This window comes from Armatimonadota bacterium (assembly GCA_039679645.1).
Taxonomy (GTDB): domain Bacteria; phylum Armatimonadota; class UBA5829; order UBA5829; family UBA5829; genus UBA5829.
Map to the genome: position 1 here is coordinate 1 of JBDKUO010000015.1, position 56,162 is coordinate 56,162.

The window sequence follows — 56,162 nt, forward strand, 5'->3', positions numbered from 1 at the left end:
GCGCTGGAAGAGGCACGGAATCGAGACAATCGCACATTTGCGCTCTGCAGTGCTTAATAAAAGAACTGGCAATATATTAGAGGCTGCCAAAATTGCAGCGTGATTCCGTAAATCTGACATGCACCCCTATGAGCACAGCTTATTGACCGTTCAACCGCTAATGTGATAACATATAACGAGATAATAATAGACACAGGCGATGATGAGGACAAGTAAGTCGTATTGATGTCAGCTACAGAGACCCTGCGGTAGCTGCAAAGCAGGGGCGGCGCATATGACCCAAGCTCACCTCGGAGCCGGCAAGAGAAAACCGATTTAATAATCAATATAAAATACTCAATATTAAATCGATGAGTAGATTTGCCCGGGATGCGCCCGTTACAGCGTTTTGAGGGTTTGCGGAGCAGTGACGCGCCGCAGGCTGAACCAGGGTGGTACCACGAAAACCTCTCGTCCTTGGGATGGGAGGCATTTTTTGTAACAGGTGAAGATTATGAAGAGTGACGTGCTGAGAACAGGAATGGAAAGAGCGGCCGGTCGCGCGCTGCTTAAGGCGATGGGTTATATCGATGAGGAGATATACAGCCCGCTTGTCGGTATTGCGAACTCGTGGAATGAGATCGTGCCGGGGCATATTCACCTCGATAAGATTGCCGATGCCGTGAAGTCGGGCGTGCGGATGGCAGGCGGCACACCCATGGAGTTCGGTGTGATCGGTGTCTGCGACGGCCTTGCGATGGGCCATGAGGGCATGAAATATTCCCTGGTCACTCGCGAGCTCATAGCCGACTCAATCGAGTGCATGGCCAAGGCGCATGCGTTCGATGCATTAGTCCTGATTCCCAACTGCGATAAGATCATACCGGGCATGCTGATGGCGGCTGCTCGTGTCAATATCCCGACTATAATCGTGAGCGGCGGGCCTATGATGGCCGGTCGATATAAGGGCAAGAATATCTCAGTAACTGAGATGTTTGAAGGCGCCGGTTCGGTTCTTGGCGGCAAGATCACTGAAGAAGAGCTTACTGAACAGGAAGAGGTTGCATGTCCGGGCTGCGGAAGCTGCGCTGGAATGTTCACCGCCAATTCAATGAACTGCCTGACTGAAGCCCTCGGTATGGGTATGCCCGGCAACGGCACAATCCCGGCTGTGATGGCCGCCAGGATCAGGCTCGCGAAGCAGGCCGGTATCAAAGTGATGGAGCTTCTCGATAAAGATATTAAGCCTCGAGATATCATGACCGAAGCTGCGTTCGGAAACGCGCTTGCCGTCGATATGGCATTGGGGTGCTCTACAAACACGACTCTGCATGTGCCTGCGATAGCTCACGAGGCGAAGATACCTTTCAATCTGGACATGTTTAACGACATCAGCGCAAAGGCGCCGCATCTGGTGACACTTGCTCCGGCTGTTGCTGACCCTGCAAATGGGATAAGCCATTACCTGCAGGACCTGAATGAAGCAGGCGGCATCCCGGCAGTGATGAAAGAACTCAGCAAAAAGGGCTTGATCGATGAATCAGCAATAACAGTTACGGGCGCTCCATTGGCTGATATACTTGCTGGTGCAAAGATTGAAAATGAGAATATCATACATCCGATCGATAAGCCTTATCATAAAGAAGGCGGCCTGGCGATCCTTCGTGGAAACCTTTGCCCGGATGGCGCTGTAGTAAAGCAGGCTGCCGTTGACCCAGAGGCCTGGGTCTTCGAGGGCCGCGCTCGCGTCTTCGAGTGCGAGGATGATGCCGTGAAAGAGCTGCTAGCGAAGAACGTCAGCAAGGGCGATGTGATAGTCGTGCGTAATGAAGGTCCCAAAGGCGGCCCCGGTATGCGCGAGATGCTTACCGCCACAGCAACTGTGGTCGGCCTGGGAATGGGCAAGGATGTTGCTCTTATCACCGACGGCCGCTTCTCCGGCGCATCGCGCGGAGCGTGCATCGGTCATGTATCACCCGAAGCCGCATCGGGAGGCCCTATTGGCCTGCTTAAAGACGGCGATATCATAAAAATTGACATACCCGGCAAACGGATGGACGTTGTGCTGTCCGACGACGAGCTCGAAGCGCGGCGCAAGGAGTGGACTGCTCCTGAGCTGCGGATAAAGGAGGGATATCTCGCGCGTTACGCGCGCACCGTCGCCTCCGCCGCAAAAGGTGCTATCGTCGAATAGGTGATAGGGGTTAGGTGTCAGGGTTGGGTTAGAGGTTCAGCCTTTAAGTAATCGACTTCCCTCCCCAACACCCATTACCTAACACCCAACACCCGTTAATGTGGAGGAGTATGTAAATTGAAAATGAATGGAGCTAATGCTCTGATCCGGTCGTTAGTGGACCAGGGCGTTGAAGTAGTGTTCGGATTGCCGGGCGGTCAGGCAATTCCTATATATGATGCGCTGTATGAGCGCGAAGACCTGCGCAATCTGCTGATGCGCCACGAGCAGGGTGCGGTGCACGCAGCAGACGGCTATGCGCGCGCCACAGGCAAAGTCGGTGTATGTATTGCGACTTCCGGCCCGGGTGCAACCAATCTGGTTACGGGTCTGGCGACTGCTTACATGGACTCGATACCGGTGCTGGCCATTACAGGCCAGGTCAAGACGACGGCCTTGGGCAAGGACTCGTTCCAGGAGGCCGATATCACCGGCATCACACTGCCTGTGACCAAGCACAATTTCCTGGTCAAGAATGCCGATGATCTGCCGAGGGTTATTGCCGAGGCTATGTATATTGCTTCGACCGGTCGACCCGGCCCGGTGCTGGTGGATATTCCGATTGACGTCTCGCTGGCCGAGACCGATTACAAGCCGGTCAAAGAGGTTAATATACGCAGCTATTCGCCGCATATCGAGATCAACGACGAAGATATCAAGCGGGCGGCGGAGCTTATAAACGCCTCCGAGCGCCCTGTGATCTATGCGGGCGGAGGTGTTGTGCTCTCCGGCGCATCCGAGGAGATTACCAAACTCTCCGATATGACGCATATTCTGGTGACGACGACTCTGCTGGGCAAGGGAGCCATCTCCGAGTATAGCCCTCACTCACTTGGCATGCTCGGTATGCACGGGACAGCGTATGCAAACCATGCTGTCGATCAGTGCGATCTGCTGATCGCCATCGGCGCGAGGTTTGACGACAGGGTTACCGGCAAACTGGCAGCCTTCGCGAAGAGAGCGAAGGTCATACATATCGATATCGACCCGGCTGAGATAGGCAAGACAGTTGCGCCGGACGTCTCGGTTATCGGCGATTGCAAGGAAGTCCTTACGCGGCTGATCCCTATGGTCAACCCCAGGCAGGAGACCGATTGGAACAAGAAAATCATGCAGTGGCGCACCGAGTTTGCTCTCAAGTGCCCCGCCGATGATGGTGAGATCCATCCGCAGTGCGTGATCGACTGTCTTTCAGAGATGACAAAGGGCGAAGCTATAATCGTGACAGATGTCGGCCAGCACCAGATGTTTACCGCGCTCTATTACAAGACGACATCACCGAAGCGATTTTTATCCAGCGGCGGCCTCGGGACCATGGGCTATGGCTTTCCAGCCGGAATCGGCGCGGCGGTCGGCTGCCCGGACCTGCCGGTGTTTGCAATTTGCGGTGACGGCGGCTTCCAGATGACTCTGCAGGAGCTTGCCCCGGCGCTTGAGTATAAAGTGCCGGTCAAGATCGTGCTTATGAACAATCGTTATCTTGGGATGGTCCGCCAGTGGCAGGAACTCTTCTGGAACAGGCGCTATTCGGGAGTGGATATTTCGTATCAGCCCGATTTTAAGCTGCTTGCCGAGGCCTATGGAGCCGTGGGTATCGTTATCGAGAAGCCGGGCGAGGTTAAGGACGCGTTTGCGCGGTCGCTGGAGATCAAAGATAAGCCCGTGATTTTAGATTTCCATATAGCTCGCGAGGAGAACGTATTCCCGATGATCCCCGCAGGCCAGAGCATCGAAGAGATGATGGTGAATAGACCGAGATAGCGTCATAACGTCATAGCGTCACAACGTCACAACGTCGGGACGCTGGGACGCACGACGGAGGAAAAAATGAAACGACCAATGCAACATACAATAACCGTGCTGGTGGAGAACAAGCCCGGCGTGCTCGCAAGAGTATCGGGCCTGTTTGCACGGCGCGGGTTTAACATTGAATCACTGGCCGTCAGCATCACGGACGACCCTACTATATCGCGTATGTCTATTGTTGTCTCGGGTGACGATTCGATCCTGGACCAGATCAACAAGCAGACAGACAAGCTTATAGACGTAATAAAAGTGATTGATTACGTCGATACGCCGATTGTCGAGCGCGAGCTTGCTATGATCAAGGTCAATGCCGAGAACATGCAGCGCGCAGAGATTATGCAGATAGTCGATATTTTCCACGCGAAAATTATTGACATTAGCGAAACAACATTTACTATAGAAGTGACCGGCAACACGGATAAAGTCGATGCCATTGAGCGGCTGTTGGCGCCTTTCGGGATCAAAGAGATGGTACGAACAGGCATGATCGCCATGGCTCGCGGCTCGATCACCGCTGTCGGTTAAGAAAGTAGAGAGTCAAGAGCGAAGAGTAAAGAGCAAGAGGGCTTATAGTGTCAAAGGCTCTTAGCTCTCCACTCTCCACCCTTAGCTATGAATATGGTTGAACGGGTAATGCTCTTCTTTTCGGTTGCGGGTCCGCTCGCGGGGCTGATAGTCGGCCTCTTTTTGGGAGCGCATGAACGATCCTCGTGTCCGAAGATGATTGGTGGTTTGCTCGTCGGCGCGCTCGGCACTGTCGCTTACGGCATGTGGCGCGTCTATGGGCTTATAACAGGCAAGCTGAGTCTGGATTCCGTGTGGAATCTTTGCATACAACTTGTCATTTTCGCGGCTGCCGGCGTTTTGTTGGGAGCTGTGAGTTTCAGAATATCTAATATGCTTAAGAGGCGATGGACGGATAGCCCGTAACCTCAAAATGGGAGGAAATTTAGATGCCAGCGAAAATGTACTACGATTCTGATGCAAACCTAGATGTATTGAAGGGCAAAAAAATAGCCATTATCGGCTATGGCAGCCAGGGGCATGCCCAGGCGCAGAACCTGCGCGACAGCGGCCTTGACGTCATTATCTCCGAACTGCCCGGCACACCGAACTATGACCTCGCGGTGGAGCACGGCTTCAAGCCGGTTTCCGCTTCCGAGGCTGCCAAGGCCGGTGATCTGGTCCAGATTCTGCTTCCTGACGAGCTTCAGGCAGCGATCTATCAGAGCGATATCAAGCAGTATATCACTGCCGGTAAGACCCTTATCTTCTCACACGGCTTCAACATCCACTTCGGCCAGATCGTACCGCCGAAGGATGTGGACGTAATTATGATCGCCCCCAAGGGCCCGGGCCATCTGGTCCGCAGAGTCTACACAGAGGGCGCAGGCGTTCCGGCTCTGATCGCTATGTATCAGGATGCCAGCGGCAAGGCGAAAGACACAGCTCTTGCATATGCCAAGGGAATCGGCGCGACCAAGGTCGGCGTCCTTGAGACAACCTTTGAGGAAGAGACCGAGACCGACCTCTTCGGCGAGCAGGCCGTTCTCTGCGGCGGCTGCGCTTCATTGGTGCAGGCCGGGTTCGAGACTCTGGTTGAAGCCGGTTATCAGCCGGAAATCGCTTACTTCGAGTGCTTCCATGAGCTCAAACTGATCGTTGACCTGATGTATGAGGGCGGTCTTGCGAATATGCGCTATTCGGTAAGCAACACAGCCGAGTACGGCGATTACACCCGCGGCCCGCGCGTCATCGACGAGTGCGCCAAAGAATCCATGCAGGAAATCCTTGCTGAGATTCAGAGTGGCGAGTTCGCGCGAGAGTTCATTCTCGAGAACAAAGCCGGACATCCGGTCCTTAATGCCGCGCGACGCCATGGCGACGAGGCACTGATCGAGGAAGTCGGCGCTCACCTGCGCGAGATGATGCCCTGGATCAAGAACAAGAAATAACTAAGGGTTGAGTGTTTAGAGATATGAGTTGAGAGTCGTGGGATGATGGCGGTTCTCCACTCATATGATATATGAACTGGATGGTCGGGGGTGTTATTGCCCCCGACTGCCATTTCCCCCTATGTCGGGGTGATACGCAGCATCTACTTCCTCCCCTGGGGGATAGGGTTGAGGACAGCGTAGCGTGTGGAGGCAGCTTATGCCGGATAAAAATGCAGGATCAATCGCTCTGAAGTATTTTAGTGAAAGGTTTAACTGTGCCGAATCGACGCTACTTGGTGTAATGCAGGCTTGCGACCTTAAATGCGATTGCGCACCGCGTATAGCGACAGGTTTTGGCGGCGGTATTGGTGGCTGCGGTGAAATATGTGGAGCGCTCACGGGTGCTGTTATGGCCTTCGGCCTGAAGTATGGCCGTGAGAGCGGCGATGATCTAGAATCCAAGCTTGCAACAGCAGCAAAAGTGGATGACTTGATAGACGCATTCAGGAAAGAGTTTGGTGTGATCCGCTGCATTGACCTCACCCAGTGTGATATGCGCACGCCCGAGGGCAAGCAAAAGGCAAAAGATTTGAATTTACACAACGGCCTTTGCAGGAGTTTTGTTGAGTTTGCGGCAAATGAAGCCGCGCGATTGATGGCCCCAAATAATCAATACTAAATATAATATCCTAAATCAGAGGGGTTAATGTTGATGGCTAGACGTATACAAATTTTTGATACTACCCTGCGCGATGGCGAGCAGTCACCCGGCGCCAGTATGAATATCGAGGAGAAGCTGAGTGTTGCAAAGCAGCTTGCGCGTCTCAAGGTGGACGTGATAGAAGCCGGCTTCCCGATCTCAAGCCAGGGTGATTTTGACGCCGTAAAAGCTATTGCCGACACTATCAAGGGTCCGGCGATTGCAGGGCTTTGCCGTGCCGGCAAGATGGACATAGACCGCGCCTGGGAGGCATTAGTAAATGCCAAAAAGCCGGTTATTCACACGTTTATAGCCACATCCGATATCCATCTCGAAAAGAAGCTCAAAAAGACACGTGATGAAGTGCTCGATATAGCTGTTATGGCCGTCAAACACGCGAAAGGTTACTGCGAAGATGTCGAGTTCTCAGCCGAGGATGCCGCTCGGTCAGACTTCGATTATCTCTGCCGGGTGGTCGAGGCAGTGATTGACGCAGGCGCGACTGTCGTGAATGTTCCAGATACGGTCGGTTATGCGATCCCGAGCGAATATGGCCCTATGATCGGTAAGCTCATTGCGCGCGTGCCCAATTCGAGTAAAGCGATTATCAGCGTGCACTGCCATAATGATCTAGGGCTTGCCACTGCCAACTCGCTTGCTGCTGTCGCAAACGGCGCAGGCCAGATCGAGTGTACTATCAATGGCATAGGCGAGCGGGCGGGCAATGCAGCTCTGGAAGAGGTCGTGATGGCTCTTAATACACGGCCCGACCTCTTTAACGCCAAAACCGGCATCAACACAACCGAAATATATCGTGCCAGCAGGATGGTCAGTGATGTAACCGGTCTTTCGGTGCAGGTAAACAAAGCGGTTGTGGGCGCTAACGCGTTTGCTCATGAAGCCGGAATCCATCAGCATGGTGTTCTGCAAGAGAGGCGCACATACGAGATCATGGATGCCCAATCGATCGGACTGGCTTCGAACAAGCTGATCTTGGGCAAGCACTCCGGCAGGCATGCAGTCGAGGGCAGGCTCAAGTCTCTGGGCTACAATCTGAACAAAGCCGAACTTGATAAAGCCTTTGAACGGTTTAAGGCTCTTGCTGACAAGAAAAAAGAAATATTTGACGAGGACCTCGAGACGATTGTCGCGGACGAATCTCACGCCACAATCCCGCAGAAGTATCGTCTGTCCTATATGAACGTAATGACCAGTCTCGACGGCATTCCTACCGCCACTATCCGCCTCAAGACGGAAGACAGCGAAATTATAGAGGCATGCGTGGGAGTCGGCTCAGTTGATGCGGTCTACAAGACAATCGACAAGATGGTCGAAGCCCAATATCACCTGGTCGACTTCAATATCAAGTCAGTTACAGGCGGTACGGACGCGCTCGGAGAGGTCACAGTCAAACTGGGAGCCATGAATGGCGAGGTCTATACGGGCCGCGGCGCATCGCTCGATATTGTCGAAGCCAGCGCAAAGGCGTATCTCAACGCAGTGAACAAGCTAGTTTACTACGAAGAGAAGCGTGGCAATGGCGGAAAACCCAAAGACAAAGCAATCCTTTAATTTTAGATTTAGTATTTTATATTGAGTATTTTGCTGATGGTTGATAGGGCTAGGGCAGTTATAATAGAAGACTCAAAAGTACTCTTAATGCACCGGTGCAAGGCTGGGCGTGAGTATTATTCGTTTCCCGGCGGCGGTGTAGAGCCGGGCGAGACTCCCGAGCAGGCATGTGTACGAGAAGTGCTTGAAGAGACCAGCCTTGATGTCGAGATAGTCTCTTACCTGGCAGGCAATGATTTCAATGGTCAGAAAGAGTCTTTTTACTTGGTCAAAAAGCTTTCAGGCGAAGTAAGGCTGGGCGGCCCTGAGCTGGATCGGTTATGTGATGACAATCTCTACGAGCCTATGTGGGTTCAGATAGATCGATTGGCTGAATTGCCGGTATTTCCAAGGCATGTGGTTGAGATAGTTATAAAGCAGATATGATATACCGCAGTATTCCAAGTCGGGAAAGAGGATGTGTGCAATGCCAAAACGGCTGATAATCACTGTAGTGTGTTTTCACGTAAGTGCAGTTATCTTTGTGCTGGAAGGGTTGCTAGCATTTGGTTTGGCTGCTGGAAATATAGGCATTTGGTCAGTCGCAGTGTATATAGCCGCCTGCATCACAAGCTTTGAAATTGTTGTAATGGGTTTACGCAAGCAACGTCGTTGGGCCTGGATTATAGGCATTGTGCTCTCTGGAATAATTATTGTAAGTGGGATCGGCAATGTAGTCGGCCTTGTTCTTGGAGGACTATCGCTTTGGGGCTTGGTCGATTCTGATACTGTAAAAGCATTTCGTCCGGTGCAAGCCGAACCGACAACTGAGGATTAGAATATGAAACAAACAATCACACAAAAAATCCTGGCCGCGCATGCGGGTAGGGATCACGTTGAGCCGGGCGAGCTGATAAACGCAAGGCTCGATCTGGTTCTGGGCAACGACATCACCGCTCCGATTGCGATCAGAGAGTTCGAGAAGATCGGCGCCGAGACTGTGTTCGACAAAGAACGCGTCGCGCTGGTCCCTGACCACTCGACTCCGAATAAAGATATCAAGAGCGCCGAGCTGGTGAAGATTTTGCGCGAGTTCGCCCGCAAGCACAATATCACCAATTTCTTCGAGATCGGCAAGATGGGTGTAGAACACACACTGCTGCCGGACGAGGGTCTGGTCGGCCCGGGTGATGCGGTGATCGGTGCGGACTCTCACACATGCACATACGGCGCGCTGGGAGCTTTCTCGACGGGCGTCGGCTCGACCGACCTTGCCTATGCTATGGCCATGGGCGAGACGTGGTTCAAAGTCCCTGAGCAGATCAAGTTCGTCTATTACGGCAAGATGCCCAAGTGGGTATCGGGCAAGGACTTGATCCTCTACACCATCGGCAAGATAGGTGTGGACGGCGCGCTCTACTGTTCCATGGAGTTCACCGGTGAGGCGATCCGGGCGATGGAGATGGCGGGACGGTTCACGATGTGCAATATGGCAATCGAGGCGGGCGGCAAGAACGGCATAATCGAGCCTGATGAGATCACCATGGACTACATCAAGGGGCGACTCAAGCGCGACTACAAGGTCTATACCAGTGACCCCGACGCGGTCTACAAAGACGTGATCGAGATAGACGTCAGCAAGCTGGAGCCTATTGTGAGCTTCCCGCACCTGCCGGAGAACGCCAAGCCCATCAGCGAGGCGACGCATATCAAGATCGATCAGTCCGTGATCGGCTCATGCACAAACGGCCGCATCGAAGACCTGAGGATCGCAGCGAGTATTCTAAAGGGTCGCAAGGTGCATCCTGACGTGCGTCTGATCGTCATTCCGGCAACTCAGCAGATTTATCTGCAGGCAATCAAAGAGGGTCTGACTGAGATATTTGTCGAAGCGGGTGGGGCGGTCTCTACCCCGACCTGCGGTCCGTGCCTGGGCGGTCATATGGGTGTCTTGGCGGCAGGCGAGAGGTCAGTTGCGACAACCAACCGCAACTTCGTGGGCCGCATGGGTCACACCAAGTCCGAAGTCTACCTGGCCAACCCGGCCATAGCTGCTGCATCTGCGGTGCTTGGCAGACTCGGCAGCCCGGAAGAACTAAAATAGGTGATAGGTGTTGGGTGTTAGGTGCTGGTGAAAGCCATCTCTCGCACTTAGCACTCGTGATCAGATAAGAGGATACGAATGATTAAAGGAAAAGTTCACAAATATGGATCGAACGTCGATACTGACGTTATCATTCCAGCGAGATATCTGAATACGACAGACCCCGCCGAACTGGCGTCACACTGTATGGAGGATATCGACGCCGACTTTACCAAGAACGTTAAGCCGGGCGATATCATAGTAGCTGATGACAACTTCGGCTGCGGCTCCAGCCGGGAGCATGCTCCTATCTCCATTAAGGCGAGCGGCATATCGGCGGTTATAGCGAACACATTCGCCAGGATATTCTATCGCAATGCTCTGAATACCGGTCTGCCCATTCTGGAGTGCCCCGAGGCTGTCGCTGGAATCTCAAACGGCGATGAGGTCGAGATCGACCTCGGCTCCGGTAAGATTACAAACGTAACTACAGGCAAAAGCTATCAGGCAAAGCCATTCCCGCCGTTTATGCGCGAGCTGATAGAAGTAGGCGGGCTGGTGAAATATGCGCAGGCAAAACTGAACCACTGAAACGCTGAATTAAATGAGGCGCTGAATGGACTTAGTTCGTGACGACGCGCGGTACCCGATGTCGGAATTGACGTCAAAAATTATAGCCTGCGCTATTGAAGTTCACAAGACGCTTGGTCCGGGGTTTGAAGAAGTCTTCTATCAACGTGCGCTTTCAAAAGAATTTGCTGCCGCGAACTTTGAAGCGGAGCGTGAAGTGTGGATAGAGGTTTGCTATAAAGGCATTGTTCTCGGAAAGAAGCGTGTGGATTTTGTGGCCGAAGACTGTCTTGTCGAGATTAAGGCCAAGTCGTTATTAGAGGATGTTGATGTAGTTCAGACACTCTCTTATCTAAAAGCGTCTGGCTATCCTATAGCATTATTGATTAATTTTGGCGGCCCAAAAATTGAAGTAAAACGTCTTGCAAATACAATTAAACGTTGATCTCTGCACTATCCATCTTCAGCGTTTCATAGTCTGAATTCAGCGTCTCAGCGGTTCTATGATATAAGTTAGGAAGTAAATGACAACAAAGACATACAAGATAGCGGTTCTACCCGGCGATGGCGTCGGCGTCGAGATAGTCCCACAGGGGATAAAGGCTCTCGATGCAGTGGCAAAGAAGCTGGGTTTGCAGTTTGAATACAAAAATTGTCTGGTCGGTGGAGCCGCGATAGACGCCACCGGCACGGCTTTACCTGATGATACACTTAATGCGGCGCTTGAAAGCGATGCAGTGTTTTTCGGCGCGGTCGGCGGTCCGAAGTGGGATAATCTTGAGCCTGCAAGCCGCAGACCGGAGCGTGGAGCTTTGTTTCCATTGCGAAGGGCTCTCAAAGTATATGCCAATTTGAGGTCTGTGATAGTGTTTGATGCTCTGACGTCAGCATCATGCCTCAAAAAAGAAGCTATTGAGGGCGGTCTGGACATCTTGTTCATCCGCGAGCTGACGGGTGGTATCTACTATGGCCAGCCCAAAGAGCGCCGCGAGATAAACGGCGAGATGACTGCGATCGACACTTGTTCATACAGTGTCAGCGAGATCGAGCGTATTGCGCATGTCGCGTTCCAGCAGGCATCCAGACGCAGGAAGAGAGTCCATTCGGTGGACAAAGCCAACGTGATGGAGACTTCCAAGCTCTGGCGAGAGGTTGTGACCGAGGTTGCAAAACAGTATCCTGATGTTGAGTTGATACACATACTTGCCGACAACTGCGGTATGCAGCTTTTGCGCAAACCGAAGCAGTTCGACGTTATACTTGCAGACAATCTCTTTGGAGATTTACTGACGGATGAGGCTTCGATGCTAGCCGGCTCGCTGGGCATGCTGCCTTCGGCGAGTATAGGCGATGAGCACGGCGGCCTGTATGAGCCTATTCATGGCTCGGCGCCGGATATTGCAGGCAAAGGGATTGCAAACCCTATTGCAACTATATTGACTGCCGGAATGATACTGAGATATGCCTGCGATTGTCCGGAAGGCGCTTCACAGATTCGGTCCGCAGTCGAAGCGGTACTAAATGCGGGCTATCGCACCGGCGATATTGCTGGTGACGGCGGCAAGATCGTTTCGTGCGATGAGATGGGTGATCTTGTCGCGAAGGCGATAGCAGACTCATAAATCGGCGATGAGTGGCTGATATAAGGGGAGATCACATTGCCCAAAATTGCAATATATGACACAACGCTAAGGGACGGCATGCAGGGCGAGGGTATCAATTTCTCTGCAGAGGAGAAGTTGAAGGTAGCCAAACGCCTTGACGACTTCGGCGTGGCCTATATCGAGGGCGGCTGGCCTGGCTCAAATCCCAAGGATATCGAGTTTTTTGAGATCGCTAAGGGTGTTGAGTTCAAAAACGCCAAGCTCGCCGCATTCGGCCGCACCAGGCATCCTAAGTCTGCTGCTGAGAATGATCCGCTACTGCTGGATCTGCTCAAAGCAGAGACCCCGGTCGTCACGATATTCGGCAAGTCATGGGACCTGCATGTTACCGATGTCTTCCGCGTGACTCTCGATAAGAACCTTGCGATGATTTACGACACTGTCAAGTTTCTCGTCGATAACGGCCGTGAAGTCATCTTTGACGCTGAGCATTTCTTCGACGGCTATAAGAACGATAGTGGATATGCCCTGCAAACGCTTGAAACGGCTGAAAGTGCGGGTGCATCGTGTCTGGTCCTCTGCGAGACAAACGGCGGCGCTCTGCCGTCAGAAGTAGCCGATGTAATGGACGTTGTAAAGGCTCGGCTTACAACCCCCATCGGGATCCATTCGCATAACGATTGTGATCTTGCGGTCGCGAACTCTATAGCGGCAGTCCAGCATGGCGCAGTGCATGTCCAGGGCACGATTAACGGCATGGGCGAGCGCTGCGGAAACGCCAATCTTGTTACGATCATGCCCATAATCGAGCTCAAGCTGGGAATGAAGTGTGTGCCTGACGGTATGATCCGCAAACTGACGGAACTCTCGCGCTCTATCGATGAAATAGCCAACCGTGTGCCGGAGGACTGCCAGCCGTTTGTTGGGGCCAGCGCGTTTGCCCACAAAGCAGGTGTCCATGTCGATGCAATGATGAAAAATCCTCTGACTTACGAGCATATCCAGCCGGAGAGCGTAGGTAACCGACGCAGATTGCTTGTATCCGAGTATGCCGGCAAGAGCACAATAGTCGAGAAAGCGCAGCAATATGATGTCGACCTCACCCGGCAGTCTCCCGAGGTCAAGAGCATCTTGAACAAAGTAATGAAGCTCGAGCATGAGGGCTATTCGTTTGAGGAAGCCGAAGGCAGCTTTGAGCTTTTGCTGAAGAAATCTCTTGGAATGTACCGCAAGCTCTTTGATCTCAAGGGTTTCAGAGTCATTATAGAGAAACACGGCCCGAATGATGAGGTTATAACAGAAGCGACCCTTAAAGTAGCTGTTGACGGCGAGGAAGCATTTACAGTCGCCGAGGGTGACGGCCCGGTTCACGCTCTGGACAATGCGCTGCGTCAGGCGCTGAGCCAGTTCTACGGCGAGGAACTTGCCAAGATCAAGCTCACAGACTTCAAAGTCCGCGTCATCAACACCAAAGCAGCCACTGCTGCAAAGGTCCGCACCATTATCGAGACCAGGGACAGTAACGAGGTCTGGAATACGGCAGGCGTCTCTGAGAACATAATAGAGGCGAGCTGGCAGGCCTTGGCTGACGGCGTGGAGTACGGGCTGCTCAAGCACGTTCAGGATAAGTGAAGACAGAAATTTTTATCGCGAAAACACGAAATATGCGAAATCACGAAACCATCTGTCATTTCGAGCGCAGCGAGAAATCTGCTGTTTGGAATCGCAACCTTGGTGATGATTTCTGAATCGTTTACGTTGGTTGTTAGTTGTTTAGTTGTTTCGGAACACCTGTCCCGAAACGGTGGTTTTATAACTCATAACCGACGTTCGGGCGCAATATCTGATTGCGCCCGAAACAGAATCTCGCAATATCCGATTGCGACAACCCTCAACTAATTATGAAAGTAATAATAGCCGACCAGGCCGGAGTCTGCTTCGGCGTAAAAAGAGCATTGGATTTAGTGAACCAGGAGGCCGGCAAGGGTGGTCAGATAGCCACACTTGGCCCTCTTATTCACAATCCTCAGGTAGTGCGCGACCTCGAGGCCAAGGGCGTTCGCGTAGTCAAGGACGTCTCTGAGGTCGAGCAAGGCACAATCGTGATGCCCTCTCACGGCGTGCCCAAGGATGTTTTGCGTAATGCAGAAGATGCCGGTCTCAACGTCGTGGACGCTGCGTGCCCGTTCGTCGAAAAGGTGCATAAGCGTGTCGAGAGGCTTGCCAAAGACGGCTATGTGGTCGTAGTTGTCGGTGATGCGGGTCACAGCGAGGTCAAAGCGATCAGGAGCGCCGCTGGTGAGGATGCGATTGTAGTGAGCGCTCCCGAGGATGTCGAGAGCGTGGACTGGTCGGGCAAGAAAGTTGGGATAGTCAGCCAGACCACACAGACCCCAGAGCGCTTCGGCGAGATCGTCGGCATGATAGCCGCCAGAGCGACTGAAGTTGTGGCTTATAACACTATCTGCTATGCCACTCACGACCGCCAGAGCGCAGCGCGCGAGCTTGCTCCGCAGGTAGAGGCGATGTTTGTAGTGGGTGGTCGAAACAGCGCCAATACCAATCGCCTTGCAGAGATTTGCCGTGAGGAAGGTGTGCCTACATATCATATTGAGACCGCTGCTGAAATCCAGCCCGAGTTGGCCAGAGGGATGCAGGTTGTAGGGCTCACTGCAGGCGCATCTACACCAGAGTGGATTATAGAAGAAGTCAAATCGCGATTGGAGCAGTTGTAGTTGGGTGGCATTATTTCTTATATCGAGCCTGGCAGTATAGCCGAAGACCTGGGTTGGCGTCCGGGCGATGAGATAATAAGTATCAACGATCACATCGTAAGTGATGTCATAGACTTCAGGTTCTATTGCGCCGATGAGTTTCTTTCTATAGTCATAAAGCGCAAAGGCCGACATATTCGCTTTGATATAGAAAAAGACGAGGACCTGCCGCTTGGAGTCGAGTTTAAGAATATACTCTTCGACGGCGTCCGAACCTGCGGAGCGCACTGCATATTCTGCTTTGTCGAGCAGCTTCCCAAGGGTCTGCGTAAGCCGCTCTATCTCAAGGACGATGACTATCGCCTGTCATTCCTAGACGGCAACTTCGTAACACTCGCCAATGTGACTGAAACTGACCTGGACAGGATAATTACCCAGCGCCTGACGCCTTTATATGTCTCAGTGCATGCGACCGATCCCGACCTACGCAGTATGATGCTTGGCCGGGATATACCCGATATCCTTCATCAGATAGACAGGCTCTCAGAGGGTCATATTTCGATTAACACCCAAATCGTGCTCTGCCGTGGAATAAACGACGCAGTCTACCTCGACCGCACAATTGAGGACCTTTCCAGCCGCTACCCGACCGTCAGTTCTATTGCGATTGTCCCGGTAGGAATCAGCGCGCATCGCAGGCACCCTATGCCGATACCTCCAATTGATGCACAATATTCTGCCGATATTTTGCACAAAGTCAAGCAATGGCAGCACAAGTTTATGCAAGAAAAAGGCACAAAATTGGTCTGGGCGTCGGATGAGTTCTATTTGAGCGCAGGCAAGCCCATTCCAAGCGCACGAGCTTATGAAGGCTTTCCGCAGATTGAAAACGGTGTCGGACTGGTGCGCAAATTCAAAGACAGCGCAGCGCGCGCAAAACGTATTTTGCCCGAGAGTCTGCCCCGGCCTCTGCGTGTCTCAATCGTGACGGGCAGATCTGCGGCGCCGATAGTGAGCAAGTGGGCAAACTCACTCAAATGCTCAAATTTAAGTGTCCAGGTCTTCCCAATAGCGAACCATCTCTTCGGCGAGATGGTGACTGTCACCGGCCTCATCGCAGGCAAAGACATTATAGCTCAGCTAAAGGGCAGGGATCTTGGCGATGTGCTGTTTGTGCCTTCAGTCTCTCTTCGCGACGGCGCGTTCCTCGATGATATAACTCTCACAGACCTGCAAAATGAACTCAGTGTGTCTGTAGAGCAAATTGAACCTAGACCTTACCAGCTTGTACGTCGTATAATAGAACTCACATCAGACTTTCGGGGGACGAATTGAGCAGGAATCGGGCTAACAGCGGTCGAGCCGTACTTCTCTTGTTGGTAATGCTGTGCGGCGGATTTTTCCTTATGCACACTCTGGGAATATTCGCAAAGCCTGCGCGCCTGGTGGACAAGCTGAGCGCCGATTATGTAATCTGCGATCTTTCACGCGGCAAGTTCAGAGTTTCACCCGAGGTTGCAGCCAGCGCTGACCGCACCGAATCGTTTGAGTCTATGGTAAAGCGCCTGAAGCCTTACGCCGCCATCTGCGGCACCTATTATGATGAAAACAATCGCCCTCTCGGTGATGTTGTCGCTAAAGGCAGAGTGGTATCGAGGGGCTGCCAGAGACAGGGGATAGGTTTCACATCCTCAGGAAAGATCAAGTTTCTAGAGAGAAAGGGCAGATCCCGTATTGACTGGCGCGGATGCGCATCAGGCATTGCCTGCGGCCCCAGGCTTGTTCGATCAGGCAAGAAAGATATCAATGTTATACGCGACGGTTTCAGTTCCGCAGCCGCTACCAACAAGGCCTGGCGCTGCGCAGTGGGCGCTTCGAAAGACGGCAAGCTGATACTGTGCGCCGTATCGCAGAGCATTACTCTTTCGACTCTTGCTGATGTTATGATTGAGCTGGGCGCGCAGGATGCGATCAATCTGGACGGTGGGAGCATGTGTGCGTTGTATGTAAACGGCAAATACTGCGTGCAGCCTGCAAAGTCTATGAGCAATATCCTGGCCGTATACAAACGTTGACCTTACCAGGGGATGAGTGATTTCAGTTCTCCGGTAAATAAGCTTTATACTTCGCGGGCGGATGCCCCGAAGGTTGGTCTTCTATCAAGGCTGCTTCGGCGCAATCGTATCCGAAGCATATTCGTGCGTGAGAACTGAACTGATTCATGTATGAAATAAAAAAGCACGGAATTTTGGAGTTTGTCCATCATTCCGTGCTTGTGTAGTCTAGTCGAAAAGCGTTTCTACCAGCGGTCGCTTACGCGCTCTCTGGAAAAGCCGCGATCTGACTTCTGGGACTTCCGGGCATCGCGGCAGGTCTTGCAGCGGATCGGCTCGCTGAAACCACGCGATTGGAAGAACTCTTGCTCGCCTGCGGTGAACGTGAAGCTTTGTCCGCAATCCTTGCAGATCAGTTCTTTGTCCTGGGCCATTTGTCTACCCCCTTGAAACTTGTGTTAAGTTGCACTTCTGGAAATGATTTGGACCTTTGAACGGGGGTTTTGTTGTACCCAAGGGTTCATGCTTACCTTTGCCGATTCTTTTGTCCGGTTCGCAAGTCAAATCGACCGTTGCCCGCGAACAGCAGAAGTCATGGTGATTATACCTCAAGGAGTGCACTTTCAAAAGTAATAATGAGTCAAATCACAAAAAAAGAGTTGGAGGAGCTGGAAGTACTCATGCTTAAGGACCAAATTAGGGAATAAAGTGCACGGGGAAGTGTTACATGAGGGCAACCGGCACGTCTCAGTATTTCAGGGACGCAATGACTGAGCACATCACAAATGTTGAACAGGGGATCGTACTCTTCAAAGAAGGCAACTTTGAGCAGGCGGTCGGCATTCTGGAGGACGCCTCTCGGAAATATCCGGGAAGCTATGAGGCCTTCGTGTACCTGGGCGCGGCCTATGCTCAGCAGGGGCGGCACAATGCGGCGATAGGCGCATTGAAGCGTGCCGCCGAGATCAAGCCCGATTCCCCGCGCGTTCACTACAATCTCGGCCAGGCATATGAGGCGGCGGGAGTGCCGCGTGAAGCCTGGTTTGAATACAAAAAGGCTCTGGAACTGGACCCCAAATACGGCCTCGCGCGCGGCGCGCTGATCAGCTTATCACAGCGCCTTCCCAGACTGCTCGGCTCCGGCATTGAAGTGGCGGCATAAGCGTTTATCCGCGGTGCAGGCAACTTTTTTGTCACAAACATACCAGCGCATGGCTATATGGCACGATTTCTGCATGGATATTAACTGCAAAGTGTTGTGCAGCCGGCCTATAGGAGTTAGGGGAGCATATTTCAGGTTTTATGCAAAACGCCCTGCTCCGGTGTTTTGCGATTCAAAGCCCGTTTATTGCGGGCTGCTCACTCCAAAGGGTGGTATATGCCACAACACGTAGAGGCGCTCCGGCACGTCTATCCTCAGGCTGTCGGAGCGTTTATAACGTACGTCTTGCCAGCGCGGCCCCGCTCTGGCATACGGGGCCGCGTCGGAAAGAAAGGAGAGAAAGGGATTTTACTCTCGAAATTGTTGATACCCTCCACCCGCGAGTTCAAAACCTGACGGCTGAAAGAAAAATGTCCGAATTATTATTAATTTGCGTTCGGGCGTTCAAATGCTGGTTGGAGAGGAACATTTATATAGTTCATATAAGATTGAATATACTGAACAAATATATGGAGCATCAAGATGAAAGCAATCGCAATATGCGGCAGTCCTCGAAAGGACGGCAACACCCAGATACTATTGGCACACTGCCTCGCTCGGCTCGAGAAGGACGGCATAGACGTTGAGCTGATAACACTCCGAGACAAGACAATCAAACCCTGCATAGCGTGCGGTATGTGCGGCCAGCGCAAAGACGGCACCTGTTCGATCAAGGATGACAATTTCCAGGAAGTCTTTGACGCGATGAAGGAGGCTGATATCATCGTAGTCGGTTCGCCTGTCTATTTCGGTTCGGCCACACCGCAGACAATGGCTCTGCTTGATCGTGCCGGTTATGTGTCCAGATCGAGCGGCAATCTCCTTTCGCGAAAGATAGGAGGACCGGTCACAGTCGCGCGCCGCGCGGGTCAAAATTTCACATACGCTCAGCTTATGTACTGGTTTATGATAAACGACATGATCGTGCCGGGCTCTTCCTATTGGAACATCGCATTTGGCCGTGCCGCGGGCGAGGTCGAAAATGATGAAGAGGCATTAAGCACCATCGACAGGTTCGCCGAAAATCTGTCCTGGCTGGCGCGCAAGCTGTTTGACTAAGCAATTTCGCATAGTAAATTGCGCGCTTGCTTGTGGTTATAGTGGTGTAAAAAATACCGCGTTATGCAAGTGACTTACCGTTATTTGCTTAGTGTCCACTCGGCTTAAATAATGTCCAATCCTGGGTACACCTATACTCGGTCAGGTGCATAGAAAACGGCGGCAGCCGGATACTGGGGGGATCGAGATGGATTATGGTGCGCTCTCGCGTTTAGCAAAGCCGGTCGTGGAACACGAGCATATTCAAGGTCCGGCTTCTGCTGTGGTGACACTGGTCGAATACGGCGACTATCAATGCCCGAATACGCGCGCTGCATATTCGGTTGTCAAGAAGATTCAGCAATTATCCGGTGATTGGCTGCGGTTTGCATTCAGGCATTTTCCAAAGACTCAAAAGCATGAATATGCTCAAATCGCCGCTGAGGCGGTTGAGTCAGCCGGTGCGCAGGGGCTTTTCTGGGAGATGCACGACTATCTGATGCGTCACACCCATCTCGATGAGGGTTCGCTGATGGATTATGCCGAGGAGATCGGGCTGGATGTGGACCGCTTCGAGTCGGATCTTGCCAGCCATGTTCATAGGCAGCGTGTCCAGGACGACATCGCAGGCGGCTTCGACAGCGGCGTGACTGATACGCCCACATTCTTTATGAACGGCAAGAAATACACCGGCAAACTTACGGAAGATGACATGCTTGAGGCAATTGAGACTGCTGCGGACGACATCGAAGATTAGCGATCCACAGGAGGTGCGCTGTTATGGAACAACACACGAGCAATCCCGGCCTTGGAAAACTCATTCCTCCATTCTCTTTGCGCTCGATTGACGACAAGACAATCTCGCCCTGGGATTATAAAGAGAAGATGGGCCTGATGATTATATTTTTCAACATATATGATCAGGCCGATCTGGAAGCCTTGGCTGTGATCAATCGCCGCTATCATGAGATCACTGACGAAAACGCGGAGGTTATTGCGATCAGCCCAGCCTCTGTTGAAGATATCAAAGCATGCTCGGCTGACTTTAATTTCGCCTTTCCGCTTCTTAGTGATCCTATGGGCAAGATGGCATGCCAGTATAACGCCAATGAGAGTATGATCTATGTAGCGGATAAATTTGGCGAACTGCAGTTTATGGCCCGGCTGTCTGAGAGTATAGACGATACGCTCAACAACGTGATAAACGTTTTAGATCTCGCTGAGTTGGAATGCCCTGAGTGCGGCGTTTCAACATGGACGCAGTAGGAAACAGGCAATAGGTAACGGGTAAACCGATCGCTTGCCTGTTACCTATCACCTATCACCTATCACCTATCACCTAACACCTAACACCTAACACCCATTTTTATCTCCACGGCTCCGATGCAAATCGTCTGAGAACCAGTTCGTCTGTGAATGCCGCTCCATCCTGTGTGCAGAGGTATACCGCTGCTTCAGCCACTTCTTCGGCTGTCATCCAGTTTGGCGAGTCCTCAGGTTCCCCACGGTCCGCTCGCAGATTGGTCGAGAGTCCGGTCAGCACTCCGCCGGGGCTTATCACATGAACCCGGATGCCGTATTTTTGAGTCTCTATGGCAAGGACTTTGCTGAGCCCGACCAGCGCATGTTTTGAGGTGCAATAAACGCCCTGCTCGGAATAACCGCGCCTGCCCGCCATTGATCCGATGTTGATTATCCGGCCTGCTTTACGCTCCATCATTTGAGGGATGACTTCACGGCAGGTAATGAATATGCCTCTGACGTTGGTGTTCATTATGTCGTCCCACGTCTGAGCGGACGTCTCGCATATCTTGCCTAGAGCCATTACACCGGCGTTGTTGACCAGCACGTCAATAGGTCCCAGTTCAGACTGGGCTTTATTGATCGCATTCTTTATCGACTCTTCCGACTTCAAATCCATAATTACCGGCAGGGCTTTTCCACCTTGAGCCGATATCTTTTCGCATAATGCATTTATTTCACTTTCTGTGCGGGCGGCTGCAGCGATTTTTGCTCCTTCGGCTGCGAAAGCTTCCGCAATAGCCTTTCCGATGCCGCGACCGGCTCCCGTGATGAACGCTATTTTACCCTTCAAAATACTCATTATTCCTCCAAGCTTGCCTATCTTACGGACATGTTAGCGCAATAATCAATCGCTTTCAATGGGCGCCGGCTTCGACACATATGTCAAAAAGTGACAGCAGTTTAAGCTTTATAATCTGAGGTTTGGTGTATGCAGACCCAATAATCAAATAGTCTATGCAGTAAATCACTGCGGAAGCCTAAGTGTTTCCAACCAAAAGCGAAAAACAAAGGGGAGTGTCGCTTATGTTGTCAAAAATGAAGATTGGAACCAAGATCGGCGGTGGATTTGCAGTTGTACTATTGCTTACCATGATAGTTGCAATTGCATCTTACACCAGTATCCGCACCATGAACCGCAATACAAAAGAGGCCACCGGACTGCGCGTGAGTGAATTGAAGTGCGCATATGAGCTGGCCTGGTCAATGAGCAAGCATACTATGTATGCTCGTGGATATTTACTCTATGGCTCAGATTCTATTAAGCAGCAATACGAGTCTGAAGTCGCGAAATTCAACGAGACTGCTCAAAAACTCGAAGGCATGTTGACGGACGCTAAGTCCAAAGATGTAATGCGCAGAATTAGAGAGGGCGAGTCCGAATACAGCAAGATATTTAAGGATGAAGCCATACCTGCTTTTCAGTCGGGCAATCGCTCGCTTATGATTAAGCTGGCTCAGGGCAGAATGGCAGATGCAGGCAGCGAGTCAATAACAGCGTCTGAAGAGATGCTGAAAAACATTCAAAAAGCTATGAACGATGCCACGAAAAGGGCTAATGATGCAGGCAGCAATGCAATCAAGTCTGTATGTATCCTTGCTGTTCTAGCAGTCATTCTCGGTGCATTCATTGCAGTCACAGTCACAAGAGCAATCGTAACTCCTATAACGGCTCTGGTGAAAGATGCCGAGGAGGTTGCAGAAGGCGATCTGACCATCCAGGTGGCCGCATGCGGCGAGGACGAAGTGGGCCAGCTTTCAGTAGCTTTCAAGCGTATGGTCGACTCTCTCAAAGATACCATTATTAAGGTTACGAGTTCGGCTGAGAAGGTAACATCTTCCTCGCAGGGTCTGTCTGCCACATCCGAAGAGATCAACAAAGCGACTCAGCAGATCACAGAGACCATCAACCAGGTGGCTGCCGGTTCGCAGGATCAGTCTAAGAATGCCCAATCCAGCGCTATTTCCATGGAACAGTTGAGCCGGGCGGTACACGAAGTTGCGTCAGGTGCTCAGACGCAGGCCAACACCGTGGATCAGACAGTGGCCCTGGTCCAGCAGATCAATGCGGCCATCGATAATGTATCTTCACTTTCCCAGGAAGCTGCAGCGAACGGCCAACAGGTGACCGATGTTGCCAATACCGGTGGCAAGCATGTTGCCGATACCGTCGGTGGAATGGACAGAATAAAAGACGCGACCGACAAAGTCGCCGATATGGTTAAGTCACTTGGTGAGCATTCTCAGCAGATAGGCGCGATTGTCGAGACAATTGACGATATCGCCGAACAGACCAACCTACTCGCTCTCAATGCTGCTATAGAGGCAGCCAGAGCAGGCGAGCATGGCAAAGGTTTTGCAGTCGTGGCGGATGAGGTCCGCAAGCTGGCGGAGAGAAGCTCAAAAGCAACCGGTGAGATTGCCGAGCTGATTTCGAATATACAGCAGATGACTGAGCATGCCGTCGTGGCTATGAATCAGAGCAGCCAGGAAGTGGCCGAGGGCACACAGCTTGCAAATCAAGCCGGTGAAGCCTTGAGCGGCATACAGGAAGCCGTTGTCGGAATTGTAAAGCAGATAGAGCAGATCTCCGCATCGACTCAGCAGATGGCAAGTTCCAGCGCTGAAGTTGTAAAGGCTATTGAGAACGTATCGTCAGTGACGGAAGAAACCACAGCCGCTGCTCAGCAGATGTCTGCCAGCAGTGACGATGTGACGAAGCAGATAGAACAGGTAGCAGCAGTTGGCCAGGAAAATGCCGCAGCGGCTGAGGAAGTGTCTGCGACTACCGAAGAGCAGATGGCTTCCGTTGAGGAACTAACCGCATCAGCCGAGGAACTGGCGCATATGTCGGAAGAACTGCAGGAGCTGGTTGCTCAGTTTAAGGTCGATGAGGCTCCGAGCAGAGGCTCACTACAGGATGTTTCAAGAGCAGTGACCTCACAACGCCGAAAGAAGGCTGCCTGAGATGGAGGATGCAACTATGACCAGTGAAACACGCGATGTTACAACGGATCAGTGGGAGCAAATAGTTGTCTTCGATCTCGCCCACGAGTTCTACGGTGTGGATATCGGGGCAGTCAACACAATCATCCGCATGCAGGAGATCACGCGGATACCACGGACTCCTGAGTTTGTGGAAGGTGTAATTAACCTGCGCGGAAGCATTGTCCCAGTGATTGATCTGCGCAAGCGCTTTGGTCTGCCGGTGGGAGACGCCACTAAATCTTCGAGGATCGTGGTAGTCGAGGCAGCCGGCCAGATGATCGGTATGGTAGTCGATGCAGTTGCCGAGACGCTTCGCCTGTCCGCCGATATGATCGAGCCGCCGTCGCCGGTGGTTGTGAATGCTAATTCCGCGTATGTGCGGGGTGTAGGCAAGCAGGACAACCGTCTGGTAATCCTGATCGATTTGGAGAAGGTTCTCACCGATAAGGAACTGGATTCGCTCTCAAAAGTCGAGAGGCGCTCAGAAGCTAAAGCTGCCTAAACCGTTTGCGTCAATCCATTACAAAGAACGATGGCCGGAGCAGTCTGCTCCGGCCATCAAACCATCATTCCATTATACACATCTATCAATTCTATGAATGCAGCGGTATCACCATCGACGCTTCGCCGCACCAGGTCGGCATCAGTCAATCGGCCCATTCTACGTTCCTGCACATAAGAAGACGTGCTATGCGCGCAAAAGGTTGATGGGCTATGCAAATTGTATGTCTCAGTCTGAATACCATATATTTTTTGTTGCTTCGTGCAGCAGCCAAAATCGTACTGTCCTTCAATCTTCACCAACCCCGCTGCCGAAGCCTCCGAACGCACCTGACTCAGTCTTCCAACACCTGGTACCAGTGTCCATTCGCAACTAGTGAACAACATTTAACTGAAATACCATGGTCTGTTAACCAAATTTTGGCCTAGAAGCCGTCTTATAATTATGGGAGTACATTTTTGTATGCTTCGCGGACGTAGTCCCGAAGCCCCGTGCAGCCGCTCCGGAGCATACGCTCTCGAAGCATCACTGCAAAGGGTAGAAATTGCATATATAAAAAAACAGCCAAAACGAACTCCCCACGCTCAAAAATCCAAATTTCACGCTCAGTTCGTTTTGCAAAAATGCTATAAATATGCAAAAAGGCCGAAGCACCCAGCCCCGGCCCAGTTAATAATCATTATAAAATACTAGATACTAAATTTGTTATGCCTCCAGGTATCCCTACCTGGAGGCAAGCGCATTCTCATACAAGTTTATATTTCTTGCGTATATACCGGTCGATCCCTGCAGCGGCAACCTTGCCTGCGCCCATGGCCGATATGACTGTCGCTTCACCGGTCACTGCGTCGCCGCCCGCGAATACTCCTGGGATGCTGGTCATGCCGGTCTCGGCGTCGATGCAGATTCCGCCCCACTTCTCGCATGTCAAGCCGTCCGTGGTGGTCCTGATCAGCGGGTTCGGGTTCTGACCCAGAGCGACGATGACCGTGTCGCACTCGATCTCAAACTCGCTTCCGGGGACTGCTACAGGCCGACGCCTGCCCGAGTCATCCGGCTCACCGAGTTCCATCCGCAGGCATTCCATTGCCCGCACCGCGCCCTTTTCGTCGCCTATAAAGCGCTTGGGGTTTGTGAGGAGCTTGAAGATCACGCCTTCTTCCTCAGCGTTCTCGGTCTCTTCGGCTCTGGCTGGCATCTCCTCGCGCCCGCGTCGGTAGACAATTGTCACCTGCTGTGCGCCGATTCTCAGAGCCGTTCGAGTGCAGTCCATAGCTGTGTTTCCCGCGCCGATGATGCAGGCCTTCTTGGGCAGCTTGATCGGGGTCGCGTAGTCTTCACGATTGGCGCGCATCAGGTTGATCCGGGTCAGCCACTCGTTGCCTGAGTAGATACCGGAGAGGTTTTCGCCGGGGATTCCCATCAGCTTGGGAGCGCCCGCGCCCGTCCCGACAAACACAGCGTCAAAGCCTTCCTTGAGCAGGTCTTCGAGCTTAAACGTCCGCCCGACAATGATATTCGTGAGGATCGTGACCCCCAGTGACTTCACATATTCGACCTCGCGATCCAGAATCGTGCGCGGAAGCCTGAACTCGGGGATTCCGTAGCGCAGCACGCCGCCTGTCTTGTGCAGCGCCTCAAAGATCGTGACCTTGTAGCCGGTCTTGGCGAGGTCTCCCGCCACGGTAAGCCCCGCCGGTCCGCACCCGACCACGGCTATCTTATATTTGGCAAGGTCAGGGTCCTCGGGCTTGGGAGCGCCGGAGCCGTTTGAGTGCGCAGCCTGATAGTCGGCCGCAAAGCGCTCCAGTCGACCCACAGCCACAGGCTCGCCCTTCTTGCCGAGCACACAAAACTTCTCGCACTGGTTCTCCTGAGGGCACACGCGCCCGCATACGGCCGGCAGTGAGTTGGTCTTCTTGATCTCATCAGCGGCGGCGTTATAGTCCTTTTCTTTGATGTGCTCGATGAACGTGGGAATGTTAACATTTACCGGGCAGCCGGACACACACGGCTTGGCCTTGCAGTTGAGGCAGCGCTCAGCCTCGTCGAGAGCGGTCTGCTCGTCGTAGCCCATGGCCACCTCGTCAAAGCTGGTTATACGCTTGGCCGCGTCCTGATGCGGCATCGGATTTCTTGGTCCGCCCTTGGCCATTACTTGCCACCTCCGTTTGATGAGAATGCCTCTCGCGCAGACTTCTCCTGGTCGAAGTAGAACGACTTGCGAGCCTTGAGCTCATCCCAGTCTACCTGGTGAGCGTCGAAGTCCGGGCCGTCCACACAGGTGAACATGGTCTTGCCGCCGACGGTCACCCTGCAGCCGCCGCACATGCCGGTGCCGTCGACCATGATCGGGTCCAGCGAGACTATAGTCTTTACGCCGTAAGGCTCAGTGGTCTTGGCAACAAAGCGCATCATAGGCAGCGGGCCGATCGCGATCACTATATTGACCGTCTGCTTATCCATGATGTCCTTCAGCGCATCGGTGACCAGGCCCTTGCGGCCGTAGGAGCCGTCGTCCGTGGTGATGAACTGCTCATCGGCGATGGCTGCCATTTCTTTTTCCAGTATGATGAGCGACTTCTCACGCGCGCCTATGATAGTGATCAGATGATTGCCTGCTTTTTTAAGCGCCGCTGCGACGGGCCTGGCGATGGCTGTTCCGACTCCTCCGCCGATCACTACAGCCGTGCCGTAGTTTTCGATGGGGGTGGGGTGGCCGAGTGGGCCGGATATACTGGGTATGTCCTCGCCGACCTTCAGCCCGCCGAGCTCCATTGTGCTGCGCCCGATCTCCTGGAATATGATCGTGATAGTGCCCTTATCGGGGTTCATATCAGAGATGGTCAGGGGGATTCTCTCGCTCTTTTCGCCTGCCCATATCATCACGAACTGCCCCGCCTTTGCAGACCGTGCAATCAGTGGCGCACTGATCTCGAGCAGAGTCAGTACCGGCGAGAGTTTCTCTTTACGGACTATCGTGTTCCTTACGCTGTCGGGAGTCAGGTCCGCAAGCCTGCAAACGCTCCCGTCCGAGTGGTTGCTCATTGAAACCTCCAATAAAATAGTGGAGAGTTGAAAGTGGAAAGTGGAAAGTCCAGAACCACCATTCTCCTAATCCTCTCCCTCAGGAGAGGGGACTTGCGCTTCGATTATTTCTCTGCTTTTATCCGCATATCGCCTGGGCACGACTACATCTCCCCAATAACCCACGCTCGTCTTGAATACCCCATCATACATAGGCACCATGCGCGATTCGAGCACCACGGGTATATTCTCACCCTCAAGTATGCCCTTGACGATATTAGCCGTGACTTCATCGGGCGCTCTGAATACGACTACAAGATTTTCGCCCTGACCATGATCTTCAGTATTCATTATCTCACCCTATTGGTCGCGGACGGATATTTTTTAGCTGTGCCATAAATAAACGCTATTGCAGCAAGCACATTAACAGCCGCCGCGATATTTGCGGATATAGGAATTACACTAACAGACCGCAGACCCAATAATAACAAAGCAAATGCGCCAACATAAATATATTGTCCGATAACCTTGTGGTCCTTCTGATATTGCTCGGGGACATATTTGACCGAACCGGTTATGTACCAAGCATATAGCAGGCTACCAAAGCACATGCAAAAAGTCATATAGGCCTGCAAGAGACTATCGCCACATAAGTTGCACAGCCCTACACCACAAAACACTAATGCCATGAATGCACAAGGTATACGTAAGCTTCCAGATGAATAGCCTTTTTCCCACTTCAGAGATTTTGTCTGTGCTGTGTTTTCTTCAGGCTGATATGCCGAGATCAGTTCAAGACTTTTCTCAATATCCGAAGCCGCGACCGCAACACTGCCCCATTGTCTGGTCTGCATGCGCTCGATTGAGTCCGCTATAGCAGCACGTTCACTCCAGGTTGTCGTCGATGTGATTATGGTAGCAGCAATGCCCTCGCTTTCAAGCAGGCCCGCGACGATATTGGCAGTCGCTTCATCCGGCGCGCTGAAGACCGATATAAGGTTATTGTCCTGGTTCTCGCTCATTGCCGCACCTAATACTGTTACCTATTACTTATCGCCTGCTATCTTGACTTTACCCTCATCATCCGGGCAGTCGCCTCAGCTATGACTTGACCATTCTCGTCAGTCGCGCGAGCGGAGCAGTCGATTATCCGGTGGTTCTCGGAGACTATCCGTCCGGCAAAGCGCAGTCTTGCACCTGTGGGCGCAGGCCGCTTCATTCGCACGGTCAGCTCTGCAGTCACCGCATTGCACCCCAGTTCATATACGGCGCGCGCCATTACTTCGTCCAAAACCGTACAGACTATACCGCCGTGGGTGATACCGAGCCAGCCCTGATGCTCCTTAGCAGGTGTGAAATAGGTGACGTACTCTCCATCCTCCTGCCCGAACTCCAGATGAAGACCGATGGGGTTGGACTTGCCGCATGCGAAGCAGCCGTCGTCATTATTTAGTTGCGAGATCTCACTCATATTATTGTGGTAATTATAGCACAGGAAAAAGAATAGGCAACTGGTCAATCCAATCAGGTAATATTGAGCCCGCCTCGCATACTTTCTTCTCGAAATTGGTACATACTCTGCATGCCGCTGGAACTTACGCTTGTGAATGATTCAAAGGTGGTTTGTAAGCATCGTTCCCGCAGCATCTGAAACAGAGCGGTGACAGTTCCGGGCTCTCAGCTCTCCACTCTCCGCTCTCAGCTATTTCAGGAGGTGCGAACGATGAGAAGCCGAATGGTCAAAAGTACGGCCAACCTGATGGACTTCTTAAAGGATGTGGACTACCCCGCAAGCAAAGACGAGATCATAGCTCTTGCGGAGGATCACATGGTCGCCAAAGATATCATGAGCAGGCTGGACCAGCTCCCGGACAGGGAATATATCAGCCTTGCCGATGTCACCAGCGAGGTGCCTGTTTGAGTCGAAAAGTTAAAAAGTCGAAAAGTCAAAAAGTTAGAAAGTGGGATTGCCAGGGCGGAGGCTGTGTGATTATAGCAACTTTTTGACTTTCAAACTTTCAGACTTTTTGACTAATTAGAATTCTACGGCTGCCTGGATCGCAGGGTCGAGGCCGGGAAGCTGTGCGGCGTATTCTGCTCTGTCGAGCCTGATAGCTGCTATTGAGGCGTCGATACGGTCCTGAGTATAGTGCCGATCCAGGTCGAATTTGGTTATATCCATGCCATCTACATATTCAGGCGTCTGGACCATCCAATTCGCATCCTCTTGCCATTTGATTGTGCCTCTTGCAATGCTTCTTATGATCGAGGCCATTTCGGGTATCTGGACGCGCGTCACTTTTTGAAGCACGCGCCTTGTCCCATCCAGTCCGTGCTCGACTATCTCTCCGACGCCGCCGGTGTTGAGCATATAGCACTCGATTTGGTCGCCATTGGCCTTGAGCATCTGATAGAACCTGTTGCAGTCCTCCGATGCTTCGCCGATGACCAGTGGGCTGGCGCTGATCCCGCGGGTGGGGGTTCCAGGCCCCTGCTGATCACTTCCGGATGCATCAATTGATTCGCTCAGCATAAATGCCACTGCCGCCTGCTCGCATGTAAGCTTGCTTACAATGGGCACAACAGCATTGCTGCGCGTCATAAACACCATAATCAGCCCGTCCAGTTCATCTATCGGCGGCATGTTGATCGAGTCACTGCAGTAGGGCGACAGCGCACCGCGCTGGACCAGGCCATGGCCGTTGGCTGTGAGAGTCCGGTCCTCAAAATAGACGTTGCCGAGGTAGTCGACCATCACATTTTCAAGGATCGCATCCTCCTGGACAGCCGCGTCATAGAGCAGTGGCTGAGTCTCAGGGCTGAGGTTTTCGGTCTTTATATAGAAAGCCTTTTCACTGCCCAGAGCCGATCCGTCACGCTTCCAGAATACTACATCGTCCTGCAATATCTCGATGCCCTCGCCGGGCGCAGTGAGGTCATGATTGTGGCATGAGTGGGTGGTCTTGCCTGTTGCTGCAATCCCGAACATCATCATCCCAAGCTTGCGGATATTTTCTTCTGTGCTGCGCGCTTTGAGGATTTTTGTGCCGGCATGCAACCCGAGCATGCCCTTTTCCTTTGCGCGCCACATTGCCATTCTCAAGAATGCGTTTTTGGCTTCGCCGAAATAATCGGTGCCCAGGACATATGTGACCCCGATCTCAGGAAAGACCAGCACCTGGCGGTCCTTTTCCTGCCACTCGGGGATGAAGACCACTGTCAGGTCGGGTTCACGGTCAGCAATCGGCGGGAAGAGACTCTCCATAACCATATGCGCCACGCGTATGCCGTCCCTGCGATATTTGGAGACGTAAAATGCGCACTGTGGAGTGAAGTCGCTGTCCTTGCCCAACGTGCCGGATGTGTGTACCATAGGAGCTTTTTTCAGATACTCATGGACCGATCTGATTGTCTGCAGCGCGCCTTTTTTGATGTCGCGTTTCTTTTGCGTGTAGACCCCGGTTTCCACGTGCTCGCTGCCCAGATACACTGTGAGGGCCGTGCTGAGGGTCTTGGCAGATGAGACATAGTTGCAGCTTCCGAATACTGTGCGCCTGCAGAACTTCTCTGCGCGCATTTTTATTTCTTCAGGCATCAGGCGCTCTACATTCGGCTGTGCGCCAAGCCCCCCGGCTACAAGTTTTATCTCATCCAGAATTGCTTTATCCAATGGTAAACCTCATGTTTTATCGGCTGCTTATTTTAGGCACTGATAGAACCCGCGGAACCCGGTCTTGCCATATTTCTTATTGACAATGGTAAAACCGGCGCGCTCTATCATGCCTTCCATTATCCAGTCGCAAGTAGGAAACTCATCCCGCATAAGCACAGCCATAATATTACGCCCGTTCGCATCGACGCTGCCTTTATTCCTTTCGATGAGGTCATCGAGTACTTGCGGGTATTGATTGACTTCGAAAGAGAGCACGTGGTCTTCAAAATGCATCTTGCCGCCGGGTTTGAGCATTGCATACATACGATTGACGGCTACCTGTTTCCAAAAGTCGGGCAGATGGTGCAGTGCGCCGCAGCATACCACACCGTCAAGCGGCGTACTCGCATGTTCATAGGTCAGAAAGCCTGCTGTGTGAAATTCGATATTGGTTAGGCCTATTTCCCGAGCCAGTTTTGCAGCCAGATCCGTCATTGCAGGAGAAATGTCTACTGCGATGACTTTTTTACAGCGTGCAGCCGCTGCCATTGCAAATGAACCGAACCCCGCACCGAAGTCCAGAACGACCTTGCTATCATCAAGGTCGAGGTAGTTCAGTATGAAATCATTGACGGCGTCTCTATCCTGGCTGCGGCTTCGCTGCTCATACGCGGCTGCTTCTTGGACCTGGCTGTAATCCGTGCCGAAAGTCTTCACTTCGTCATACAGCCACTCGGGAATTTTGTCCATGCCAATCCTCCACACTGCTACATGACTTTACCACTTAAAGCTGCCGGTGACAAGCCTGCCGGTAAGACCCTAATCGGGCGTTATTTCCTGTTGATGGGTAAGGATCTCCGAATCCTTACCCACAAGCCAGTGCCGGATCTCCGAATCCGGCAACTATGACACTGCGGTAATAATCTCCAGAACCGTATCCACAGGGTCAACACACTCCGCCGGTATCGTGAGATACAGCCCGTCTTCTACATATTTCCACTCAACAGACCTGCCGTCAATGTTCTGCACAGATTTCACTCCATTCGCAAGACCCTTTACAATAACTGTATTCTCTGAGCAGTCGAGAATGTGCAGATATATGCTGTTGTCTTTGCTCACAGCATAACCCCAGGTCTGCTGCGGAAGGTCGGCGGGACGGGTCGAGTAGATCGCCTTTCCATTGCGCTCCATGAACTTCCCGATATCCTTGAGCCTGTCTATCTGCTCAGGTGGAAATTCACCGGATGGGGTGGGTCCGACATTGAGCAGCAGGTTAGCGCCCTTGCCCACCACTGTCACAAGCTGCCGGATCAGCTCTTCCGATGATCGATAGTTCATATCGGATGGAGTGTATCCCCAGTTATCGTTCATGGTGTCGCAGACCTCGATAGGCCAGAAATCACGGCTCGGCTCGGGCATCGGCGACATCACCAGACGCCCCTGGGAGTCATAATTGCAGATGTTGGTCATATCGCGTTCGACTGCTATGAAGTCACAGGACATGACAACCGCATGAGGCTGCTTGCTGCGAATGGTTTCAAGGGCTTTCTGGCCGCGGTAGCGCCCAAGCAGGGAGCCCATGTCGAACCAGAACCCGGCCACGTTGCCATAACGCGAGCAGAGTTCATCGACCTGACCCTCCATGTAGCGGGTATATTCAGGCAACTGGGGAGCGAAGTCGGGGAAATGCCAGTCTATCATTGAATAATAGAACATTAGCTCCATATCGCCCGCCGCGCACGCCTTGCTCAGTTCATCAGCAATATCCCGATGCGGGCCGGTCTTGACTGTGGTGTGGTCCGTCAGGTGGCTGTCGAAGAGGCAGTAGCCGTCGTGGTGCTTCGTGCCGAAAGTCATATACTTTGCGCCGGACTCACTTGCCAACTTAACCCACTGCGCCGCATCGAACTTTTCAGGCTTAAATGTATCCGCCTGGCGGTCATACTCCTCGAAAGGAATATTTTCTCTGAATACCGCCCACTCGCCGTGTCCCAGGATCGAGTACAGCCCCCAGTGGATGAATATACCGAACTTCATATCCTTGAAGTGCTCCTGGTCGGCAGTGAGCGGCGGCCAGTCTGTTTTGAGCGGCCCTTCGATCACTGTTCCCTTCCAGAGGACTTCCGGCGCGGCATAATGCAGGTCCGGCTTAGTGTAGCACCAGTGGAAGAAATCGGTGAGAGTGCCGTCGAATATCGCCCGCTTGGAGTTTGCCCAGGTCTTTTGGTCGCCTGTGGCGTAGTAGAGATACACTTTGTCCTCAAACTCGACCAGGTCCGGGTCCGATGCATTTATACCCTCATCGCCTTCGGCTGTGAGTATCGGGTTGCGCGGGGAGAGTTCCCAGTTTATCAGGTCCTTTGAACGGGTCATATAAGTGTCGAACCGCCAGTCAGGAGTCATATGCTCCAGGTAGAGCATATAGAAATACCCCTCCATATAGCGCAGGCACGGGCAGGCCGTGTAGCGGTCTTTATATGAGCCGGCGTTGGATATCTTCGTCCAGTTGAGCAGGTCTTTGGACTCGGCGAAGAGAATCGTGAACGCTACATATTGCGGGTCGTTGGTCTCATAGGCCATCACAAACCGTCCGTCCGCCCAGCAGACGGATGTGTTGAACAGATGCTCAGTAGGTTCCTGCTCGATCACGAGCTTGCTCTCCCAATGCTTGAGGTCGCCCGAATAAAAGACTGTGACGTCGTTCCAGTCGTTGTTCTCATGGCGGGATGCAAATACATAGAACTTATTGTCATGGATAATCGCGCAGGCCAAGCCATATCCCTGAGCGAACTGTGTGAGTATATCGCCTGTCTCGACATCTTTTATTTGCAGATAATGTGCTTCATTCGGACCCTCGGCAGGGCGGACACACTCCAAAAGCAGCAGCCGGCCGTTATGGACCAGCGGCGTCACTTCCATCATGTTTTTCTGTGTTTCGGGCTGTTTGACCAGACTCATGTTTGCCAGTTGTTTGCTCAATTGCTACCACCACTTCAATTTAGTATTGGGTATATTGTATTGATTATTGTTCTAGTGCGCACAACCCCCTGCTCCCTCTCCTGGGGGAGAGGGTTGGGGTGAGGGCGCACCTGATTTGATATTGAGTATATTGTATTGATTATTTGCTCTCCATGAGCAGTCTCATATGCCAGGGTTCTATACTCGGCAGCACAAATTCCTTGTAGTCTGAAAATGTATTTTTTGCTGTAATAATTGTCTCCTCGCAAGCCATATCGAACACGCTTAACATGTCCTTATCCGTGCGCAGCATTATAGTCAGATCATCGGCGACATCATGGCTGGAATTGGTGAAAACAACCGCCTGCCTGCCGTCATTGGTCCTGCGCGCCCAGAGATTGATCTTGTGATATGAGCTGATGTACGCGGCGAGCCTGTCTTTGCTGAGCCAGCGCATCAGCGACTTGATCTGTGCCGACTTTGAATACTCCTGCACAAATGTCCATGGGTAATACCCCGCAACGCATACCCGCCCGCCCAGAGCGTTCTCATATATACCCATACAGCAGTTTGAAAGCTCTTTGCCTGAGTAGTCGACCAGCCGGGTGAGTATGCCGCAGGCGTCTTCCTTTGGTATGAGCCTTGCAGCCGGGCAAAGCCAGGACAAAAAAGACTGTCTGCAGTCTCGCATGCTCCCGGCAAGATCACTATTGATCGGGTGATCGACAAACTCCTCGATCCCGTCATGATCGACATAGCCATCTACGTCGAAGCCCGTGAAGCGCCCATAGCCCAGCTTGTTCAGACACTCCAGAGCCTTTGCGTCCATGTAGACCCCGGAGGAGAGTATCTTGAGGATTGTCTGATCATCCATGGCAAGAGCGCTCTCCGCCGTAAGAGCCGTGATCTGAGCGTGGTCGAGAGAGTAGGCGGCGGGCAGCCCGAGTTCCAACAGCTCGGATGCGTGCGAGCCGGACGTGCCGGGGTGATCGCAGTTGAGCCAGTCACCCTCGCCTGTGATGAAGCCGTTCTTGTTCCAGCCGGTGTATATCCCCTCGGGCGCAGACCTGCCCATTGTCCCTGCCAGCAGATCGTAAAACGGCCTGCTTGCGGCAATGCGTTCGAGTATGGGCTTATATTGATGCAAGTGTGGGTTGGCTCCGGCCCTTGCATTAGCCGTCAAAACATTGAAAGCAGTGCCGGTGCAGCCTGCTGCTATGTGCGAGGCAGCTTCCAGAGCGGTGGCGTGCGCGCTCTTTTTGAGCGCCTGATACGGGAAGTTTTCGATCTCGGACTGAATGCACTCTACCCATGGCGGCAGGAGTGATACCTGACGGCCAATATCTTGAGACTTACCTGCCAGCTCGCTCATCCGGTCATCGGCGTAAAAGCCTCCGCCCGGCCTCCACAGGACAGGTGTATTATCAGGTCCGGCGAGAGTCTTTGCCCACCTGTCAAAATCATAGCCTTCGAAGAACCGGTCACCGGTCATAAAACCCAGGGGCATACTCGGCTCAATCTTATGCACTGTCTTTTCGATGAGTTCGAAGAGCCGGTTTATTGTGCTTCGGTTATGTTCGATCCAGAGTTTTCGGATGTCCGTCTTGCCGCTGTTGAATGCCTCTGCCAGAGACTCCCGGGTAAACCTTGTGCCCGATTCGGACTCGAATATGCCAAGGCAGTTATCGCAGAAGCAGCCGTTTCCTATGGGCATGTGTCCAAAACGGATGTCATCGTCTATCCAGATGTAGTCCGGCCTGCACGATGCAATTATCTCAGATAGCTGCCTGATGTAGTCGCGCGCTTGCTCATCATTAGGGCACAACACTGCTCGCGATACATCGCCGTGTATATTGGTCATCCGGCTAAAGTTGCCCGTGAGAGAGCCAGTGAGGTTTTCTTCATGATGGCCGATAGTCGTAAGAATATTTACACCCGCGCCATAGCCATGACTGCGGATTGCGGTTAACCTGTCGGTAATAATGGGCGCGCGCTGCTGCATGCTCTCAAGTGAAAGAGGAGCGTGCGTATCCGAAGTGAATAACACTATGTCATCAGTGATGCCGCCGAACCCGTCAAGCAGGTCCAGCAGTTCGCCGAAGAAGTCCTCGTCCATCCACAAAGATGCGCAGATCCTAAATGAGACTGATGATCTATCTACCATCCGCCGCCACCTCCTCCGCCGCATCCGCCGCCGGAGAAACCGCCTGAAAAACCGCTGCCGCCACCGAAGAAGCTTGAACCGCCACTGCCGTTTGACCTTGGCTGTGAAGCCATATTGCTGCCCCAGCTATATGTGGCGACATTCAAGTCATGGGCGAAAATTGTCGGGTGGAATGTGCCGTCATAGCCCTCATACCATTCAGGTGGTTTGGTCTGCAGCCCATCAAATGCCTGCGCCCATCTCTCGGCGATATCGAGCGCTATAGCATACGGCAGGAATTTCTCGAAGTAGCCCTGCCTCTCCTGATATTCGATCTCGGCTCGCTCTGCGCGCGAAAGATACTCCTCAAAACCCTTCACGCCAAGCAGTGCATCCTTACCTTTAGCGGTCTTTTTGGGCATGACCCAGGAGGAGATTGCCAGCATGACCCCGCAGACCGCTATTGCGAATACCCAACCTACTGATATATGCAGCGGCATATCACCTGAACTGAGTATGAATCCTCCGAAAAATCCAAACACTGCAATTGGCGCTCCTATGCCCAGATAGCTCTTGCGGACCCGGTCCGGCCTGCTGTTGAAATAACCCCGTTCGACCATCGAGTCATAAAGCATATCCTGCAGGAGCGGAATATGGGCATAAAACTTTTGGGCAAGGCTCGATACAATGCAGAAATCCATGCCATTAAAGAGGGCATTGATGAGCAGTTTATCAAAATCGCTGAGATTTTGGTCTTTCTTGATTTCATCATTCGGTTTTGTGAGTCTGAGAGTGTAATCGGTTTTTGTCGAGATGAAACTCTTCACCTTCTCGGATTCGATCTTGATATATCCTCGCACCGCAAGGTCTATAATCGAGGCGGTTATATCCCGCATATCGACGCGCTCGTCTATCAATGTGCCGATCTCCGCCGGGCTCATACTCTCCGGTGGATCATAGACAGTCATCTCGCTCTTGCCGGTATCGGGGTCGCGCCCTTCTTTGAGCCATAGGAGCCACAGACCAAGCAAGAAGATAGGTGGCAGGAAGAAATAGCCGTTGTCCGAGACGAACCACTTCGCCTCCTGCGAAAAGCTCGGCTGGATCACCAGACCTTTCGGCCAGCCTACGACTATAGTCATCGACTCGCCGGGGTTGATCGCACGTTTCATCCAGAACCTGGCCGTGCGGCTGTCGGCAACGTCGCTGAAGCCGTCCGAGCTTGTGGAGCCGAACGCGCCGGTGTATGAAGCCGTCCGGATCGAGTTGGCTTTTGCACCGTTTGGGATAGTCACTACGCAGGTCGCGTTATTGACCGGCACTTCCCACTCCGGCCCGACTACATTCAAATATACCTCGTCGTAATCGTCAAAGAAATGCACAGCCCGCCAGAGCTTATATTTAATGACATACGTCTTCGGCCTATCCAACAGGATATCGGCATCGCCTATTCTTATGTCGATCTTTCCGCCTGAAGCCGTCTGCTTGTATGTCTGCGCTGCGCCCGTATTGTCAGTTACGCTAAGGGTTGTTTCTCTGATTCGATAATTGTTGCCGTATCTGTCCTTGCCCGAAAGTGGAATGTCGCGATAGATACCGTGATGCGGATCGTTCGTGAAGTCTGCAGTGATGGTCTCGGCGACTATCACGCCGCCGTCTTTTTGAATATCCAAGCGCGTGTCGTAACTTGTGATCTGCCACGCCATTACCGGTGTAGTGTAAAGTAGAGCAACTGCGATCAGAACATGCTTGAGTGTCTTCATCGCTCCTCCATTTTGATATGCGGTGACTCTCTCTCATCGTCCGCCGCGCCGAAATATTCCTGTCTGCCGAACCCGAACCAGCCCGCGACCAGGTTGGACGGAAACATCTCGCACTTTGTGTTTATATCGCGCACCACCGCGTTGTAGTATCGGCGGGCGTATTGGATGTGGTCCTCAATATCTGTAAGCTGCTTTTGGAGGTCGCGGAAGTTAGCGTCGGCCTTAAGCTCAGGGTAACTCTCAGCAACAGCAAATATTGACTTTATCGCGCCGGATAGATCGTTCTCAGCGCCTGCCTTCTCACCTATGCCTTCAAGTTGAGCAGCTTTTGCCCTGAGATTTGCTACATCCTCAAACACACTCTTCTCGTGGGAGGCGTAACCCTGCACAGCCGCCACAAGGTTCGGCACGAGGTCATGCCTGCGCTTGAGCTGGACGTCCACATCTGCCCAGGCGTTTCTCGCTCTGTTGCGCAGCGATGCGAAGGCGTTATAAGTCAAAACAACATAAACAAGTGCCGCGAATATGACACCTAAAATTATCCACATATTGATACCCCATTGGATATTTGCCGTTGAGTGCTATTCTTCCTGCTGAATATATTGAATCTGTTACAAGCCATCTTTGTTGTAGTGGCGAAGCAATTGCCCGGTAAGGTTGGTTGATCCTTGGGCTTTAATCGCAATTGCTTCGCCCTGAAGCACATTCCGTCGTGGGTGAAGCATTTGCGGCGAAATTTCAGAAGCTTACGTAAAGCGAATGGCAAATGCTTCACTCCTACATGTACAACAGGCCTCAAGTTCTACGTTCTGCTTCCCTGAGAGTCCTTAATCTGATAAAATATACAGTAATGGACAACTCTCAATCGCACATACGCAATTTTTGCATTATAGCTCACATAGACCACGGCAAGTCAACCTTAGCTGACCGCATACTCGAGTTTACCGGCGCGGTGGATCCCAAGAACATGAAAGAGCAGCTCCTGGACGGAATGGACCTGGAGCGCGAACGCGGGATCACGATCAAGATGACGGCAGTCCGGCTCGAATATAAGGCCAAGGATGGCAATACCTATGAGCTCAACCTTATCGATACGCCCGGTCACGTCGATTTTGCCTACGAAGTATCTCGCTCACTGGCTGCATGCGAGGGCGCGGTGCTGGTGGTAGACGCCTGCCAGGGTGTGGAGGCGCAGACACTCGCCAACGCCAACCTTGCGATGAACCACAACCTCGAGATCATCCCGGTGATCAACAAGATCGATATGGAACGCGCCGACCCGGATAGAGTGGCTGATGAGATCGAGAGCGTGCTTGCTATAGACGCGACCGACGCCATTTTGGCGAGCGCTAAAATGGGGATCGGCACACAGGATATACTCGAAGCGATTGTGACGAGGGTCCCGCCGCCGTCGGGCGACCCGGCAAAGCCACTGCGCGCGTTGATTTTTGATTCCCATTTCGACCAATACCTGGGAGTAGTGGCATATGTTCGTGTGGTCGACGGTGAGATCAAGCCCAACATGCGTATTCAGATGATGGCCAGCGGCAAGGAGTTTGAAATCGCGTCCGTCGGCATTTTCAAGCCCGATATGGTCGCTACGGATAGCCTTGGCGCGGGTGAGGTCGGATACATCACTGCCGGTATAAAAAACGTTGGGGATACTCGGGTCGGCGACACCGTAACCGACGCCTCTCGTCACGCCGACAAGGCTCTTCCGGGCTATCGCGAAGTGCAGCCGATGGTCTACTGCGGGCTCTACCCGACAGATTCACAGCAGTATACCGGTCTTCGCGACGCTCTATCCAAGCTCCAGCTCAACGATGCGGCTCTCACATATCAGCCTGAAAGCTCAGCCGCTCTCGGTTTCGGCTTTAGATGCGGATTTTTGGGGTTACTGCATATGGAGATAGTGCAGGAGCGCCTGGAGCGTGAGTTCGACCTAAACCTGATCGCTACAGCCCCCAGCGTTATCTATCGCGTGCTCAGGACTAACGGCGAAGTGATCGATATAGACAACCCCAACGACCTGCCAGAGCCGACTGAGATCGATGCAGTTGAGGAGCCTTACGTCAACGCGTCGATCATCGTGCCCAAGGACTATGTCGGCGTCACAATCGAGCTTTGCCAGGAGAGGCGCGGGCTGTATCAGTCCATGGATTATCCCGCTGCCGACCGAGTAATGATCCTCTTCAAGCTCCCCTTGGCTGAGATATTGATGGACTTTTTCGACGCGCTTAAGAGCCGCACGCGGGGATATGCGTCGTTCGACTACGAGTTCGCAGACTACGAAAAGTCTCAACTGAGCAAGCTCAACGTGTTGCTTAACGGCGACCCTGTGGACGCGCTCTCGTTCATAACTCACCGCGACCGTGCCTATACCCGTGCGAAGGTCCTCGTCGAAAAGCTGCGGGATGTGATCCCGCGCCAGCAATATGAGATCAGGGTGCAGGCAGCCCTGGGTCACAAGATAATAGCCGCGGCCACTGTCCGCCCATACCGCAAGAACGTCACTGCCAAGTGCTATGGCGGCGACATCACCCGAAAGCGCAAGCTCCTTGAAAAGCAGAAAGAGGGCAAGAAGCGCATGAAGTCCATAGGCAGCGTAGAGGTGCCTCAGGAGGCTTTCATGAGCGTGCTCAAGATAGGCGACGATAAGTAGCGGAGAGTTGAGAGTGGAGAGCAGAGAGCCCGGAGGAGAATGGTGGATGCGTAAGCTCTTCTGTTTTTGGGATGAGGCATACCTGATGTTTTTTAGACTACTAGCAATGGAGTTGGAATCAAATGGCGAGAGACATTGTAAGCAAGGCCACACGCGCTGAATTCCGAGAGTGGTTAGTTGGTTTTTATCTTAGAGAAATCGAGGATATTTTTAATGCTGCTGGTGTAGAATGTGATTCTGACTATGAACCCTGCATATCAGGTATGCGGCGAAGTCTTGTTGAACAGTATTACCACTCTGTTGATTGGACAAATTGGAAGCAGGTTCAGCCTGTCTTGGATGCATATGAACAGATAATGATTCACATGCCGGAAGACAAACGAGGAAACTGCGAAAAGTTGCTCCTGCGTGATGGTCTTCAATTCGATGGTATACGTATAGCTCGAGTACAAAATAGGGTTGTGGCTGAGGACAAACTGCAGCAAATAGCCGATAGTCTGGAATTGGCCATTATCAATGAGCAAGTTGCACGATTACGGGGAGCCATTGAAGATGATCCTGCGCTTGCTATTGGCACCGCAAAAGAATTATTAGAGTCTGTATGCAGAGGAATAGCTCACGAGTGTGGTCATGTTCTGAATGGCAAAGAAGACATACCTTCGCTAGTTAAATTGTGTTTGAAGTCGTTGCGTATGGCACGTGAGGACATTGAGGAAAGTAAAAAAGGGGCAGATGCTCGAAAACAAATTGCGAGTGGCCTTGCTGCAGCATGCCAGGGAATTACTGAGCTTCGGAATGTATATGGCACCGGGCATGGACGTGGCCCAAATGCTGTTAGTGCTGTGACTCGGGATGCACGTCTGGCAGTGGGGACAGCGACAACTCTTGGCGTGTTTCTTGCAGAGGTGTGCGAAGCCAGACGAGGATTGATTAATTCTAACGCGTAATGCGGATTAGAATACATAATCGTTTCTTCGGGCAGCAGCAAATAGCCGCCAATCCTGACGCTTATAATCAAGCCCCGCTGCCGGAGCCGACGAACGCACTGCCTAACCCGAAATGCCATAATCCCAGAGGTCCTTTGCTTCACATTGCTTCATGCCATGAAGTAAAGGCTAAAGCCTAATTATGCTTGCTTCAAACAAAGGTTCGGGCGGGTTTACTGTGGGTGCGTGTCAAATGTGGGGAAATTCGCCAACGTTGTAGGGGCGACAGCATTTGCCCCCTAATGCCGTTTTGCGTAGTAATCTCAAATGCAAATGCTTCGCCCGAACCCACCGCCTAGGGTGAAACATTTGCGGCGAATTTTCAGAAGCTAACCGAGTTTTATTGGCAAATGTTTCACCCCTACTAAGATATGACACGCGCCCTTTTGCTGTTGCTGTTGTGCTCTGGACACTCCTATTCTATTTTGATAACATAATGCTACTCAGGTTTCGCCATTAAGGAGAGAAATATAAAGATGTACAAAGATTATACATGTATTATGATGCGATACGTTGTTTTGTGCTCGATTGCCGCTGCGATTTTCGTTCAGAGCCCGGTGGCAGCGAGTGTTATTCGTGATGGCAACAAGGTTACATGCGGTCCGGCGCGTTTCGAAGTCTTATCTCCCAGCCTTGTGCGCATGCAATATGCGCCGGGTGGGTTCATAGACTCAGCTACTGCAGTCGTAACGAACCGAAGCATGAGAGATGAAAGATTTACCGTATCGAATACTGGTGAATGGGTTCGCATCGATACTAAAGAAATGTCAGTATTTTATAAACCGGATTCGGGCAAGTTTACGGCTGCTAATCTGCTTGTTACATGGCGCAATAAAAGTCAAAAATGCCAGTGTATGCCGGGAAGTAAGGACGACGAGAATCTGGGCGGTCCGTTCGGCAGCTTTAATGATATATATAGGTTAACCGCGCCGGGGGAAAAAATGCCGGATTTCCCGTCCGGCATGCTCAGCAAACGCGGCTATTATTTGCTGGACGACAGCAAAACCCCTGTATGGGACACAAAATCGAACTGGATAGCTCCACGCACTGATAAGGCTGCGCAGGATTGGTATTTTTTTGTATACGGCAATGACTATGCTAGTTTCTACAAACAATATATTGCACTTGCCGGAAAGATACCTATGATACCCAGATACGCATTTGGCGCATGGGTTACTGACCTGAACTTTGAATATCACGACGAAAAGATCAAAGAAGATTATCTCTACTCGATAATCGAACGGTTCAGAAAAGAAGATATTCCTCTTGATGTTATGGTGCTGGATTTCGGATGGCATCTTTATGGATGGTACGGCGGTCTTGATTGGAGCCCCATCATATCCGATCCTAAGAAATTCGCGGACACACTCCACAAGTCCGGAATAGAGCTAACGTTAAACGACCATCCCAGCTGCGGACTGTATTACAAAGACACCCGGATCAGCGATATAATTAAAAAATCTGATCTGGTCGATCCGGCGATTTTCAATGTCGAACAAATAGATAAAGATTGGATGTTCAATACGGACCCGACAGCAGAAGGCCAGACGCAAAAGTGGTTCTCCACGGAATATGACGACAGCAACTGGCACACAATCGCAAAAATGGGAAGATGGGAAAGCAATGGATTCCCCGGCTATGACGGCATAGGCTGGTATCGAAAATGGGTCGAGATTCCTGAGAGCTTCAAAAACTGGCCTGTGTATATTGAGTTCGGCGGAGTGAGCGATGAATATGATATTTATGTAAATGGAACCTATATCACTCACTACGGTTCAGCGGGGAAAAGCAGCAACAGGACTCTGACTTCAACCGACATAACCCATTATATCAAGAAAAACGCAAAAAACCTCATCTGCCTTAGGGTAAACAACTGGGGCGGCAATGGGGGTATGACAAAAGGGCCCGTGATGCTGACCGCTAAGGCCGGAATGCCGAACGTGTATTTCAACCTGGCGCGCAAGCAAGATGCCAAGCTGTGGATGGATTATCATAACTCTATCATGGATGATGGAGTCGATTTCTGGTGGATTGACGGAGACTATGCCCGCATGGACGGCTTGAATTCACAGATGTGGACAAATAAGGTATATTATGATGCTCAGCAGCAGCACACTGGTAAAAGGACCTTAATCTTCAGCAGATATGGAGGTCCGGGCTCGCACAGATATCCGGCTTTCTTCACCGGCGACGCTTACTCCAACTGGAAGACTCTGACGAGCGAGATACCTTTCACGATAAAGGCAGGAAACACGCTCGCTCCATATGTTACACACGACATAAGCGGCTTTTTCGATAAGCTTACGGACGACTTCGAGCTATACGCCCGTTGGGTCGAGTTCGGTGCGCTCAGTCCTATGCTCAGGCTCCACAGCGCGCATGAGAACCCTGTGGAAGGTAATGTCCGCCTGCCTTGGGTTTATGGTAAGCAGGGGACAGACCTTTGCCGCAAGTTCTTTAAGCTCAGATACAGCTTGATCCCTTATTACTACACACTCGGTCGCCAGGCATACGAAACAGGCATGCCGATCGTTCGCGGGCTGTATCTTGAATACCCGGATATTGAACAGGCATACAGGTTTGACGAGTATTTGCTAGGAGAGAGTATTTTAGTAGCGCCTATCACAAGCCCAGGAACGAATGGCACGGCTACAAGAGATATATATCTGCCGCCCGGTGGTTGGGTGGACTACTTCAGCGGCAAAGTATATAACGGTAATCAAACAATCAGCTATGAGTGCCCGCTTGATGGTATGCCGATATTTGTTAAGCAGGGGTCTATTATTCCCAAGCAGCCTGATATGGACTATACAAGCCAGAAGCCGGTCGATCCGCTCATTCTGGATGTTTATCCCGGGAGATCGACTTCATTTACGCTGTATGAGGACGACGGGTCATCATTGGATTATAAAAATGGCAAGTTTGCCCGCACAGCAGTTACGCTGAAGCAAGATGCAAAGAAGAATGAATATACAGTCACGATCGGGCCGGCTAAAGGACGATATGCAGGGCAGCCTCAAAGCAGAAGCTACTTAATCACCATGCGCCTTGGTCAGAGACCGCAGCGTGTTATTGCAGATGGAAAAAGTCTTGCTGAAGGCAAGAGCGACACTCAGAGTTGGCAATGGGATGAGGTTAACAAACTTGCTACAATAAAATTGCAGACAAGTTCGATATCCACCAAACAAAGCATTATAGTGCAGTAGGATTTATTCTATTTTCATGGGAATGGCAGTGAGCTTGGTCAGCAAAGCTGTCATTCCCGGCGCTATTTTGAATCTGAATTAAGTGTTCAGCCAGTTTGACTTGCCACAGGTGATCGTGATAACCTTGTTCGAGTAAATTACGCTTGAAATCTCAACCATGAGGTAAATGTTGGCTTTCACCCTCTCAAACATTCGCAGATATATACACGACTACAAATCGCTGCTCTGGCTTGGTCTGGCGTGTCTTTTTGCAGAGCTGGGCTACGCGATATTGAACCTTTCAGCTCTGCCGATGTATGTCAAGTTCAGCCTGAACAGGGGCGCGGAATGGGGGATCATACTCAGTACATTTCTGCTTACCGAGGCTCTATCGAGGCCGCCCGCGGGCGCATTGGGCGACAGAATAGGCAGAAAACCCCTGATGATTGCAGGGCCTTTAATCACAGCAGGCACCGCATATCTCACGATAGTCCTGCACGGCCCATACGTCATATTCGGACTGATCGGTCTGAGGGCGATAGATGGTCTCGGCAGCGGCGCTCTGTGGACCAGCGCATTTGCTGCAGTAGGCGATGTAGTCGGTGAAAAGAACCGCAGCGCCGCGATGAGTGTATTGAACGTTACATATATGGGTGGTCTTGCGCTCGGGTTCGTGATGGGCGGCGCGGCGAACGAGCTTTTCGGCACGTATACAGCGTCGTTTTATCTTGTCTCGATACTGCTGATATTGTCGGCTTTTGTAATGATTGTCTTTTTGCCCAGGAGCCTGGGCAAGGGGCATCATGCCGAACCACTGCATGGCGAGGCTATGGAATTACCTGCTCTCGAAGACCCGACCGAGTTTAAGTTCACGCACCTCCTGCGCAGCTTCCGCGAGGTGCCGGACATGGTTGTGCTGGCGCTGGTTACTTTTCTTGGAATGGGCATGCTCACCCCTATCGTCAAGCTCTATGCAGTCGAGCATCTTGGTATGACCGAGACTCAGTTCGGCCTGCTGGTTGCTCCTGTGGCAGGCGCGATGGGGATATTTGCCGTCCCACTTGGCAGGCTCGGCGATAAATTCGGAAAGTGCACTGCAGTCGCTTATGGAATACTCTTCAGCGCAATTGCGATGTGGGTGGTCGCGCTATTTAGAAGCATAGTGATATTAGGGGCTGCGGCCGTGGTGATCGGGCTTGGCTTCACGGTGGCTTTCCCCGCCTGGAATGCGCTGGTAGTTACGGTGACGCCGAGGGAGCGTCGCGGCGAAGTGCTCGGCGCGGTCGGTCTGGCGCAGGGTCTGGCCGCGATTGTGGGCGCGAGCATAGGGGCATTTGTATACTCAAGCGATGTGCTCAGTTTCCCCAGGCTCGGTATTGTAAACTACAATGTGCCGTTCTGGTTAAGCGCCGCCCTGCTTACTGCCGGTTCAATAGTCACATTCTTATGGACATGCAAGCGCCATGCTCACATAGAGCCTAATGGCCTGGTTACTGACCGTCAGCGCAGAAACGTCGTGATACTTGCGATAGCCGGCCTGCTGGTTCTTGCATCCTGGATAGGCTATCGATATACCACCCCGGAGCCGCCCGACAGGGTCGCATGGGAGTGGGTCAAGTATTTGGCGAGCGGCAAGCAGCAGAAAGCTCTGCGTCTTACGAGCGATGAGCCTGCCGCCGGTTGTGACGGCAGTTTGGCTACTCGTATCAATGTAAATACATATCGATCATGGAGGATCAAGAAGCAGGCGAGGTATACTGTCATGCTTCCCGATCAGGTGACCGATGACCGTGCCGATGTGCCTGTGAAGTTCACCTTCCCAGGCGGCAAAACAATTGTTCAGCATATAATTCTATACAAGACAGGCTCGAAACAATGGAAAGTCTGCCGGGTGATGAGTAAGTAGTAGAAGCTGAAAGTGGAAAGTGGAAAGCCCGGAATAGCAGCTTTCAGCTTTTCGCTTATTTGACCAGCCTAATGATCATGATCGGCTTGTGATTATATCCCTGTTATGTGATAGGTGAATAGGTTGAACTTATTCTTTGACCTTGACGGCACACTAACGGACCCCAAAGACGGTATTGTAAGATCAATCAACTTTGCGCTCAGCAAGTTCGATCTGCCGGTTTTTGAGCCTTCATCACTGGAGCGCTTTATAGGCCCGCCGCTCATGGACACATTTCAAGTTTTGCTCGATACTGATGACCGCGCAACTCTAATGCAGGCCGTGACCTGGTATCGGGAGAGGTATGTGGTCAAGGGCTATCTGGAGAATCACGTATACGAGGGCATTCCTGAGCTTTTATCGAGTCTGCAGCCTAACCATCGCCTGTTTGTCGCAACCTCAAAGCGGCAGGATATTGCGGCAAATGTGCTTACTCATTTCCGGCTTGCATCGTTCTTTACTGCCATATACGGCTGCGATGTGGACCTCTCGAAGGCCGATCTGCTAAAACAAATTCTGCATGAGCAGTCTATCAATCCGCCCGGCTGCATTATGATAGGCGACAGGAAGCACGACATAGAGGCTGCGCGCGCTAATGACATATCGTCAATGGCGGTGTTATGGGGTTACGGATCACATGAAGAACTCATCAGTGCAGATTATATCGCAAGTACCCCGTCTGAAGTGTCAAGTTTGATCTATTCCACTCTTTCAGCCCGCTAGCTCTTCCTGCTTACGCGCATCGTCCCAACCGAGTATATCCGCCATCCAATCGGCAACCTGCTTTTTAATCTCATCCGCATTTGTGCAGTAGTATGCCCAACCGGCGCGCCGCACCATTACGTCGCTAAGATGAACCGCCCACTCGTTTTTGCAGAAGTGATCGACCAGATCGCGTGACGGCTCCGGCGGCACTATTGCACTGATGCCGACGGTCTCTTCAGTCGGAAGCAGAGGCTGCTGGGCAGTCACACACGCCGTTCGAGGCCGTCCGAGATATTTTTCGATACGGTCGACTGTCTGCTCTGCCATAAGCCGGTAGGTTGTGAGCTTGCCCCCGCCTACATCCCACCATCCCGGTTGCGGCGAGACAATCAGGTGCGAGCGCGAAATATCCGACGGTCTGCCTTTCTTATCCGCGATGAGCGGCCTCAGTCCGGCCCATGCGCTGATAATGTCTTTGCTGCTGAGTCCGATTTCCGGAAATGCCCGGCCAATCGTCGCGATAATATAGTCCACGTCTTCTTGTTCAACGGCTACATCTTCGGGCCTGCCGTTATAGTCCGTATCAGTCGTACCAAGGATCACTCGATCTCCCCAGGGGATCGCAAAGAGGATTCTGGAGTCTTCTATAACCACTACCGCATCGGGAACCGGCAGGCGCTTGCGGCTGATGACAAGATGAACGCCTTTCGTCGGTCGCAGGCTGATTACGCTATGATCGAATTGCTCTTCCCATGGGCCTGTAGCATTGACCACACATTTGCTTGTCAGCTCAAATGTTTCGCCCGTGATGCTGTCCGCAAGAGACAAGCGCCATACGTTAGCTTCAGGCTTCGCGCTGATCAGACGGCAGTAGTTTAATACACTTGTGCCCGATTTTGCCGCCGAGCGCAGCGTATCCGCCACCAGGCGGGCGTCATTTGTCAGCCCATCATAGTAGAACACACCTCCGGTGAGCCGGTTCTTCTCGATGTCGGGCAGCAGAGCAGTCACTTTCTTTGGTGTGAGCGAACGTGACTTGCCGAGATTTCTTCCCCCACAGAGGATATCGTATATTTTCACTCCGATCCGCAACTTCCAGAGTGCCCACTGGTCGAGTAAAGACGCTTTGTACGTAGGGAAAATAAACCCCAGCGGAGCGGAAATATGAGGAGCGATTCTGTTTACTATACATTTTTCCACACTGGCTTCGTAAACGAGTTCTACACGTCCCTGCGCAAGGTATCGCAGTCCTCCGTGCAATAATCGACTGGACTTGCTGCTGGTGCCTGATGCAATGTCATACTGCTCGACGAGAGCACATTTTAGTCCACGAAGTCCGGCGTCACGCGCAATACCGGATCCGACAATTCCACCGCCTGCAATAACCAGATCGAGTGTGTTTTCCTGCAGTTGTGCAATAGCGCGTTGACGCTCGGCAATATCCTGTATCATTTGATGTATCCTCGCGGTTAAGAGATTTCCCGTACAAAAAAGAGGGAACTTCCTGCGTGCAGATATCTAAGTATATCATGTTTACGCTTATCTGGTCAGGGGTGCGTGTCAAATTCACGGATTATTAATTGCGAAAGAGCGAAATTTCCGAAAGCACGAAATAGGATATGGTCTTAATATAGAAGCAAACCATAAATTGCATTGGAATTCATTTCACTCGCTGATCCTTTCGCGTTTTCGCCCTTTCGTGCTTTCGCTATTAGAGCAACCTACCTAAATTTTGGCTATTTCCGTAGATTTGACATACACACTCTGGTCAGCCCAAACTTGACATCGCTTCTTGCCAATCGTAACATGAGCTATGGTTGTGCGAAAGCACGGAACGTATGCACTCTGGCCAAGTCAGGAGCTGCAATTTGTCATGAATGACAGGATACTTCTCATAGAAGACGAGGCGCCGATTGCCGAATCGGTAGCCTATTCTCTTAAGGCGGAGGGGTTTGTTGTAGAAACGTCCGGTGACGGGCTTTCGGGACTTTCCGCATTTCGGACTTTTTCACCTGATCTGATAATCCTTGATCTTATGCTGCCTAAGCTGGGTGGAATGGATTTCTGCAGAATTGTCCGCAGGGAATCCAACGTGCCGATATTGATGCTTACGGCAAAGACCGAAGAGATTGATCGAATCATCGGTCTGGAGATGGGTGCAGATGATTATTTGCCTAAGCCTTTCAGCATCCGCGAGCTGATTGCACGCGTTAAGGTGATTTTGCGCCGTGTGCAAAGCGCTCACGATGATGAGAAGAATGCATTACTGGAGGTGGGTCCTATCCAGCTCGACCTTGCCAGAAGGCGAGTTACTTTAGGTGGAAACCAGGTGCATTTGCCGCTCAAGCAGTATGAACTCCTGCGTGCTCTGATGTCAAACAAGGGCAGAGTCCTCAGCAGGGAGGAGCTGTTTAAGAGGGTGTGGGATGCAGATGCTGCCTACGACACGGGCTCTCTCGACGTCCACATACGCTGGCTCAGAGAAAAAATCGAGCAGGATCCAAGCTCCCCGACCTATATAAAGACAGTGCGTGGGATTGGTTACAAGATCGTTTGTGAGGGTGAAGATTAGGCTCTTTCTTCCAAGTGTCATATTTGCCGTATTGGTGACTTTCCTGGTGACTGTCATTGTGCAATCAGCAGGCCTGCTGTTTTCTGTATGGATCAGGTGGTTGATATGCGCGGTTCTGCTTGTAATGCTTTGCTTTGCCTATGCGCGTGCTTCGACTTTGAAAGCCAAACGCGCAGCGCGCTTATCGCAGGCGATCAAACAAATCGCCTCGGGTTCGGAATCTTTCGATCAACGCGTCATATTGGATGAGTTTGGTCACGACCTGGCTAATACAGTTATAAGCCTCAGCGAGAGCATAAGGGTGCTCAGGCGCGAAAAGCGCCAGGGCATGATTGTGATAGAAAGTATGGCTGACGGTGTCATCACAGTCGATGCTCAGGGTCGTATTATGCTGTGCAATGCCGCGGCTCGTCGAATATGCGGTGTAGATGAGTCACAGATCGGAGTGCAGCTCGAGGACACCGACGTGCATCCTGAAATCACCAGACTGGCGTATGAGTCCATGTCCGGCAGGTGCGTTCTGAGTTCTGAAATCAGGCTTCCCGGCTGGCCGCAGCGAGTGATAAGCATTCGAGCCGCATGGTATCGGCAGGCGAGTTCGTCGGAGGATAGCGCGCTTATCATATTGCACGACCTTACGGACGTCCGGCGTCACGAGATGAACCAGAGAGAGTTTGTTGCCAATGTCAGCCATGAGCTAAAGACACCGATTACGGCAGTCAGGACAACGGCGGAAGCGCTGCTTGCAGGCGCAAAAAACGATGAAGATTTTGTGGACAGGTTTCTGAACTCCATCATCTCGGAGAGCGATAGACTGTCATCGTTGATCGAGGACTTGCTGGATATCGCAAGGCGAGATTCGGGCATCACAAAGACTGAGAAATCTACCTGCTTTGTATCGGAGATTATCAGCCGCGCTGTAAGGGTAATCAATCCGCAGGCTGTAAGCAAGAACATATCGGTCGATATCACTGCTCCCGATGACCTGGTAGGTTATTGTGATGAAGCGCAGGCGGTGCAAATGGTCCGCAACCTGGTGGATAACGCGGTCAAATATACCGCCGAGGGCGGGCATGTCTCAGTCGAGGCTAAGACGCATGGATCGGGGATTGAGATAACGGTCGCCGACACCGGTATCGGCATTCCGCAGGGCGAGATAGATCGTATCTTCGAGCGTTTTTATCGGGTAGATAAGGCTCGGTCCCGGCGCCTGGGAGGCACTGGGCTTGGCCTGGCTATCGTTAAAGATATAGTTGAGTCTCACGGCGGCAAGATCGACGTGCGCACTCAACTCGGCAAAGGCAGCTCATTTACAGTTACACTGCCCGGCAGGGATGACTGGCTGCCGGTTGAAGACACCTGATGGCAGATTGACTGGTGGCGAAGCTCCCGCTGAGCCGAGACAATTTGGTGCAGCCAGGCTCGATGTGAACCTTGCCCTCCAAGGCATAATTGCGGAGAGTGAACCTTACCATCTTGATTGAAAAGCTATTATTATGTAGAATATCTAACGGATAATATTCCAACCGGACTATGAGGCATAATGGAAAACAATGAAACAATAGGCGCAATGCTCCTCCAGGAGAGACAAAAACGCGAGCTTTCCCTGGATGAAGTCCACGACGCCACAAAAATAACAGTGCATAATCTCGCAGCTCTAGAGGAGGACCGCTTCGATCACTTTCCAAACAGAGTATACGCGCGCGCGTTTCTGCGTGACTACGCCAACTTTCTTGGCCTGGACAGCGGCGAACTGCTGGAAAAATATGAGTACGACTGGCAGGGCGTCATTCGCGAGACGGCTCCGCAGCCGCCAAAGCGCAAGTCGGTCTGGAAAAGCGTGCTGGTTACGCTGTTGACTCTGGTAGTGCTTGGCGGACTTACAGCAACTGTATATTTCTATGACAAAGGGTGGGGGATTAAGGTACCTGCAGCGATCAGAGGCAATGTAGGAAAGCCGGATGTAGCTCAGCTTCCAAAGCCTGAACCGATTGTGCCCGCACCTGTCAAGCCAGAAGCAAAGAAACCTGCCGGGCAGCCAAAAGCCGAGAAGCCTGCCGCGCCGCAGTCATTGTCGCTTGAAGTCACGGCAAGCAGGCCTGTGTGGGCAGATATTAAGGCCGACGGCCAAAAGGTGATCTATGGCATGCTGCCAGCCGGTATCAAGACAGTGACAGCCAAGAAAGTTGTCTTTATAAAGGTCGGCCAGGCAACTGCAGTCAGTTTGAAACTCAATGATAAGCAGTTGCCTCCGATGGGAACATCAGCCAATATGGCCAAGGCAGAGTTTCGGCTTCCGGCACAGCCTGCGAAGACTGCACCGGTCACTGGTCCTGGAAAGACTCCGGCAGGAGCGGCAGCCGGCACAACTTCAAAGCCAGCCGGGCAATAGTCGTTTGATCGTGAATCGTTTGATCGTTGATCGTCTGATCGTGCACACTGCTTCGCGCTACAACCGCTAGGCGAGGCTCGCGCCGAGCTGTATTTGTTCTCGTAAAACTGAATGGCTTCTGAACTGAATTCATTAGTTGATTAAGCCTGCAATATTGTGGTATATTACACATCGGCGTACGTTAATAGTGTCGGGAGCAAAAAAATGTTGCCTGGATGTTACCGAATGCTATTGACAATGCCGGACTGAGTTAGATATAATTTACAAGTTCGGGTCGGGGCGATCTCGACCGAGCACGTTTGCCGACATATCAGGAGGCGATTAGCACACCTTTCTCGTTGCGGAAACAACTGAAGCTATCCAAGGTGGACTAACGCCCTTCGAGTGTGTCACGAGGGGTTTTTTATTGCCCCGAGTCAATGTTAACATTTAATTTAGGAGTGTCAGTTTGCCGACTATCAGCCAGCTTGTAAGGAAAGGCCGCGCCAATGTCAAGAAAAAGACTAAGGCGCCCGCACTTAAAGGAAACCCGCAGAAGCGCGGTGTATGCCTTATAGTGCGAACCGAAACGCCGAAAAAACCTAACTCTGCTCTGCGAAAGGTCGCAAGAGTCAGGCTTACCAATGGAATGGAAGTAACCACTTACATTCCAGGCATTGGTCACAACCTGCAGGAGCACTCCGTGGTTCTTATCCGCGGAGGCAGAGTCAAGGATTTGCCGGGTGTTCGCTATCACGTAATTCGCGGCACGCTTGACGCGGCGGGCACGGCCAACCGCAAGCAGGGCCGTTCAAAATATGGAACCAAGCGACCGAAGTAGGTCTGAGTCAAAAGGTCAAAATGTTCCGAGTCAAAAAGTTGAGACTCAGTCTCTTGTAGAGTAGCATAGCTTTTTGACTTTCAAACTTTCAAACTTTTTGACTTGTGTGGAGGATTTAACAGTATGCCCAGAAAAGGTCCCGTTAAGAAACGCGAGATTAATCCTGATCCGCTTTATGGAAGCAGGATGCTTACACGTCTGATGAATCGAGTATTAATGGACGGTAAGAAGTCCGCGGCGGAGAAGATCGTCTACGGTGCTCTCGAGATTATTGAGAACAAGACGAATCGCAAAGGTATCGAGGTCTTCGAGGAAGCAATGAAGAACGTGATGCCTGTGATAGAGGTAAAGCCGAGGCGCGTTGGTGGTTCGACCTACCAGGTGCCTGTTGAGGTGAGATCTGATCGAAAGGTTGCGCTTGCACTTCGCTGGATCGTGACCTACTCTCGCAAACGCAGTGGGCATACAATGGTCGAGAGACTGGCGGCTGAGCTTATGGATGCCGCGAATAACACCGGCGCTTCCATTAAGAAGAAGGAAGACGGCCACAAGATGGCCGAGGCAAACAAAGCGTTTGCGCATTATCGCTGGTAAATAATCGTAAATAATCAATATAAAATAATCAATACTAAATAATAAATGCTGTATGGAAGGGGGCGGAAGATAGAGAGCAAAGTGAAGATCGAGCAATCGGGGACGGGGTCATAAGATCCGCGCCCGGCGATCCAGCATGCTTTCTGCTTTCCCTCGGGAGTTTTTGAGTAAGGAATCTATAATGTCTCGCGATTATCCGTTAGAAAAAACACGGAATATTGGCATTGCCGCGCATATCGACGCCGGTAAGACGACCGTAACGGAGCGTATGCTCTATTATACTGGTCGTATTCACCAGATGGGCGAAGTTCATGAGGGCGCGGCGACCATGGACTGGATGGAGCAGGAGCAAGAGCGAGGCATCACCATAACCTCTGCGGCCACCACTTGTATGTGGAAAGACAGTCGCATCAATATCATCGATACCCCCGGTCACGTGGATTTCACCGTTGAAGTAGAGCGAAGCATGCGCGTCCTTGATGGCGTGATTGCAGTTTTCTGTGCAGTTGGCGGAGTCCAGCCTCAGTCTGAAACAGTATGGCGACAAGCCAATAAGTATAAAGTCCCCCGTATAATTTTCGTCAACAAGATGGACCGCGTCGGTGCGGACTTCATGCGAGTTGTCGAGAAAGTGCGTGAGAGGCTTGGAGCGAACGCGGTTCCGATTCAGTTACCCATAGGCTCTGAGAGCGAACTAAAAGGCGTAATCGATATCGTTCGTCTCAAGGCTCTGTATTATCATGACGACACGGGACGTGACTTCGAGGAGAAGGATATTCCTGATGATCTTCGCGCAAGTGCGCTTGAAGCCAGAGAGTATCTGGTCGAGAAAGTCGCTGAGATCAACGATCACCTGATGGAGAAATATATCGAGGGTGAGAAGATCACTCCCGATGAGATAAAAGCCGGGATCCGCACAGGAACCATTCGTAATAAGCTTGTTCCGGTGCTTTGTGGTTCCGCATTTAAGAACAAGGGCGTACAGCCGCTTATGGATGCCGTTGTCGACTACCTGCCGTCACCGTTGGATGTTCCTCCGGTAGAGGGTGTAAGCGTATCGACTGGCGAGCCGGTCACGCGTGAGGCGTCAGATAACGAACCATTTGCTGCCCTTGCATTCAAGATTATGAGCGACCCATATGTGGGCAACCTCACATATTTCAGAGTCTACAGCGGGCAGCTGGAGCGTGGCAAGCAGGTTTGGAATGCGAACAAGGGCAAGAAAGAGCGCCTAAATCGAATCTTGCGAATGCATGCCAATCACCGCGAGGAAGTACAGAATGTTTATGCAGGCGACATAGTCGCGGCAGTGGGACTTGACACTACCAATACAGGCGACACGCTCTGCACCGAAGATCACAAGATTCTGCTTGAGACCATTCAGTTCCCCGAACCGGTCATCGAAGTCGCAATCGAGCCTAAGACAAAGAGCGATCAGGAAAAAATGTCGCTTGCTTTGCAGAGGCTGGCCAAAGAAGACCCCACTTTCAGAGCGCGAACCGATGAAGACACCGGTCAGACGATAATCGCTGGCATGGGTGAGCTTCACCTTGAGATTATTCTCGACCGTCTCTATCGCGAGTTCAAAGTTGAAGCAAACCACGGCAAGCCGCAGGTTTCCTATAAAGAGACAATAACGAAGCCTGTTAAGGTTGAGGGCAGGCACGTAAAGCAGAGCGGCGGGCACGGTCAGTATGGCCATGTAATAATTGAGATGGAGCCGCTTGAAGCCGGTTCCGGATTTGAGTTTGTAAACAAGGTCGTCGGCGGCGATGTGCCAAAGGATTATATCCCGGCAGTCAAGCAGGGTGTAGCAGAAGCGTTAAAGTCGGGTGTCCTGGCCGGATTTGAAGTGGTCGATGTCAGAGTCACGATCACCGGCGGTTCATACCATGAGGTTGACTCATCCGATATGGCATTCAAAATTGCCGGTTCGCTGGCGGCACGCGCTGCAGTTGAAAAGGGCAAGCCGACCCTTAAGGAACCGATTATGAATGTTGAAGTCGTGGTTCCTGAAGAATATCTGGGTGATGTTATCTCGGACCTTAACGGGCGCCGGGGCAGCATTACTCATATGGAAGTCGGCGCAAGCGGGACTCAGCAGTTGGATGCAAAGGTGCCGCTTTCTGAAATGTTCGGATATGCGACCTCCCTTCGCTCTATGAGCCAGGGTAGGGCATCATATACAATGGAACCGTCGCACTATGAGCAGGTTCCCGTGAGTCTGGCAGAGAAAGTTGTCGAGAAGACGACCGGTCGCTCACTTAAAAGATAGTAAATTCGGTGTATCGGGAATTTATTCACGATACGATGCAATGTTTCGGGAACAAGTTCGCGAAACATCTTGGTTGTTGAGTTAGAAATTAATTAGCTTATTCTTGGAGGCAAATAATATGGCAAAGCAGCGGTTTGAGAGGACGAAGCCGCACGTGAACATTGGAACGATAGGTCACGTGGACCATGGCAAGACAACGTTGACTGCCGCGATCACTGCGG

The 56,162-nt window shown here is 51.9% G+C and carries 49 protein-coding genes, 1 pseudogene and 1 other annotated feature; of the genes and pseudogenes, 36 read left to right on the top strand and 14 right to left on the bottom strand.

Annotation, left to right across the window (positions count from 1 at the left end):
- Nucleotides 1–190: 190 nt before the first annotated feature.
- Nucleotides 191–461: a binding site (T-box leader), on the top strand.
- 32 nt (nucleotides 462–493) lie between these two features.
- From ilvD to ABFD83_03285, 17 genes are all read left to right on the top strand, one after another.
- The gene (gene ilvD / locus ABFD83_03205; GenBank protein MEN6356074.1) at nucleotides 494–2,173 is read left to right on the top strand and encodes a dihydroxy-acid dehydratase; all 1,680 of its coding nucleotides are present in this window, start codon (nucleotides 494–496) and stop codon (nucleotides 2,171–2,173) included.
- Nucleotides 2,174–2,296: 123 nt separating this feature from the next.
- Entirely contained in the window at nucleotides 2,297–3,973 is a 1,677-nt protein-coding gene (gene ilvB / locus ABFD83_03210) for a biosynthetic-type acetolactate synthase large subunit (GenBank protein MEN6356075.1), read from the top strand.
- A gap of 78 nt (nucleotides 3,974–4,051) precedes the next feature.
- Nucleotides 4,052–4,543, top strand: coding sequence for an acetolactate synthase small subunit (ilvN, locus tag ABFD83_03215; GenBank protein ID MEN6356076.1), 492 nt, complete (start codon nucleotides 4,052–4,054; stop codon nucleotides 4,541–4,543).
- 93 nt (nucleotides 4,544–4,636) lie between these two features.
- Complete coding sequence (locus tag ABFD83_03220; protein MEN6356077.1) at nucleotides 4,637–4,948, top strand: hypothetical protein; 312 nt, start codon at nucleotides 4,637–4,639, stop codon at nucleotides 4,946–4,948.
- A gap of 23 nt (nucleotides 4,949–4,971) precedes the next feature.
- Nucleotides 4,972–5,973, top strand: coding sequence for a ketol-acid reductoisomerase (ilvC, locus tag ABFD83_03225; GenBank protein MEN6356078.1), 1,002 nt, complete (start codon nucleotides 4,972–4,974; stop codon nucleotides 5,971–5,973).
- Between the two features lie 199 nt (nucleotides 5,974–6,172).
- Nucleotides 6,173–6,634 (top strand): C-GCAxxG-C-C family protein, encoded by a 462-nt coding sequence (locus ABFD83_03230; protein MEN6356079.1) that lies wholly within the window; start codon nucleotides 6,173–6,175, stop codon nucleotides 6,632–6,634.
- Nucleotides 6,635–6,667: 33 nt separating this feature from the next.
- Nucleotides 6,668–8,227, top strand: a complete 1,560-nt coding sequence (locus ABFD83_03235; protein ID MEN6356080.1) for a 2-isopropylmalate synthase — start codon at nucleotides 6,668–6,670, stop codon at nucleotides 8,225–8,227.
- A 36-nt stretch (nucleotides 8,228–8,263) separates the two neighbouring features.
- A complete protein-coding gene (locus tag ABFD83_03240) occupies nucleotides 8,264–8,653 on the top strand; it encodes an NUDIX domain-containing protein (protein ID MEN6356081.1) in 390 nt (129 codons plus the stop codon).
- A gap of 40 nt (nucleotides 8,654–8,693) precedes the next feature.
- Nucleotides 8,694–9,044, top strand: a complete 351-nt coding sequence (locus tag ABFD83_03245) for a hypothetical protein (GenBank protein ID MEN6356082.1) — start codon at nucleotides 8,694–8,696, stop codon at nucleotides 9,042–9,044.
- Between the two features lie 3 nt (nucleotides 9,045–9,047).
- Complete coding sequence (gene leuC, locus ABFD83_03250) at nucleotides 9,048–10,310, top strand: 3-isopropylmalate dehydratase large subunit (GenBank protein MEN6356083.1); 1,263 nt, start codon at nucleotides 9,048–9,050, stop codon at nucleotides 10,308–10,310.
- A 78-nt stretch (nucleotides 10,311–10,388) separates the two neighbouring features.
- Nucleotides 10,389–10,880, top strand: coding sequence for a 3-isopropylmalate dehydratase small subunit (leuD, locus tag ABFD83_03255; GenBank protein MEN6356084.1), 492 nt, complete (start codon nucleotides 10,389–10,391; stop codon nucleotides 10,878–10,880).
- Between the two features lie 25 nt (nucleotides 10,881–10,905).
- Complete coding sequence (locus ABFD83_03260) at nucleotides 10,906–11,304, top strand: GxxExxY protein (protein MEN6356085.1); 399 nt, start codon at nucleotides 10,906–10,908, stop codon at nucleotides 11,302–11,304.
- A gap of 79 nt (nucleotides 11,305–11,383) precedes the next feature.
- Nucleotides 11,384–12,481 carry a 3-isopropylmalate dehydrogenase gene (leuB, locus tag ABFD83_03265; GenBank protein MEN6356086.1) on the top strand — a complete coding sequence of 366 codons (1,098 nt, stop codon included), beginning with the start codon at nucleotides 11,384–11,386 and terminating at the stop codon, nucleotides 12,479–12,481.
- Between the two features lie 36 nt (nucleotides 12,482–12,517).
- Nucleotides 12,518–14,095 carry a citramalate synthase gene (gene cimA, locus ABFD83_03270; GenBank protein ID MEN6356087.1) on the top strand — a complete coding sequence of 526 codons (1,578 nt, stop codon included), beginning with the start codon at nucleotides 12,518–12,520 and terminating at the stop codon, nucleotides 14,093–14,095.
- 269 nt (nucleotides 14,096–14,364) lie between these two features.
- On the top strand, nucleotides 14,365–15,198 hold the full coding sequence (gene ispH / locus ABFD83_03275; GenBank protein ID MEN6356088.1) for a 4-hydroxy-3-methylbut-2-enyl diphosphate reductase: 834 nt from the start codon (nucleotides 14,365–14,367) through the stop codon (nucleotides 15,196–15,198).
- Nucleotides 15,199–16,512 (top strand): DUF512 domain-containing protein, encoded by a 1,314-nt coding sequence (locus tag ABFD83_03280; GenBank protein MEN6356089.1) that lies wholly within the window; start codon nucleotides 15,199–15,201, stop codon nucleotides 16,510–16,512.
- Complete coding sequence (locus ABFD83_03285; protein MEN6356090.1) at nucleotides 16,509–17,252, top strand: phosphodiester glycosidase family protein; 744 nt, start codon at nucleotides 16,509–16,511, stop codon at nucleotides 17,250–17,252. Before ABFD83_03280 ends, ABFD83_03285 begins: the two co-directional genes overlap by 4 nt.
- 272 nt (nucleotides 17,253–17,524) lie before the next feature.
- Here ABFD83_03285 and ABFD83_03290 read toward each other — a convergent pair.
- A pseudogene (locus ABFD83_03290) lies at nucleotides 17,525–17,665 on the bottom strand (zinc-ribbon domain-containing protein).
- Nucleotides 17,666–17,958: 293 nt separating this feature from the next.
- Here ABFD83_03290 and ABFD83_03295 point away from each other — a divergent pair.
- From ABFD83_03295 to ABFD83_03310, 4 genes are all read left to right on the top strand, one after another.
- The gene (locus ABFD83_03295) at nucleotides 17,959–18,393 is read left to right on the top strand and encodes a tetratricopeptide repeat protein (GenBank protein MEN6356091.1); all 435 of its coding nucleotides are present in this window, start codon (nucleotides 17,959–17,961) and stop codon (nucleotides 18,391–18,393) included.
- Nucleotides 18,394–18,915: 522 nt separating this feature from the next.
- On the top strand, nucleotides 18,916–19,491 hold the full coding sequence (locus ABFD83_03300; protein MEN6356092.1) for a flavodoxin family protein: 576 nt from the start codon (nucleotides 18,916–18,918) through the stop codon (nucleotides 19,489–19,491).
- A 187-nt stretch (nucleotides 19,492–19,678) separates the two neighbouring features.
- Complete coding sequence (locus ABFD83_03305; protein MEN6356093.1) at nucleotides 19,679–20,227, top strand: DsbA family protein; 549 nt, start codon at nucleotides 19,679–19,681, stop codon at nucleotides 20,225–20,227.
- 23 nt (nucleotides 20,228–20,250) lie between these two features.
- Nucleotides 20,251–20,736, top strand: a complete 486-nt coding sequence (locus ABFD83_03310; GenBank protein ID MEN6356094.1) for a redoxin domain-containing protein — start codon at nucleotides 20,251–20,253, stop codon at nucleotides 20,734–20,736.
- 100 nt (nucleotides 20,737–20,836) lie between these two features.
- Here the strand turns inward: ABFD83_03310 and ABFD83_03315 are convergent, their stop codons facing one another.
- Entirely contained in the window at nucleotides 20,837–21,574 is a 738-nt protein-coding gene (locus ABFD83_03315; GenBank protein MEN6356095.1) for an SDR family oxidoreductase, read from the bottom strand.
- A 224-nt stretch (nucleotides 21,575–21,798) separates the two neighbouring features.
- On the opposite strand from ABFD83_03315, the gene ABFD83_03320 reads away from it, so the two are divergent.
- Together ABFD83_03320 and ABFD83_03325 are read left to right on the top strand one after the other, a co-directional pair.
- Nucleotides 21,799–23,739, top strand: coding sequence for a methyl-accepting chemotaxis protein (locus ABFD83_03320; protein MEN6356096.1), 1,941 nt, complete (start codon nucleotides 21,799–21,801; stop codon nucleotides 23,737–23,739).
- Nucleotides 23,740–23,755: 16 nt separating this feature from the next.
- Complete coding sequence (locus ABFD83_03325; GenBank protein MEN6356097.1) at nucleotides 23,756–24,262, top strand: chemotaxis protein CheW; 507 nt, start codon at nucleotides 23,756–23,758, stop codon at nucleotides 24,260–24,262.
- 745 nt (nucleotides 24,263–25,007) lie between these two features.
- On the opposite strand, the gene gltA is transcribed toward ABFD83_03325, so the two are convergent.
- From gltA to ABFD83_03350, 5 genes are all read right to left on the bottom strand, one after another.
- A complete protein-coding gene (gene gltA / locus ABFD83_03330; protein MEN6356098.1) occupies nucleotides 25,008–26,417 on the bottom strand; it encodes an NADPH-dependent glutamate synthase in 1,410 nt (469 codons plus the stop codon).
- Complete coding sequence (locus tag ABFD83_03335) at nucleotides 26,417–27,310, bottom strand: sulfide/dihydroorotate dehydrogenase-like FAD/NAD-binding protein (protein ID MEN6356099.1); 894 nt, start codon at nucleotides 27,308–27,310, stop codon at nucleotides 26,417–26,419. Before ABFD83_03335 ends, gltA begins: the two co-directional genes overlap by 1 nt.
- Before the next feature lie 66 nt (nucleotides 27,311–27,376).
- On the bottom strand, nucleotides 27,377–27,640 hold the full coding sequence (locus tag ABFD83_03340; protein MEN6356100.1) for a DUF2007 domain-containing protein: 264 nt from the start codon (nucleotides 27,638–27,640) through the stop codon (nucleotides 27,377–27,379).
- Nucleotides 27,640–28,311: a hypothetical protein gene (locus ABFD83_03345; GenBank protein MEN6356101.1), complete on the bottom strand. Its 672-nt coding sequence runs from the start codon at nucleotides 28,309–28,311 to the stop codon at nucleotides 27,640–27,642. The genes ABFD83_03340 and ABFD83_03345 overlap by 1 nt, the downstream gene beginning before the upstream one ends.
- A 38-nt stretch (nucleotides 28,312–28,349) precedes the next feature.
- On the bottom strand, nucleotides 28,350–28,760 hold the full coding sequence (locus ABFD83_03350; protein ID MEN6356102.1) for a PaaI family thioesterase: 411 nt from the start codon (nucleotides 28,758–28,760) through the stop codon (nucleotides 28,350–28,352).
- A 252-nt stretch (nucleotides 28,761–29,012) separates the two neighbouring features.
- Between ABFD83_03350 and ABFD83_03355 the strand changes: the two genes are divergently transcribed.
- On the top strand, nucleotides 29,013–29,210 hold the full coding sequence (locus ABFD83_03355) for a DUF2795 domain-containing protein (protein MEN6356103.1): 198 nt from the start codon (nucleotides 29,013–29,015) through the stop codon (nucleotides 29,208–29,210).
- A 114-nt stretch (nucleotides 29,211–29,324) separates the two neighbouring features.
- Here ABFD83_03355 and ABFD83_03360 read toward each other — a convergent pair whose 3' ends face one another.
- From ABFD83_03360 to ABFD83_03385, 6 genes are all read right to left on the bottom strand, one after another.
- Nucleotides 29,325–30,959, bottom strand: coding sequence for a phosphoenolpyruvate carboxykinase (ATP) (locus tag ABFD83_03360; GenBank protein ID MEN6356104.1), 1,635 nt, complete (start codon nucleotides 30,957–30,959; stop codon nucleotides 29,325–29,327).
- Between the two features lie 27 nt (nucleotides 30,960–30,986).
- On the bottom strand, nucleotides 30,987–31,691 hold the full coding sequence (locus tag ABFD83_03365; GenBank protein ID MEN6356105.1) for a class I SAM-dependent methyltransferase: 705 nt from the start codon (nucleotides 31,689–31,691) through the stop codon (nucleotides 30,987–30,989).
- 153 nt (nucleotides 31,692–31,844) lie between these two features.
- The gene (locus ABFD83_03370) at nucleotides 31,845–33,920 is read right to left on the bottom strand and encodes an alpha-L-fucosidase (protein ID MEN6356106.1); all 2,076 of its coding nucleotides are present in this window, start codon (nucleotides 33,918–33,920) and stop codon (nucleotides 31,845–31,847) included.
- A gap of 139 nt (nucleotides 33,921–34,059) precedes the next feature.
- The gene (locus ABFD83_03375) at nucleotides 34,060–36,063 is read right to left on the bottom strand and encodes a hypothetical protein (protein MEN6356107.1); all 2,004 of its coding nucleotides are present in this window, start codon (nucleotides 36,061–36,063) and stop codon (nucleotides 34,060–34,062) included.
- Entirely contained in the window at nucleotides 36,057–37,805 is a 1,749-nt protein-coding gene (locus ABFD83_03380) for a DUF2207 domain-containing protein (protein ID MEN6356108.1), read from the bottom strand. The genes ABFD83_03375 and ABFD83_03380 overlap by 7 nt, the downstream gene beginning before the upstream one ends.
- Complete coding sequence (locus ABFD83_03385) at nucleotides 37,802–38,353, bottom strand: LemA family protein (protein MEN6356109.1); 552 nt, start codon at nucleotides 38,351–38,353, stop codon at nucleotides 37,802–37,804. Before ABFD83_03385 ends, ABFD83_03380 begins: the two co-directional genes overlap by 4 nt.
- A gap of 302 nt (nucleotides 38,354–38,655) precedes the next feature.
- Here ABFD83_03385 and lepA point away from each other — a divergent pair, with 302 nt between their 5' ends.
- The 5 genes from lepA to ABFD83_03410 all read left to right on the top strand — a co-directional run bounded on the left by lepA (nucleotide 38,656) and on the right by ABFD83_03410 (nucleotide 47,306).
- A complete protein-coding gene (gene lepA / locus ABFD83_03390) occupies nucleotides 38,656–40,467 on the top strand; it encodes a translation elongation factor 4 (GenBank protein MEN6356110.1) in 1,812 nt (603 codons plus the stop codon).
- A 122-nt stretch (nucleotides 40,468–40,589) separates the two neighbouring features.
- Nucleotides 40,590–41,414, top strand: a complete 825-nt coding sequence (locus ABFD83_03395) for an abortive infection family protein (GenBank protein MEN6356111.1) — start codon at nucleotides 40,590–40,592, stop codon at nucleotides 41,412–41,414.
- A 515-nt stretch (nucleotides 41,415–41,929) separates the two neighbouring features.
- Nucleotides 41,930–44,659, top strand: a complete 2,730-nt coding sequence (locus ABFD83_03400; GenBank protein MEN6356112.1) for a TIM-barrel domain-containing protein — start codon at nucleotides 41,930–41,932, stop codon at nucleotides 44,657–44,659.
- 166 nt (nucleotides 44,660–44,825) lie between these two features.
- Nucleotides 44,826–46,544 carry an MFS transporter gene (locus ABFD83_03405; protein ID MEN6356113.1) on the top strand — a complete coding sequence of 573 codons (1,719 nt, stop codon included), beginning with the start codon at nucleotides 44,826–44,828 and terminating at the stop codon, nucleotides 46,542–46,544.
- A gap of 123 nt (nucleotides 46,545–46,667) precedes the next feature.
- Nucleotides 46,668–47,306, top strand: a complete 639-nt coding sequence (locus ABFD83_03410) for an HAD-IA family hydrolase (GenBank protein MEN6356114.1) — start codon at nucleotides 46,668–46,670, stop codon at nucleotides 47,304–47,306.
- Here ABFD83_03410 and ABFD83_03415 read toward each other — a convergent pair.
- Nucleotides 47,295–48,740, bottom strand: a complete 1,446-nt coding sequence (locus tag ABFD83_03415; protein ID MEN6356115.1) for a glycerol-3-phosphate dehydrogenase/oxidase — start codon at nucleotides 48,738–48,740, stop codon at nucleotides 47,295–47,297. The genes ABFD83_03410 and ABFD83_03415 overlap by 12 nt on opposite strands.
- A 421-nt stretch (nucleotides 48,741–49,161) precedes the next feature.
- Between ABFD83_03415 and ABFD83_03420 the strand changes: the two genes are divergently transcribed.
- The 7 genes from ABFD83_03420 to ABFD83_03450 form a co-directional block, all read left to right on the top strand.
- Nucleotides 49,162–49,860 carry a response regulator transcription factor gene (locus ABFD83_03420; GenBank protein ID MEN6356116.1) on the top strand — a complete coding sequence of 233 codons (699 nt, stop codon included), beginning with the start codon at nucleotides 49,162–49,164 and terminating at the stop codon, nucleotides 49,858–49,860.
- On the top strand, nucleotides 49,844–51,223 hold the full coding sequence (locus ABFD83_03425) for an ATP-binding protein (GenBank protein MEN6356117.1): 1,380 nt from the start codon (nucleotides 49,844–49,846) through the stop codon (nucleotides 51,221–51,223). The genes ABFD83_03420 and ABFD83_03425 overlap by 17 nt, the downstream gene beginning before the upstream one ends.
- Nucleotides 51,224–51,403: 180 nt before the next feature.
- Complete coding sequence (locus tag ABFD83_03430) at nucleotides 51,404–52,252, top strand: RodZ domain-containing protein (GenBank protein ID MEN6356118.1); 849 nt, start codon at nucleotides 51,404–51,406, stop codon at nucleotides 52,250–52,252.
- Between the two features lie 448 nt (nucleotides 52,253–52,700).
- The gene (gene rpsL, locus ABFD83_03435) at nucleotides 52,701–53,072 is read left to right on the top strand and encodes a 30S ribosomal protein S12 (GenBank protein MEN6356119.1); all 372 of its coding nucleotides are present in this window, start codon (nucleotides 52,701–52,703) and stop codon (nucleotides 53,070–53,072) included.
- A gap of 123 nt (nucleotides 53,073–53,195) precedes the next feature.
- On the top strand, nucleotides 53,196–53,666 hold the full coding sequence (rpsG, locus tag ABFD83_03440; protein ID MEN6356120.1) for a 30S ribosomal protein S7: 471 nt from the start codon (nucleotides 53,196–53,198) through the stop codon (nucleotides 53,664–53,666).
- A 181-nt stretch (nucleotides 53,667–53,847) separates the two neighbouring features.
- Nucleotides 53,848–55,941 carry an elongation factor G gene (fusA, locus tag ABFD83_03445; GenBank protein MEN6356121.1) on the top strand — a complete coding sequence of 698 codons (2,094 nt, stop codon included), beginning with the start codon at nucleotides 53,848–53,850 and terminating at the stop codon, nucleotides 55,939–55,941.
- A gap of 118 nt (nucleotides 55,942–56,059) precedes the next feature.
- Nucleotides 56,060–56,162: GTP-binding protein (locus ABFD83_03450; protein ID MEN6356122.1), on the top strand; the 103-nt coding region annotated here is incomplete at its 3' end.

Coding starts and splice junctions, on each gene's coding strand:
- ilvD (MEN6356074.1), top strand. CDS start 494: ATGAAGAGTGACGTGCTGAGAACAGGAATGGAAAGAGCGGCCGGTCGC.
- ilvB (MEN6356075.1), top strand. CDS start 2,297: ATGAATGGAGCTAATGCTCTGATCCGGTCGTTAGTGGACCAGGGCGTT.
- ilvN (MEN6356076.1), top strand. CDS start 4,052: ATGCAACATACAATAACCGTGCTGGTGGAGAACAAGCCCGGCGTGCTC.
- ABFD83_03220 (MEN6356077.1), top strand. CDS start 4,637: ATGGTTGAACGGGTAATGCTCTTCTTTTCGGTTGCGGGTCCGCTCGCG.
- ilvC (MEN6356078.1), top strand. CDS start 4,972: ATGCCAGCGAAAATGTACTACGATTCTGATGCAAACCTAGATGTATTG.
- ABFD83_03230 (MEN6356079.1), top strand. CDS start 6,173: ATGCCGGATAAAAATGCAGGATCAATCGCTCTGAAGTATTTTAGTGAA.
- ABFD83_03235 (MEN6356080.1), top strand. CDS start 6,668: ATGGCTAGACGTATACAAATTTTTGATACTACCCTGCGCGATGGCGAG.
- ABFD83_03240 (MEN6356081.1), top strand. CDS start 8,264: ATGGTTGATAGGGCTAGGGCAGTTATAATAGAAGACTCAAAAGTACTC.
- ABFD83_03245 (MEN6356082.1), top strand. CDS start 8,694: ATGCCAAAACGGCTGATAATCACTGTAGTGTGTTTTCACGTAAGTGCA.
- leuC (MEN6356083.1), top strand. CDS start 9,048: ATGAAACAAACAATCACACAAAAAATCCTGGCCGCGCATGCGGGTAGG.
- leuD (MEN6356084.1), top strand. CDS start 10,389: ATGATTAAAGGAAAAGTTCACAAATATGGATCGAACGTCGATACTGAC.
- ABFD83_03260 (MEN6356085.1), top strand. CDS start 10,906: ATGGACTTAGTTCGTGACGACGCGCGGTACCCGATGTCGGAATTGACG.
- leuB (MEN6356086.1), top strand. CDS start 11,384: ATGACAACAAAGACATACAAGATAGCGGTTCTACCCGGCGATGGCGTC.
- ispH (MEN6356088.1), top strand. CDS start 14,365: ATGAAAGTAATAATAGCCGACCAGGCCGGAGTCTGCTTCGGCGTAAAA.
- ABFD83_03295 (MEN6356091.1), top strand. CDS start 17,959: ATGAGGGCAACCGGCACGTCTCAGTATTTCAGGGACGCAATGACTGAG.
- ABFD83_03300 (MEN6356092.1), top strand. CDS start 18,916: ATGAAAGCAATCGCAATATGCGGCAGTCCTCGAAAGGACGGCAACACC.
- ABFD83_03305 (MEN6356093.1), top strand. CDS start 19,679: ATGGATTATGGTGCGCTCTCGCGTTTAGCAAAGCCGGTCGTGGAACAC.
- ABFD83_03310 (MEN6356094.1), top strand. CDS start 20,251: ATGGAACAACACACGAGCAATCCCGGCCTTGGAAAACTCATTCCTCCA.
- ABFD83_03315 (MEN6356095.1), bottom strand. CDS start 21,574: ATGAGTATTTTGAAGGGTAAAATAGCGTTCATCACGGGAGCCGGTCGC.
- ABFD83_03320 (MEN6356096.1), top strand. CDS start 21,799: ATGTTGTCAAAAATGAAGATTGGAACCAAGATCGGCGGTGGATTTGCA.
- ABFD83_03325 (MEN6356097.1), top strand. CDS start 23,756: ATGACCAGTGAAACACGCGATGTTACAACGGATCAGTGGGAGCAAATA.
- gltA (MEN6356098.1), bottom strand. CDS start 26,417: ATGGCCAAGGGCGGACCAAGAAATCCGATGCCGCATCAGGACGCGGCC.
- ABFD83_03335 (MEN6356099.1), bottom strand. CDS start 27,310: ATGAGCAACCACTCGGACGGGAGCGTTTGCAGGCTTGCGGACCTGACT.
- ABFD83_03340 (MEN6356100.1), bottom strand. CDS start 27,640: ATGAATACTGAAGATCATGGTCAGGGCGAAAATCTTGTAGTCGTATTC.
- ABFD83_03345 (MEN6356101.1), bottom strand. CDS start 28,311: ATGAGCGAGAACCAGGACAATAACCTTATATCGGTCTTCAGCGCGCCG.
- ABFD83_03350 (MEN6356102.1), bottom strand. CDS start 28,760: ATGAGTGAGATCTCGCAACTAAATAATGACGACGGCTGCTTCGCATGC.
- ABFD83_03355 (MEN6356103.1), top strand. CDS start 29,013: ATGAGAAGCCGAATGGTCAAAAGTACGGCCAACCTGATGGACTTCTTA.
- ABFD83_03365 (MEN6356105.1), bottom strand. CDS start 31,691: ATGGACAAAATTCCCGAGTGGCTGTATGACGAAGTGAAGACTTTCGGC.
- ABFD83_03375 (MEN6356107.1), bottom strand. CDS start 36,063: ATGGTAGATAGATCATCAGTCTCATTTAGGATCTGCGCATCTTTGTGG.
- ABFD83_03380 (MEN6356108.1), bottom strand. CDS start 37,805: ATGAAGACACTCAAGCATGTTCTGATCGCAGTTGCTCTACTTTACACT.
- ABFD83_03385 (MEN6356109.1), bottom strand. CDS start 38,353: ATGTGGATAATTTTAGGTGTCATATTCGCGGCACTTGTTTATGTTGTT.
- lepA (MEN6356110.1), top strand. CDS start 38,656: ATGGACAACTCTCAATCGCACATACGCAATTTTTGCATTATAGCTCAC.
- ABFD83_03395 (MEN6356111.1), top strand. CDS start 40,590: ATGGCGAGAGACATTGTAAGCAAGGCCACACGCGCTGAATTCCGAGAG.
- ABFD83_03400 (MEN6356112.1), top strand. CDS start 41,930: ATGTACAAAGATTATACATGTATTATGATGCGATACGTTGTTTTGTGC.
- ABFD83_03405 (MEN6356113.1), top strand. CDS start 44,826: ATGTTGGCTTTCACCCTCTCAAACATTCGCAGATATATACACGACTAC.
- ABFD83_03415 (MEN6356115.1), bottom strand. CDS start 48,740: ATGATACAGGATATTGCCGAGCGTCAACGCGCTATTGCACAACTGCAG.
- ABFD83_03420 (MEN6356116.1), top strand. CDS start 49,162: ATGAATGACAGGATACTTCTCATAGAAGACGAGGCGCCGATTGCCGAA.
- ABFD83_03430 (MEN6356118.1), top strand. CDS start 51,404: ATGGAAAACAATGAAACAATAGGCGCAATGCTCCTCCAGGAGAGACAA.
- rpsG (MEN6356120.1), top strand. CDS start 53,196: ATGCCCAGAAAAGGTCCCGTTAAGAAACGCGAGATTAATCCTGATCCG.
- fusA (MEN6356121.1), top strand. CDS start 53,848: ATGTCTCGCGATTATCCGTTAGAAAAAACACGGAATATTGGCATTGCC.